At 70.2% G+C, this 55,896-nt stretch carries 59 protein-coding genes (2 of these 59 running past the window's edge); 30 read left to right on the top strand and 29 right to left on the bottom strand.

Translation table 11 applies throughout. The features are described from left to right. Positions 1–1,212: the 3' portion of an alpha-amylase family glycosyl hydrolase gene (locus FNH13_RS00530; protein WP_143781650.1), read on the top strand. The gene continues 603 nt to the left of window position 1, outside the view; 1,212 of the gene's 1,815 nt are visible here — the last part of the coding sequence; its start codon lies off the left edge, out of view; its stop codon occupies positions 1,210–1,212. Positions 1,213–1,365: 153 nt separating this feature from the next. Beyond that, positions 1,366–2,397 (top strand): L-glyceraldehyde 3-phosphate reductase, encoded by a 1,032-nt coding sequence (gene mgrA, locus FNH13_RS00525; RefSeq protein ID WP_143781649.1) that lies wholly within the window; start codon positions 1,366–1,368, stop codon positions 2,395–2,397. 9 nt (positions 2,398–2,406) lie between these two features. On the opposite strand, the gene FNH13_RS00520 is transcribed toward mgrA, so the two are convergent. Further along, positions 2,407–3,336 carry an EamA family transporter gene (locus FNH13_RS00520; protein WP_228266509.1) on the bottom strand — a complete coding sequence of 310 codons (930 nt, stop codon included), beginning with the start codon at positions 3,334–3,336 and terminating at the stop codon, positions 2,407–2,409. A 63-nt stretch (positions 3,337–3,399) separates the two neighbouring features. After that, positions 3,400–4,206, bottom strand: a complete 807-nt coding sequence (locus FNH13_RS00515; protein WP_143781648.1) for a PfkB family carbohydrate kinase — start codon at positions 4,204–4,206, stop codon at positions 3,400–3,402. A gap of 305 nt (positions 4,207–4,511) precedes the next feature. Between FNH13_RS00515 and FNH13_RS00510 the strand changes: the two genes are divergently transcribed. Together FNH13_RS00510 and FNH13_RS00505 are read left to right on the top strand one after the other, a co-directional pair. Further along, positions 4,512–5,120 (top strand): biotin transporter BioY, encoded by a 609-nt coding sequence (locus FNH13_RS00510; RefSeq protein ID WP_143781647.1) that lies wholly within the window; start codon positions 4,512–4,514, stop codon positions 5,118–5,120. Beyond that, positions 5,117–5,500 (top strand): cupin domain-containing protein, encoded by a 384-nt coding sequence (locus tag FNH13_RS00505; RefSeq protein WP_143781646.1) that lies wholly within the window; start codon positions 5,117–5,119, stop codon positions 5,498–5,500. The genes FNH13_RS00510 and FNH13_RS00505 overlap by 4 nt, the downstream gene beginning before the upstream one ends. Here the strand turns inward: FNH13_RS00505 and FNH13_RS00500 are convergent. Continuing rightward, a complete protein-coding gene (locus tag FNH13_RS00500; RefSeq protein WP_165699955.1) occupies positions 5,475–6,971 on the bottom strand; it encodes a polysaccharide biosynthesis tyrosine autokinase in 1,497 nt (498 codons plus the stop codon). The genes FNH13_RS00505 and FNH13_RS00500 overlap by 26 nt on opposite strands. Before the next feature lie 76 nt (positions 6,972–7,047). Here FNH13_RS00500 and FNH13_RS00495 point away from each other — a divergent pair, with 76 nt between their 5' ends. From FNH13_RS00495 to FNH13_RS00485, 3 genes are read left to right on the top strand one after another with little or no spacing between them, the layout of a single operon-like run. Continuing rightward, positions 7,048–8,316, top strand: a complete 1,269-nt coding sequence (locus FNH13_RS00495) for an oligosaccharide flippase family protein (RefSeq protein ID WP_165699954.1) — start codon at positions 7,048–7,050, stop codon at positions 8,314–8,316. Continuing rightward, positions 8,313–9,425 (top strand): glycosyltransferase, encoded by a 1,113-nt coding sequence (locus FNH13_RS00490; RefSeq protein ID WP_143781643.1) that lies wholly within the window; start codon positions 8,313–8,315, stop codon positions 9,423–9,425. The genes FNH13_RS00495 and FNH13_RS00490 overlap by 4 nt, the downstream gene beginning before the upstream one ends. After that, complete coding sequence (locus FNH13_RS00485) at positions 9,418–10,473, top strand: glycosyltransferase family 2 protein (protein WP_165699953.1); 1,056 nt, start codon at positions 9,418–9,420, stop codon at positions 10,471–10,473. The genes FNH13_RS00490 and FNH13_RS00485 overlap by 8 nt, the downstream gene beginning before the upstream one ends. Here the strand turns inward: FNH13_RS00485 and FNH13_RS00480 are convergent. The 5 genes from FNH13_RS00480 to FNH13_RS00460 form a co-directional block, all read right to left on the bottom strand. Continuing rightward, positions 10,410–11,684: an O-antigen ligase family protein gene (locus FNH13_RS00480; protein WP_143781641.1), complete on the bottom strand. Its 1,275-nt coding sequence runs from the start codon at positions 11,682–11,684 to the stop codon at positions 10,410–10,412. The genes FNH13_RS00485 and FNH13_RS00480 overlap by 64 nt on opposite strands. A gap of 12 nt (positions 11,685–11,696) precedes the next feature. Further along, the gene (locus FNH13_RS00475) at positions 11,697–12,755 is read right to left on the bottom strand and encodes a glycosyltransferase (protein WP_165699952.1); all 1,059 of its coding nucleotides are present in this window, start codon (positions 12,753–12,755) and stop codon (positions 11,697–11,699) included. 2 nt (positions 12,756–12,757) lie between these two features. Next, complete coding sequence (locus FNH13_RS00470) at positions 12,758–13,342, bottom strand: sugar transferase (RefSeq protein WP_165699951.1); 585 nt, start codon at positions 13,340–13,342, stop codon at positions 12,758–12,760. Between the two features lie 564 nt (positions 13,343–13,906). Then, on the bottom strand, positions 13,907–14,884 hold the full coding sequence (gene moaA / locus FNH13_RS00465; protein ID WP_228266508.1) for a GTP 3',8-cyclase MoaA: 978 nt from the start codon (positions 14,882–14,884) through the stop codon (positions 13,907–13,909). Beyond that, positions 14,884–15,402: a MogA/MoaB family molybdenum cofactor biosynthesis protein gene (locus FNH13_RS00460; protein ID WP_143781637.1), complete on the bottom strand. Its 519-nt coding sequence runs from the start codon at positions 15,400–15,402 to the stop codon at positions 14,884–14,886. The genes moaA and FNH13_RS00460 overlap by 1 nt, the downstream gene beginning before the upstream one ends. A 270-nt stretch (positions 15,403–15,672) precedes the next feature. On the opposite strand from FNH13_RS00460, the gene FNH13_RS00455 reads away from it, so the two are divergent. The 7 genes from FNH13_RS00455 to FNH13_RS00425 all read left to right on the top strand — a co-directional run bounded on the left by FNH13_RS00455 (position 15,673) and on the right by FNH13_RS00425 (position 22,552). After that, positions 15,673–16,128 carry a LysM peptidoglycan-binding domain-containing protein gene (locus tag FNH13_RS00455; protein WP_143781636.1) on the top strand — a complete coding sequence of 152 codons (456 nt, stop codon included), beginning with the start codon at positions 15,673–15,675 and terminating at the stop codon, positions 16,126–16,128. A 212-nt stretch (positions 16,129–16,340) separates the two neighbouring features. Further along, positions 16,341–17,543: an iron-siderophore ABC transporter substrate-binding protein gene (locus FNH13_RS00450; protein ID WP_143781635.1), complete on the top strand. Its 1,203-nt coding sequence runs from the start codon at positions 16,341–16,343 to the stop codon at positions 17,541–17,543. Continuing rightward, positions 17,540–18,550, top strand: a complete 1,011-nt coding sequence (locus FNH13_RS00445) for a FecCD family ABC transporter permease (protein ID WP_143781634.1) — start codon at positions 17,540–17,542, stop codon at positions 18,548–18,550. Before FNH13_RS00450 ends, FNH13_RS00445 begins: the two co-directional genes overlap by 4 nt. Beyond that, the gene (locus FNH13_RS00440; RefSeq protein ID WP_143781633.1) at positions 18,547–19,620 is read left to right on the top strand and encodes a FecCD family ABC transporter permease; all 1,074 of its coding nucleotides are present in this window, start codon (positions 18,547–18,549) and stop codon (positions 19,618–19,620) included. Before FNH13_RS00445 ends, FNH13_RS00440 begins: the two co-directional genes overlap by 4 nt. Positions 19,621–19,629: 9 nt before the next feature. Continuing rightward, positions 19,630–20,538, top strand: a complete 909-nt coding sequence (locus FNH13_RS00435) for an ABC transporter ATP-binding protein (RefSeq protein WP_143781632.1) — start codon at positions 19,630–19,632, stop codon at positions 20,536–20,538. Then, a complete protein-coding gene (locus tag FNH13_RS00430) occupies positions 20,535–21,383 on the top strand; it encodes a siderophore-interacting protein (RefSeq protein WP_143781631.1) in 849 nt (282 codons plus the stop codon). The genes FNH13_RS00435 and FNH13_RS00430 overlap by 4 nt, the downstream gene beginning before the upstream one ends. 77 nt (positions 21,384–21,460) lie before the next feature. Beyond that, complete coding sequence (locus FNH13_RS00425) at positions 21,461–22,552, top strand: IS630 family transposase (RefSeq protein ID WP_143781630.1); 1,092 nt, start codon at positions 21,461–21,463, stop codon at positions 22,550–22,552. Between the two features lie 29 nt (positions 22,553–22,581). Here the strand turns inward: FNH13_RS00425 and FNH13_RS00420 are convergent, their stop codons facing one another. Genes FNH13_RS00420 through FNH13_RS00410 form a run of 3 tightly spaced genes read right to left on the bottom strand, consistent with a single transcriptional unit; the run spans position 22,582 to position 23,904 of the window. After that, positions 22,582–22,968, bottom strand: coding sequence for a fluoride efflux transporter FluC (locus tag FNH13_RS00420; protein WP_228266507.1), 387 nt, complete (start codon positions 22,966–22,968; stop codon positions 22,582–22,584). Next, positions 22,965–23,375, bottom strand: a complete 411-nt coding sequence (locus FNH13_RS00415) for a fluoride efflux transporter FluC (RefSeq protein WP_143781629.1) — start codon at positions 23,373–23,375, stop codon at positions 22,965–22,967. The genes FNH13_RS00420 and FNH13_RS00415 overlap by 4 nt, the downstream gene beginning before the upstream one ends. A 7-nt stretch (positions 23,376–23,382) precedes the next feature. Beyond that, positions 23,383–23,904 carry a universal stress protein gene (locus tag FNH13_RS00410; protein WP_165699950.1) on the bottom strand — a complete coding sequence of 174 codons (522 nt, stop codon included), beginning with the start codon at positions 23,902–23,904 and terminating at the stop codon, positions 23,383–23,385. A 170-nt stretch (positions 23,905–24,074) separates the two neighbouring features. Between FNH13_RS00410 and FNH13_RS00405 the strand changes: the two genes are divergently transcribed. Continuing rightward, positions 24,075–24,581 carry a nucleoside deaminase gene (locus tag FNH13_RS00405; RefSeq protein ID WP_143781627.1) on the top strand — a complete coding sequence of 169 codons (507 nt, stop codon included), beginning with the start codon at positions 24,075–24,077 and terminating at the stop codon, positions 24,579–24,581. Between the two features lie 111 nt (positions 24,582–24,692). Next, complete coding sequence (locus tag FNH13_RS00400; protein WP_143781626.1) at positions 24,693–25,388, top strand: M50 family metallopeptidase; 696 nt, start codon at positions 24,693–24,695, stop codon at positions 25,386–25,388. 22 nt (positions 25,389–25,410) lie between these two features. Here FNH13_RS00400 and ilvA read toward each other — a convergent pair whose 3' ends face one another. Next, the gene (ilvA, locus tag FNH13_RS00395) at positions 25,411–26,727 is read right to left on the bottom strand and encodes a threonine ammonia-lyase IlvA (protein WP_143781625.1); all 1,317 of its coding nucleotides are present in this window, start codon (positions 26,725–26,727) and stop codon (positions 25,411–25,413) included. Positions 26,728–26,850: 123 nt separating this feature from the next. On the opposite strand from ilvA, the gene FNH13_RS00390 reads away from it, so the two are divergent. The 4 genes from FNH13_RS00390 to FNH13_RS00375 are packed head-to-tail and all read left to right on the top strand — an operon-like array spanning position 26,851 to position 29,384. Then, positions 26,851–27,405 (top strand): MarR family winged helix-turn-helix transcriptional regulator, encoded by a 555-nt coding sequence (locus FNH13_RS00390; RefSeq protein ID WP_228266506.1) that lies wholly within the window; start codon positions 26,851–26,853, stop codon positions 27,403–27,405. A 2-nt stretch (positions 27,406–27,407) separates the two neighbouring features. Next, positions 27,408–28,661, top strand: a complete 1,254-nt coding sequence (locus FNH13_RS00385) for an MFS transporter (RefSeq protein WP_202878837.1) — start codon at positions 27,408–27,410, stop codon at positions 28,659–28,661. A 14-nt stretch (positions 28,662–28,675) separates the two neighbouring features. After that, positions 28,676–28,942, top strand: coding sequence for a type II toxin-antitoxin system VapB family antitoxin (locus tag FNH13_RS00380; RefSeq protein WP_143781623.1), 267 nt, complete (start codon positions 28,676–28,678; stop codon positions 28,940–28,942). Position 28,943: 1 nt separating this feature from the next. Next, positions 28,944–29,384, top strand: a complete 441-nt coding sequence (locus FNH13_RS00375) for a TA system VapC family ribonuclease toxin (protein ID WP_165699949.1) — start codon at positions 28,944–28,946, stop codon at positions 29,382–29,384. A gap of 33 nt (positions 29,385–29,417) precedes the next feature. Here the strand turns inward: FNH13_RS00375 and FNH13_RS00370 are convergent, their stop codons facing one another. The 6 genes from FNH13_RS00370 to FNH13_RS00345 form a co-directional block, all read right to left on the bottom strand. Next, on the bottom strand, positions 29,418–29,861 hold the full coding sequence (locus FNH13_RS00370) for a VOC family protein (protein ID WP_143781621.1): 444 nt from the start codon (positions 29,859–29,861) through the stop codon (positions 29,418–29,420). A 76-nt stretch (positions 29,862–29,937) separates the two neighbouring features. Further along, a complete protein-coding gene (locus tag FNH13_RS00365) occupies positions 29,938–30,336 on the bottom strand; it encodes a helix-turn-helix domain-containing protein (RefSeq protein WP_202878836.1) in 399 nt (132 codons plus the stop codon). Then, positions 30,333–30,533 (bottom strand): hypothetical protein, encoded by a 201-nt coding sequence (locus FNH13_RS00360; RefSeq protein ID WP_143781620.1) that lies wholly within the window; start codon positions 30,531–30,533, stop codon positions 30,333–30,335. Before FNH13_RS00360 ends, FNH13_RS00365 begins: the two co-directional genes overlap by 4 nt. A 95-nt stretch (positions 30,534–30,628) precedes the next feature. Beyond that, a complete protein-coding gene (locus FNH13_RS00355; protein ID WP_143781619.1) occupies positions 30,629–31,414 on the bottom strand; it encodes a CPBP family intramembrane glutamic endopeptidase in 786 nt (261 codons plus the stop codon). Beyond that, positions 31,411–32,436: a 6-phosphofructokinase gene (locus tag FNH13_RS00350; RefSeq protein WP_143781618.1), complete on the bottom strand. Its 1,026-nt coding sequence runs from the start codon at positions 32,434–32,436 to the stop codon at positions 31,411–31,413. Before FNH13_RS00350 ends, FNH13_RS00355 begins: the two co-directional genes overlap by 4 nt. Positions 32,437–32,524: 88 nt before the next feature. Further along, positions 32,525–33,262 (bottom strand): class I SAM-dependent methyltransferase, encoded by a 738-nt coding sequence (locus FNH13_RS00345; protein ID WP_143781617.1) that lies wholly within the window; start codon positions 33,260–33,262, stop codon positions 32,525–32,527. A gap of 82 nt (positions 33,263–33,344) precedes the next feature. Here FNH13_RS00345 and FNH13_RS00340 point away from each other — a divergent pair, with 82 nt between their 5' ends. Genes FNH13_RS00340 through FNH13_RS00325 form a run of 4 tightly spaced genes read left to right on the top strand, consistent with a single transcriptional unit; the run spans position 33,345 to position 36,629 of the window. Continuing rightward, entirely contained in the window at positions 33,345–34,268 is a 924-nt protein-coding gene (locus FNH13_RS00340; RefSeq protein ID WP_143781616.1) for an alanine racemase, read from the top strand. Beyond that, on the top strand, positions 34,216–35,262 hold the full coding sequence (locus FNH13_RS00335; RefSeq protein WP_229576550.1) for a D-arabinono-1,4-lactone oxidase: 1,047 nt from the start codon (positions 34,216–34,218) through the stop codon (positions 35,260–35,262). Before FNH13_RS00340 ends, FNH13_RS00335 begins: the two co-directional genes overlap by 53 nt. A gap of 22 nt (positions 35,263–35,284) precedes the next feature. Beyond that, entirely contained in the window at positions 35,285–35,809 is a 525-nt protein-coding gene (locus FNH13_RS00330) for a glutathione peroxidase (RefSeq protein WP_143781614.1), read from the top strand. Between the two features lie 7 nt (positions 35,810–35,816). Continuing rightward, positions 35,817–36,629, top strand: coding sequence for an MOSC domain-containing protein (locus FNH13_RS00325; RefSeq protein WP_143781613.1), 813 nt, complete (start codon positions 35,817–35,819; stop codon positions 36,627–36,629). Positions 36,630–36,691: 62 nt separating this feature from the next. Here the strand turns inward: FNH13_RS00325 and FNH13_RS00320 are convergent, their stop codons facing one another. From FNH13_RS00320 to FNH13_RS00300, 5 genes are all read right to left on the bottom strand, one after another. Next, positions 36,692–37,732, bottom strand: coding sequence for an NAD-dependent epimerase/dehydratase family protein (locus tag FNH13_RS00320; protein WP_143781612.1), 1,041 nt, complete (start codon positions 37,730–37,732; stop codon positions 36,692–36,694). 23 nt (positions 37,733–37,755) lie between these two features. Next, a complete protein-coding gene (locus FNH13_RS00315; protein WP_143781611.1) occupies positions 37,756–38,553 on the bottom strand; it encodes a crotonase/enoyl-CoA hydratase family protein in 798 nt (265 codons plus the stop codon). 125 nt (positions 38,554–38,678) lie between these two features. After that, on the bottom strand, positions 38,679–40,886 hold the full coding sequence (locus FNH13_RS00310) for a cell wall-binding repeat-containing protein (RefSeq protein ID WP_143781610.1): 2,208 nt from the start codon (positions 40,884–40,886) through the stop codon (positions 38,679–38,681). Between the two features lie 117 nt (positions 40,887–41,003). Then, the gene (locus FNH13_RS00305) at positions 41,004–41,861 is read right to left on the bottom strand and encodes a protein kinase family protein (RefSeq protein ID WP_143781609.1); all 858 of its coding nucleotides are present in this window, start codon (positions 41,859–41,861) and stop codon (positions 41,004–41,006) included. Further along, positions 41,861–42,940: a hypothetical protein gene (locus FNH13_RS00300; protein WP_143781608.1), complete on the bottom strand. Its 1,080-nt coding sequence runs from the start codon at positions 42,938–42,940 to the stop codon at positions 41,861–41,863. The genes FNH13_RS00305 and FNH13_RS00300 overlap by 1 nt, the downstream gene beginning before the upstream one ends. A 142-nt stretch (positions 42,941–43,082) precedes the next feature. Here FNH13_RS00300 and FNH13_RS00295 point away from each other — a divergent pair, with 142 nt between their 5' ends. From FNH13_RS00295 to FNH13_RS00285, 3 genes are read left to right on the top strand one after another with little or no spacing between them, the layout of a single operon-like run. Next, positions 43,083–43,565: a SigE family RNA polymerase sigma factor gene (locus FNH13_RS00295; RefSeq protein WP_143781607.1), complete on the top strand. Its 483-nt coding sequence runs from the start codon at positions 43,083–43,085 to the stop codon at positions 43,563–43,565. Next, positions 43,558–44,868, top strand: coding sequence for a hypothetical protein (locus tag FNH13_RS00290; RefSeq protein ID WP_143781606.1), 1,311 nt, complete (start codon positions 43,558–43,560; stop codon positions 44,866–44,868). The genes FNH13_RS00295 and FNH13_RS00290 overlap by 8 nt, the downstream gene beginning before the upstream one ends. A 57-nt stretch (positions 44,869–44,925) precedes the next feature. Further along, positions 44,926–46,389 (top strand): HNH endonuclease signature motif containing protein, encoded by a 1,464-nt coding sequence (locus FNH13_RS00285; protein ID WP_143781605.1) that lies wholly within the window; start codon positions 44,926–44,928, stop codon positions 46,387–46,389. Positions 46,390–46,441: 52 nt separating this feature from the next. Here FNH13_RS00285 and FNH13_RS00280 read toward each other — a convergent pair whose 3' ends face one another. From FNH13_RS00280 to FNH13_RS00265, 4 genes are read right to left on the bottom strand one after another with little or no spacing between them, the layout of a single operon-like run. Next, positions 46,442–47,152 carry a DNA alkylation repair protein gene (locus tag FNH13_RS00280; protein WP_143781604.1) on the bottom strand — a complete coding sequence of 237 codons (711 nt, stop codon included), beginning with the start codon at positions 47,150–47,152 and terminating at the stop codon, positions 46,442–46,444. A gap of 7 nt (positions 47,153–47,159) precedes the next feature. After that, positions 47,160–49,520: an ATP-binding cassette domain-containing protein gene (locus FNH13_RS00275; RefSeq protein ID WP_143781603.1), complete on the bottom strand. Its 2,361-nt coding sequence runs from the start codon at positions 49,518–49,520 to the stop codon at positions 47,160–47,162. A gap of 57 nt (positions 49,521–49,577) precedes the next feature. After that, positions 49,578–50,081: a DedA family protein gene (locus FNH13_RS00270; RefSeq protein ID WP_143781602.1), complete on the bottom strand. Its 504-nt coding sequence runs from the start codon at positions 50,079–50,081 to the stop codon at positions 49,578–49,580. Beyond that, positions 50,082–51,215, bottom strand: coding sequence for a MauE/DoxX family redox-associated membrane protein (locus tag FNH13_RS00265; protein WP_143781601.1), 1,134 nt, complete (start codon positions 51,213–51,215; stop codon positions 50,082–50,084). 44 nt (positions 51,216–51,259) lie between these two features. Between FNH13_RS00265 and FNH13_RS00260 the strand changes: the two genes are divergently transcribed. Both FNH13_RS00260 and FNH13_RS00255 read left to right on the top strand, forming a co-directional pair. Further along, complete coding sequence (locus FNH13_RS00260; RefSeq protein ID WP_143781600.1) at positions 51,260–52,171, top strand: hypothetical protein; 912 nt, start codon at positions 51,260–51,262, stop codon at positions 52,169–52,171. Beyond that, positions 52,171–52,440, top strand: coding sequence for a hypothetical protein (locus FNH13_RS00255; protein WP_143781599.1), 270 nt, complete (start codon positions 52,171–52,173; stop codon positions 52,438–52,440). The genes FNH13_RS00260 and FNH13_RS00255 overlap by 1 nt, the downstream gene beginning before the upstream one ends. Here FNH13_RS00255 and FNH13_RS00250 read toward each other — a convergent pair. Both FNH13_RS00250 and FNH13_RS00245 read right to left on the bottom strand, forming a co-directional pair. After that, the gene (locus tag FNH13_RS00250) at positions 52,431–53,648 is read right to left on the bottom strand and encodes a M20 metallopeptidase family protein (RefSeq protein ID WP_143781598.1); all 1,218 of its coding nucleotides are present in this window, start codon (positions 53,646–53,648) and stop codon (positions 52,431–52,433) included. The two genes, FNH13_RS00255 and FNH13_RS00250, sit on opposite strands and share 10 nt — an antisense overlap. A gap of 196 nt (positions 53,649–53,844) precedes the next feature. Further along, positions 53,845–54,948, bottom strand: coding sequence for a C40 family peptidase (locus FNH13_RS00245; protein WP_143781597.1), 1,104 nt, complete (start codon positions 54,946–54,948; stop codon positions 53,845–53,847). A gap of 451 nt (positions 54,949–55,399) precedes the next feature. Here FNH13_RS00245 and FNH13_RS00240 point away from each other — a divergent pair, with 451 nt between their 5' ends. Then, positions 55,400–55,896, top strand: the start of a protein-coding gene (locus FNH13_RS00240; RefSeq protein WP_143781596.1) for a sigma-70 family RNA polymerase sigma factor. The gene runs 601 nt beyond the window's last position; 497 of the gene's 1,098 nt are visible here — the first part of the coding sequence; its start codon is at positions 55,400–55,402; the stop codon falls past the right edge of the window.

Below are 55,896 nucleotides of genomic sequence, written 5' to 3'. Positions count from 1 at the left end.
GCCGCTCACGAGCACGGGATCGCAGTCATCGTCGACGTCGTGCACAACCACATCGGGCCCTCGGACCTGGACCTGTGGCGCTTTGACGGGTGGCACGAGAATGACGGCGGCGGGATCTACTTCTACAACGACTGGCGGGCCGAGACCCCGTGGGGTGCGACCCGGCCGGACTTCGGGCGCGCGGCGGTGCGCCAGTTCCTGTTCGACAGCGCCAAGCTCTGGCTGCGCGAGTTCCGCTGCGACGGACTGCGCTTTGATGCCACCGCCTACATTCGGTCCGTGCACGGGACAGTCCAGGACGCCGGGTCGATGCTCCCGGATGCCACCGAATACCTCCAGTCCCTGAACTCGGCGCTGTCGAGCGACCAGCCGTGGAAGCTACTGATCGCCGAGGACCTGCAGAACGACCCCACGGTCACCATGCCGGTTGAGCAGGGAGGTCTGGGTTTCCACGCCCAGTGGGACGCCGGTTTCGTCCACGTGGTGCGGCGTGCGCTCACCGAGCTCGACGACTCCGGCCGGGACATGAGCGAGGTGGCTCAGGGCATCCTCGGCACAGGTCGCGGCGCGGCTGGCTCCCGGGTGATCTACACCGAGTCGCACGACGAGGTGGCCAACGGCAAGACGCGGGTGCCGGAGGCGATCTCACCCGGTGCGGCAGACAGTCTCGCCGCAAAGAAGCGGGCGACGCTCGGGTCTGCGGCGGTCTTCTTCGCGCCCGGCATGCCGATGTTCTTCCAGGGCCAGGAGATGCTGGCCGACCGCTACTTCGATGACTCCGTGCCGCTGGACTGGCGTGACGTGCGCGACCACTCCGGCATCGTGGCGATGCACCGCCACCTGATCGCGCTGCGCCGCAACCGGCAGGGCACGACTGCGGGCCTGCGTGGCCCAAACGCCAATGTCATTCGGGTCGACCAGGGGCGCGGACTGATCATCCTGCACCGGTGGGGGCAGGGTGGTCCGCACGACGACACCCTCGTCGCGCTGAACTTCTCCGCTTCACCTGTGACCGACTACCGCGTCGGCATGCCGCGGGCCGGCCGCTGGGCTGTCCGGTTCAACGGCGACTCGACGCTCTACGACCCGGCGTTCGGGGACCACCCCGTCTTCGACGTGGTCACGGACCCGGAGCCAGCCGACGACTGCGCCCAGAGCGCGACCCTGGCGGTCGGCGCCTACAGCGCCGTGGTCCTCTCGCTCGAACCCTGACCACTGTGAGAGAGGTTTGGTCGGCGCCTCACCTATTTTCCGAGAGGTTTCGTCGGTGCCCAACACCTTTTGAGAGGGGTTTCGTCGGGGCGGCCACGCACCATTTTCGGGAGGTTCGGAACGCAGCAGGAGTTGGAGGGGCAAGATAGGGACATGCACGCCCCGGACCCCTCGCGCTATGACTCGATGACCTACCGCCGCACCGGACGCTCCGGCCTGGACCTGCCAGCGGTCTCGCTGGGCCTGTGGCACAACTTCGGCGACGACGTCGCCTTCGAGCGGCAGGAGCAGGTGCTGCGCCGGGCGTTCGACCTCGGTGTCACCCACTTTGACCTGGCCAACAACTACGGCCCGCCCTACGGCGCCGCGGAGGAGAACTTCGGCCGTCACCTGCAGCGCTCGTTTGCCGGTCTGCGCGATGAACTGGTCATCTCCAGCAAGGCCGGGTGGGACATGTGGCCGGGCCCCTACGGTCAGATCGGGGGCTCGCGCAAGTACCTCATCGCCAGCCTCGACCAGTCGCTGCGACGCATGGGGCTGGACTACGTCGATATCTACTATCACCACCGACCGGACCTCTCGACGCCGCTGGAGGAGACGATGGGCGCGCTGGACGCGATCGTCCGCTCCGGCAAGGCGCTGTATGTCGGGATCTCCTCCTACTCCGCTGCGGCGACCCGGGAGGCCGCCGGCCTGCTGGCCGACCTCGGCACCCCGCTGCTGATCCACCAGCCGTCCTACTCGATGCTCAACCGGTGGATCGAGCAGGAGCAGCTGCTGGACACCCTCGAGGAGGTCGGCGCCGGGTGCATCGCCTTCTCACCGCTGGCCCAGGGGATGCTGACCGACCGCTATCTGCACGGGATCCCGGAGGGCTCCCGAGCCAGCCAGAGCAAGTCGCTGTCTGCGGAGATGCTCACCGAGCAGTCGCTCGCGCACGTGCGCTCGCTGCACGAGCTGGCGGCCGGCCGCGGGCAGAGCCTGGCCCAGATGGCTCTGGCCTGGGTGCTGCGGGATGCCCGGATGACCTCCGTGCTGGTCGGCGCCAGCAGCGTGGAGCAGCTGGAGCAGAACGTCGCCGCGGTCAAGAACCTCGAGTTCAGCGACGAGGAGCTCGCGCAGATCGAGCAGTATGCCGTCGACGCCGGGATCGACCTGTGGCAGCAGGCCCGCGAGGGGTCCTGAGCTGCTGCGTCAGGGCACCACATACCCCGGATCGGTGTCCCGGTGCTCGCCGTCGGGATCCGGCGGGGCGCGGTCCTCGTCTCGGGCGCCGGTGCGCTCGGCCCCGATGCCGGCCGCCACGACAAAGAGGATGCCGATGACCGGCAGGACCCCCGGCTGCTGACTGAGGATCACGAGACCGAGCAGGAGCGCCATGGCGGGCTCCAGGGCCATCAGCGTGCCGAACGAGGCCGTTGTCATCCGGCGCAGCGCCATCATCTCCAGCGCGAAGGGGATGACCGGCAGCAGGATCGCCAGCCCCAGCCCGATCAGGGCGTGCTGCCAGGTCAGGTCGGGGATAACTGAGCCACCGAGCACCGCGGTCGCCACCACGGCGGCAACCGGCATGGAGATCGCCAGGCCCTGCATGCCGGACACCGCGTCGCCGACGCGCTGGGTGAGCAGGATGTACATCGCCCAGCATGCCGCCGCTCCCAGGGCATAGGCGACACCGATCGGGTCGACGGTGCTGCGCCACGGCTCGGTGAGCATGAGCACCCCGATCAACGCCAGCACGGGCCAGAGCGCGGCGCGCCGGTTGCGGCTGCGCAGGACAGCCACTCCGAGGGGGCCCAGAAACTCCAGCGCACTCGCCGTGCCGACGGGGATCCGCTCAACGGCATACATGAACAGGATCGTGATGAAGGCCGTCACCACGCCGAGGGCCAGGCAGGCGAGCAGGTCCCGGCGAGCGAGCTGCCTCGGCCGCGGGCGCACCAGCACCAGGAAGATCAGTCCAGCCCAGGACAGCCGCAGCCAGGCGGCCCCGTCCGGGCCGATCTGGTCGAAGACCGAGAAGGCGGCCACGACACCCAGCTGCACGCAGAACATCGACGCCAGCGCCATCAGGGCGCCGCTGCGAGCCGCAGCCCGGGCGTCAGCGCTGGTGTGGGTGCTCACCGGCCCCGCCGTGCGCGGTCATCGAGATCTCCTGTGTCCTGTCCCTGGAAGCGCAGCCGGTCCTCAGACGGTCTGCTGGCGGACCACGTCAAAGGGCGCGGCGGACTGCAGACGCGAGTGTATGCCGGAGGTCACGAAGACCTTCGCGGCACGGGCCGCCTCCAGCGGGGAGTCTCCCAGCGCCAGGCGCGCGGCGACCGCAGCAGCCAGGGTGCAGCCGGCTCCGGCCACGGCAACGTCGCCGACCTTGGGCGCGGAGAGCACCTCCGTGGTGTCCGCGTCGACGAAGACGTCCACCGCATCCGGACCGGGCAGGTGCACCCCGCCCTTGGCGAGGACCGCGGCCCCCGACAACTCATGGATGCGGCGCGCTGCCTCGGTGAGGTCGTCGACCGTGCGGATCTGCATCCCGGAGAGGGCCTCGGCCTCAAAGTGGTTGGGCGTGACAAAGGTGGCCAGCGGGAGGATCTGGGCCTTCAGCGCGGTGTCCGTGTCGAGCGCCGCACCGGGCTCCTGCCCCTTGCAGATCAGCACCGGGTCGAGCACGACCTGGGCGAACGGCCGTCGCTGCAGCGCCTCGGCGACCGTCGCGATCGTGGTCGGGGTGCCCAACATGCCGATCTTGGTCACCGAGAGCTGGTCCTGGTCGTAGGCCGCCGTGATGGCCTCCAGCTGATCGGTGATCACCGACGCCTCGACGGGCACGAAGCGGTGACCCCAGTCAGCCTTGGGGTCGAAGGAGACGATGCAGGTCAGGGTGACCACGCCGAAGACGTCGTGGGCCTGGAAGGTGCGCAGATCGGCCTGGGCCCCGGCGCCGCCGGTGGCCTCGGAGCCGGCGATGGTCAGGGCGAGCGGAGCGGAAGTCATCCTCTGATGGTGCCACTGCCCCCGCGGCAGTGCGTGATCGGGTCATCGTCGCAGGTCCGAGGACTCCCCGTGCTCAGGTCCGAGGACTCCCCGTGCTCAGGTCCGAGGACTCCCCGTGCTCAGGTCCAGGGACTCCCGGTGCTCAGGTCCGAGGACTCCCCGTGCTCAAGTCCAGGGACTCCCGGTGCCCAGGTCCGAGGTGGCGTGCCCGAAGCCGATCTCTTCGCCCACGGTGCTCCTCCGGTGTGCGGCTGCCGGAGGACACAACCAAGAGGGTGCGCCCCCGGGGGTCTACCATCGGCCGCATGACCCTCTCGCTCGCTGTCGGCCGTCCCACGCTCGCCGACCACGTCGTTCCTCGCGGTCTCGTCACCGACATCTCGCTCGTCGTCGGCGGTGCGGCACTGACCGGTCTGCTGGCTCAGGTGGCCATCCCGCTCTGGCCGGTCCCGATCACCGGCCAGACCCTGGCGGTGCTGCTGGTCGGTTCCACGCTGGGTGCCAGCCGTGGCGCGTTGTCCATGCTGGTCTATGCCCTGGTCGGGGTGGCCGGTGTCCCGTGGTTCTCCGACTCCGGGCACGGCATCGCCTGGCTGCTGGGCTCCAGCGGCGGCTACATCGTCGGCTTCATCCTGGCGGCAGCGCTGACCGGCTGGCTTGCCCAGCGTCAGTGGGACCGCAAGTTCCTGCATGCTGCGGTGACCTTCCTCGCCGGTTCTGGAGTCGTCTTCCTCATCGGACTTCCCTGGTTGGCCGTCGTCACCGGCGCCGACCTCGTGCAGACCCTGCAGTGGGGCCTGGTGCCCTTCATCCCGGGCGGCATCGTCAAGGCGCTCGTCGCCGCGGCCCTGATCCCGGCGATCTGGCAGTCCGTGCGACGCCTCGACGAAGCCAAGGGTGGCGACCTGCGGTGACGCCGGAGCCGCCGCGGATCACCGGCCTGCACTTCGCCGAGCCTCAGCGGGCCCAGCCGGCCGATCTCGCGCTGCTGACCGACCAGCTGCTGCAGGAGGCCACAGAACGGCCCAACGGGTTGCGCACCAAGGCGATCATCCAGGGTCCGCTGCAGCAGGCGGTGCTCTTCGCCCTCCGGGCCGGAGCCCAACTACCCGAGCACGACTCGCCACCGGCCGCCACGCTCCAGGTGTTGCGCGGCCAGGTCGTGCTGGTCGCCGGTGAGGAGCGTTGGAGGCTGGCAAAGGGCAGCCTGCTGCCGATCCCCCCGGTGCGCCATCACGTGGACGCTGTCACCGATGCCGTGTGTCTGCTCACGATCTGCCGGGGTGAGGGCTAGGGACCTCCTCGGTCCCGACAGTTGGTGTGTCGGCGTCGTCTGAGGGTCGGGTGGCGCGGGTCCGACGGCTGGACGGCCTCTCGCGCTTCGCGTGACGCCGCGGGGGCGGTGGCTTCTCGGCCGGGTGCGCATACTCCTGGTGGTAGTAGCTATAGGTGTCGAGCCCGCTCGCCGGCAACCGGTTCAGCAACACCCCGAGCACATGGGCGCCCACCCCCTCCAGGGTGGCCAGGGCCTGCGCGAGCTGGTTGCGTCGCACCACCCCTGCGCCGACGACCACGATGGTGCCGTCCACCATCTTCGACAGCACGGCGGCATCGGTGACGGGCAGGAGCGGCGGCGCGTCGATCAGCACATACTCGAAACGCTCGCGCAGCTCGTCCAGCAGGGCGGCCATCCCGGGAGATCCGAGCAGCTCGCTGGGGTTGGGCGGGATGGGACCGGCCCCGAGGACCGTCAGGTGCTTGCCGTAGGGCTGCAGCATGTCGTCGAGGGTGGCTGCTCCGATCAACACCGAGGTCAGGCCCGCACCACCCTCCATCCTGAGGTAGGTGAGCAGCCCAGGGCGGCGCAGGTCGGCCTCGACAGCACACACGGTGGCACCGGAGGCGGCCAGGGTGAGGGCCAAGTTGGCCACCGTCGTGGACTTTCCCTCTTCCGGCAGGGAGGAGGTGCACAGCAGCAGGCGGGGACGTTCGGCGGCATTGATGAACTGCAGGTTGGTCCGCGCTGCACGGAACGCCTCGGCGCGTGGACTGTAGTTGTCCCCATCGACCCGCAGCGGTACGCGCGCCGCGTCCCGGTCGAAGGCGATGCCACCGATGACCGGTCGGTCAGTCACCTGCAGCACATCGGTGGCGCCGGTGACCCGCGTGTCGAGCGCTTCGCGGGCCACAGCCGCCGCGACCCCGAGCATCAGGCCCAGACTCAGCCCGAGGGCAAGGTTGCGGAGTGGATTGGGCGACACCGGGCTGATTGCTTCCCGGGCCGGTCGGATCACTGAGGCCTTCACCGGGCTCGGTCCGCTCTCGCCGGTCCGCTCCAGCTCCGCCACGGTGACGGTGAACTGCTCGGCCACGGCGTTGGCGATCGCGGCGCTCTCCGCGGGGTCCTCGCCGCTGACATGGATGTCGATCAGCACGGTCTCCTTGGGGACCGCGGTGCTGACCCGGGATGCCAGCTGCTCGGGGGATTCGTCCAGGCCGAGCTCGGCGATGACCGGCTCCAGCACGACGGGCGCGGTCACCATGTCGGCATAGGTGGTCACCTGGCGCAGGGTGAACGAGTTGCCCTGGGCGAGGTCGGTCACGTTGTCGTGCACCGTCGTCGAGATGAACAGCTGCGCCGTCGCGCGATAGATGGGGGTGCTCAGGCTGGTGGCGAGGACCGAGCCGCCGACGCACAGGACAAGCAGAAGCGCGACCCAGCGCCAGCGTCGGCGAAGGGCTCGCAGATAGTCGTGCAGTTCCACGTGCCGCCTCCCGGTCTCCCAGGTGTGATCTGCGCAGCATAGTCGCCGGAGGGGTCGATCCGGCATGATGACGCACGTGCCCCGCCCACAGGTCGATCGCGGGTTCGCCCGCAACGTGGGCAGCCTGCTCGTCTCGCAGGTGCTGCGCGTGCCCATCACCGCGGTCTATTTCGTGGCTGCGACGCGGGTGCTGGGAGTGGAGTCGTTCGGCCGGCTGACGGCGGTCGCCGCGGTCGTGATGATCGCGGCGCCCTTCTCGGCGCTGGGCTCCGGGGCTCTGATCGTCAAGTATGGCGCGACCGAACCGGAGACGACCCACCGCTGGCTGGGTGCGGGGCTGACCATCAGCGCCCTCGGTGCGGTCGTCGTGGGTGCGCTCCTCCTGGTGCTGTCTCCGGTCCTGATCCCGCAGGGCACCGGGGTGGCGATCCTCTGGGGACTGGTCCTGGCCGACTTCATCTTCGCGCGCGCTGCCGACCTCGCCTCCTCCGTCTTCGTGGCCCGCGAGGAGATGAGGGTCACCGCCTTCTGCCAGGTGCTGCTGCCTGCGCTTCGCCTGCTGGCGGCGGCCATCCTGCTGCTCACGCCCTCACCGGTCGGACTGGGCACGTGGGTCCTCGCGCTGGTGCTCAGCTCGGCGCTCTCCGGGGCCATCTGTCTGACCCTTGCCGTGCGGGCGGTGGGCCGACCGGTTCTCGGGCTGGCGCCCTTCCGCGGGCACTGGCGGGAGGCCCTGCTGTTCAGCGTGGGGATCGGCACCCAGAACGCTCACAATGATGTCGACAAGGCCATGCTGGGCCGGCTCGATGGTCCGGCCGGGGCCGGTGTCTACGGCGCGGCCTACCGCTTCATCGACACTGCCTGGCTGCCCGTGCGCGCACTGTTCGGCGCGGCCTGGCCCCGGTTCTTCCGCTACGCCCGAGAGGGCAACTCGTCGCTGATCCCCTTCGTCCGGGCGATCGCCGGCCCGGCGCTGCTCTACAGCCTGACGGCGACCGTGGGGTTGATCGTCCTGGCCGGGATCCTGGTCCCGCTGCTGGGCGAGGCCTATGCCGAGTCGGTCCCGCTGCTGCGGGTGCTGGGCGTCGTCGTGCTGTTGCGGTGCCTCTACTATCTGCCCGCGGACGTGCTGACCGGGATGGGCCGCCAGGGGCTGCGCACCATCATCCAGCTGGTCGTGCTGGCCACCAATGTGGGGCTGAACCTCTGGTTGATTCCGCGCTTCGGTGTCTGGGGCGCCGCCTGGTCGACACTGGCCTGCGAGGCCGCGCTGGCGATGGCCCTGTGGATCGCCCTCGCGGTCTCGGTGCGCCACCCGGTCCCCCAGGAACGGAGGGACGTATGACGCCACGCGTCTCAGCCGCCGATCTCCAGGTGACCTTCCTGGCCACCGTGCTGACCCCACGGCGCGGGATGGAGAACGCCCTGGTGCGGCTGGCCTCCGCCCTGGCGGAGCGGCATCAGGTGGAGATCCTCGTGCTGCACGACCCGGGGCCGGTGACGGTGCCCGGGGTGACCGTGACCTGCCTCGATGCCGGGACGGAGCGGCACACCCGCGCAGCCTTACGTCGGCGGCTGCGGGCCGGTGCGAGCGGCGAGATCCTGGTGCTCACCGGTGTCTGGGCGGGAGCCCAGCTCCTCCTGGCCGCACCCTGGGCGCTCCGGTCCGCGGTGGCGTGGGAGCACTCCCTGACACCCACCAGGCTGGCCACCGGTCGGCGGTTCCGGCTCCGGGCCGAGCTGGTGGCACGCAGCTATCGGCGTGCCCGCGCGGTCGTCGCGGTCAGCCCCGTGGTGGCCAGCACCCTGTGCGACCAGTGGTCCGTGGCCACCGTCGTCCTGCCCAACCTGCTCGACCTGCCGGAGCTCTCCCCGGGTGCGACCCGGCACGCTGCGCGTGCGGATGACCCGCCGGACAGCTCCGCTCCGGTCCGGCTCCTGGCCCTTGGTCAGGCCAGGGCCGTGAAGAACTTCGATGTCCTGATCCGGTCCCTGCCGCTGCTCACCATGGACTGGCGCCTCCGAATGGTCGGTGGGGGACCCCTGGAGCCGGAGCTGCAGGCCCAGGCCCGGCAGTTGGGTGTCGACGACCGGATCGAGTGGGTGGGTGACGTGGCCGACCCCGGGCCGTTGCTGGCCGACAGTGATGTCCTGGTCCACCCGGCGTCGTCGGAGACCTTCGGCTATGTCCTCTTCGAGGCGGCTGAGCACTGGCTGCCGGTGGTGGCCTGTGACGCCCCGGTGATGAACACCCTCGTGCCGGACACCGTCCCCGGGCTGCTCACGCAGGCTGATCCGGCACACCTGGCCGCGGCGGTGGAGGAGGCTGCCCGTCGCTATGCCGGTCCCGGGGCCGCTGCCGCGGACGAGTTTCGGGCTGCCGACGCGCTCCGCCGCCGCGCCTACAGTGCTCGTGCGACGATCGCCGCCTGGGAGGAGGTGTTGCATGAGTGACGACCCACCCGGTGCCCCGCGGGTCAGCGCCATCCTGCCGCTGCACGACCCCGGCCCGGGACTGCGCTCCACGATTGCGGCACTCCTGGCCACGCTCTCGGCCGAGGACGAGCTCGTCGTGGTCGATGACGCCTCCGGCGACGGGACTGCCGACCTGCTCCGCGACACGGACTGGCAGGGCCTGCCGGTGCAGGTGGTGCGGCTCCCGGAGCGGGCAGGGGTCGCCGCGGCGCGCAACCACGGCCTCACCCGCGCTCGCGGTGAGATGGTCTGGTTCGTCGACTGGGACGACCGGTGGGACCCGGCGATCGTCGGCCGGTTGTATGCCGCGCGCCTCGCCTCCGGAGCGCCGGTCGTCGGCTGTGGCGCTGACCTGGTCGACACCCGGGGGCGTCGACGGGAGCAGTTGGGTGAGGTGACCGGACCCACGCTGCTGACCGGCGGTGAGATCGGGATCGCGATCCTGGACGGCCGGATCCGGGGCTACCTGTGGAACAAGCTGTTCGCGCGGGAGGTCCTGGGTGAGTCTCCGTTTCCACCGCGCCGGACCAGGTCGGACTTCGCCGGCTCGGCCGAGCTCATGGCTCGACAGCCCACGGTCTATCTCATCCCGGACCTGATGTTCCACCACGTGCAGCGACCAGGCTCGCTGACCACGGTCCAACACCCCTCCCTGGAGACCCTGCGCGAGTCACAGCGGATCGGGGAGCGGGTCGCAGCAGTGGCCCTCGCGCATCCTGACGGGCCCGCCGACCCGACGGCGGTGGCTGCGGCGCTGCACGAGTTCCGCCACCGGGAGTGGCATGTGGCCGTGGCCGGCACCGCGATGCGCGCGCACCACGATCCGCAGGACCGCGCCGAGTGGCTGCGGATCGCCCGCGACGGACTGCAGCTGCGCGCTGCCGTGCGACTCTTTCCGCGCGACCGCGAACTGGCCCTGCGGGTGGCCGTCCTCGCGGCTCTCGGGGCCCACTACCCCCTTGCCTACCGTGCGGTCCTGAGGGTGCGGCCCTGGGTGCGCCGGGTGACCGGACGTGGCAGGGCCTGAGAGCTCGAGAGTGTCAGCCCCGCGATGACCCAGACCAGGCAGGTCGCCTGTGCGGCATACACCGGCGTCAGGGTCAGCGAGGTGAGGGCGACCAGGGCGCACGCGACGGCGAGGGGCGCGATCGGGCGCACTCCCCGACGGTGCAGGAAGACCGGCGACAGCAGCGCGACGACGAATGCGCCCACCAGCAGCAGGCCACCCTGGAGATAGAAGGCGACGAACTGGTTGTCGATGAAACTGATGAACTGCACCTGCGGTGGACCGAGCGTGCCCAGGCTCAGCCGGGGGTCGGTGGGGGAGTAGTCCAGAGCGACCTGCCAGGCCTCGACCCGGCCGAGCATGTTGCTGTCTGCCCGGACCCCCTCGGACAGGATCGAGATCCCGCTCGAGAGGCGACCCAGCAGACCGCCCCCGAGCAGCCGCTGCAACAGCCCGGTGGCATACGCGATCAGGAGCAGGGGAAGGACGAAGACGGCAGAGGTCAGGGCGTGGCGAGAGAGGGCCTGGGAGTCGCGCAGCGTCCGCACCAGCCAGATGACGGCCAGCACCGCCAGGCACAGGATCCCGGTGCGGGACTGGCTGCCCAGGATGCCGATGAGTGCGCAGGCGATGCCGGTGCTGCGGTGCATGCCGCGCAGGAAGGCGCAGGAGAGCACGAGGGCGGTCAGGGACCAGAGCGCGAAGGTGTTGGCGTTGATGAACAGGCCGGTGGACCGGCCGTAGATGACATACGCCTCGCTCAGCGAGCGCTGTGACTCGACGTCCCACTCCTGCATCGGCCCCCAGATGGACAGGGGGAGCAGGTCCAGGCGCAGCAGCGCCTGGCCGAGTGCGTAGGTGCCGTGGATCACGATGGCCAGGTGCACGACCGGGAGGATCCGGGCGCCGACCGTGGCGGTGAGGGCCAGGACCGCCCCGGGCACCAGGACCAACATCCAGGAGTAGAGCGTGGTCACCTGGTAGGTCCCGAGCAGCACGCCGAGGAGGGGCAGGGCCAGCAGCAGGAAGAACAGCGGTCCGACCGTGCTGATCACCCCGCCCGGGAGCGACGGGCGGGGGCGGCCCGCCCGCACCCAGGCCCAGAGGGCGGACCCGACGAAGAGCACCTCGAGCACCGGCAGCCCAGCAAAGCCAGGAGCCCGCCCCAGGGCCACGCGTTCGCCGAGGACGAGATAGAGCAGGAACGCCCCCAGGGCGAACTTCTGGGTCACGGGCTCTGCCGGTCAGGCACGATGCGCCGTTCTCGCATCGCCCCGGACCGCCTGAGACAGGACCGCCTCGAGTGTCGTCACGACGGGCACGTCAGACAGGTCCTCCCGCGCGGGGTAGACGTCCGGGGCCGTGGGTTCGGCAAGCTCGCGCTCAATGATGTCGCTCATCGCACCCAGGTCCCGGTCGGGCGCTAGGTGCACCGACGGCAGGCCTCGCACGCCCTTGACGTCGAACGCCGCTGTCGGTCGGTGCACCGCCATCGCCTCCAGAATCACCCTGGGTAGTCCCTCCCAGTCTGCCGTGTGCAGCAGCAGGCGCGCGCTCTGCAACTCTGGTGCAGTGGCGACAAAGCCGGGCAGGTGCACGTCGGCGGCGATACCCAGCTCCTCGGCGCGGCGGGTGAGCTCTGCCGTGAGTGGGCCGCGCCCCAGCATCCGCAGCTGGATCGGGCTGCCCCGCCGGCGCAGCTCGGCAGCGACCTCGAGGGCGAGCCAGGGGCGTTTGCGGGTGGTGTGCTCTCCGATCCACACCACCACGTTGGTGTCTGGCTGCGGCGACGGCTGAAAGGCATCGACCGGCAGGCCGACTCCGAACGGCAGCTGGTGCACGGGCAGGTCCGGGGCCCAGCGCTGGAACCATCGGTGGTCCTCGGCGTTGAGGACGATGGCTGACGCGGTGCCGGGCAGTGCCCAGCGTTCGAGCAGCTCCCAGTGAGCGGTGCGCCGTGCGCCGGCCTCACGCCAGTGCAGACCGTGGGCGAAGTAGACGACCGGGACCGGGAGGGAGGCTCGCCGGGCGAGCAACCCGGCCGTGGCGGTATTGACCAGGACGACGTCGGCCCCCACGTGCTGGGCCCACCTGCGCAGGTCGCCGCCCGTGCCCAGGTTGACCAGCCGGGGCCGCTGGGTCAGCGACTCGACCACGTGCGAGCGTCCGTGCTCCATCGGGGTGCCGGCCGCGAAGTGGACGAGATGTCCGTGCGCGCGCAGCAGATCCGCGATGCGGACAAAGAACGAGTCGAGGTGCAGGCCGGTGCTGGCCAGGATCCCGATGCTCAACCGCGAGGGCACGGTCATAGTCCCTTGAGGCGCAGCACCTGCATCACGGTGCTGGTGAGGATCGGCAGGTCGCCCCGCAAGGAACCGGCTCGGACATAGTCCAGGTCGTGGGCGAGCTTGCCGTGCCAGTCCTCGACCGCCGAAGTATAGCAGTGTCGCACCTGCGCCTGACCGGTGAGCCCTGGGCGCACGACGAGGCGCTGCTCGAACTGGGCGAACTGCTGCATCAGCTCCACGACCAGCTCGGGCCGCTCCGGACGCGGTCCGACCAGGGACATCTCACCGCGGAGGATGTTGAGCCCCTGGGGGACCTCGTCGAGATGGCTGGCTCGCAGGAGGCGGCCGAGTCGGGTGACCCGCGGGTCACCGGGGAAGGTCCAGCGGGCCAGCCCGTCCGCCTCTGCGGTGCACGTCATCGAGCGCAGCTTGTACATCCGGAAGGTTCTGCCGTGGAGTCCGACCCGTTGCTGGACGTGAAAGACCGGGCCCCGACTGTCGATCTTGATCGCGAGGGCCACCAGGGGCAGCAGCACGAGCAGCAGACCCAGGAGCATGGTCGCGCCCAGGACGTCGATGCAGCGTTTGGCCCGTGAAGCCACCAAGGGGTGTGGCGCGCGGGGCAGCATCAGGGGTGAGATGTGCACCTGCCGGTCGGGGTGGTACGCCGCGGGGCTGAGCGGTTGTGCGCCTGAGCTGAGCCGGCGCACCCTCCGGTGGGGACTGCGCACCCCACGAGCCGCAGCGGAGCCTGAAGACATGACCAGGACCCGTGCTTCCTATGCCCGCGGTCCGCAAGACCGGCGACGCCCGCGATGTCGCGACGGGCGGGCTCTGGCCGGTTTCACGGGCGGCGCAGCGTGCCGTGATGGGGGGTGTTCCTGTGATGGCGCAGGGACGCCAGTCGTTCCGATCACGTGTAACCCACTCCCTCATGCATCTGGGACAAGTGATTCACGCAGGAGACTAGCGAAGTTAACGAAAAATTAATAGAGCCTTTGCAAGTCGTTTACACATGCGAGGGCGCGCAGGGGTCCAGAAGTGCCGCTAGGCAGTCCTGTTGGGGTGTTCTTGACCCAGCCCTGGCGCAATCGCGACGGGCTCAGGTGGTGCGGCTCAGCCGCCGATGGCACTCATCGGACGGGCTCGGGTGGTGCGGGTGCGGCTCAGCCGCCGATGGCACTCATCGGACGGGCCGGCTGCAGGAAGCCGGGGTCATTGATCCCGTGGCCGGGCAGTTTGGCGGTGATGCAGGCCTGGACGAGCTCGCCCAGCTCCTCATCGCTGGCTCCCTCACGCAGGGGCGTCCGCAGGTCCGTCTCGGTCGTGGCGAACAGGCAGTTGCGCACCTGCCCGTCGGCGGTGAGGCGCACCCGGTCGCAGGCGCCACAGAACGGAGCGGTGACCGAGGCGATCACCCCGACAGTGGCGGGGCCGCCGTCCACCAGGAAGCGCTCGGCAGGAGCGCTGCCGCGCTGCTCGGCCGGCGTCAGGTCGTAGTGCTTGCGCAGGCGGACCAGCACCTCCTCGCCGGTGACCATGTTGTCCCGCCGCCAGGTGTGTCCGGCGTCGAGTGGCATCTGCTCGATAAAGCGCAACTGGTAGCCGTGCTCGAGAGCGAAGGCCAGCAGGGCCGGGGACTCGTGGTCGTTGATGTCACGCATCAGCACGGTGTTGAGTTTCAGGGGAGCCAGCCCAGCAGCGTCGGCCGCCGCGATGCCGGCGAGGGTGTCATCGAGGCGGTCCCGTCGCGCCAGGGTCTTGAAGGTCTCGCGGTCGAGCGTGTCGAGACTGATGTTGACCCTGGTGAGTCCGGCGGCGACCAGGTCGGGCGCCATCTTGTCGAGCCCGAGGGCATTGGTCGTCATGGACACCTCGACGCCCAGGGCCGAGATGCCGGCGACCACGTCCACCAGGTCGCGCCGCAGCAGGGGCTCCCCACCGGTCAGTCGGACCTCGTCGATGCCCAGGCCCACGGCGATGCGCGCCAGGTGGATGAGTTCCTCGGTGGTCAACAGGGTTGGCTTCGCCAGCCAGGGAAGTCCCTGCTCCGGCATGCAGTAGGTGCACCGGAGCGAGCATCGGTCGGTCAACGAGATGCGCAGGTCCCGGTGCGCCCGGCCATAGGTGTCGAGCAGTGCCATCAGTGATCCCATCCGATGATCTGAGACAGGATGTGGGGCAGCAGCGGCAACAACGCATCCATCGACTGCTCCACTCCTGTGAGGCTGCCGGGCAGGTTGACCAGCAGGGTCCCGGTGACATCCGGGTCGTCTGAGTCCGCGACGCCGACCACGCCGCGGGACAGGGTGGCCAGGGGGGTGTGGTGGGCACCCTCGCTGCGCAGGTACTCAGCGACGCCGACGAGCTCCCGGGTCACCAGGGTGCGGGTGGCCTCGGGGGTGAAGTCCCGGGGGGAGACCCCGGTGCCCCCCGTCGTGGCTATCAGGCCGAAGCCCTCGGCAAGGCCCGCGCGCAGGCCGTCGCCGACGGGCTCAACCCCGTCGGTCACCAGCCGTGGGCCCGTCACCGCGTAGCCAGCCTCGCGGAACCTCTCGACCAGGCGGGGACCGGACCGGTCCTCGCGGGAACCGCTCGCCGCCCGGTCTGACACAGTGATCACCAGGACACTGGTCGGGGGCAGATCAGCGGTGTTGCTCATCACCCCATGCTAGGCAGTCTGTCTGGACCCGCAAGGAGCCGCCTCGACGGAGCCTGGTCGCGGCACGTCACGCGGCGCACGAATCCCCGTCTCAGGAATTTGCCGAATCCTTACCAAATGGGCATCGCCGCAGGTCAGCGCCATGGCGCCAAGGTGGGAGACTCGCCTCACAGCCCGACGTGTCCTGCTGTCGTTCGCGCTCGTGGCGGCCTGCGCCTACTGTCGGATCCGACAGTTAACCAGCAGTAACAATCACATCGGAGGGGTGCGATGGGCATCTTCGACAAGATCAAGGACGCGGTGGAGGACGCGGCGGACGCCGCGAGCAACACCACCAAGGACGCCAAGAAGGCCGACACCACGGCTGACGCCACGGCTGACAGGGCCGCCACGCCGAAGAGCGACAGGGGGTCCCTGGGCGACAAGCTGGACCGGGCTCAGGACCAGCTCCAGGACGCCAAGGAGGAGGCGACCGCCAAGGAGCGGCCCGAGGCCAAGCAGGGCAAGCCTGCGGCGGAGTCGAAGCCGGCGGAGAAGGCCAAGCCGGCCGAGAAGGCCCAGCCCGCCGGAGGCGGTTCCCAGACCTACACCGTCAAGGCCGGAGACACCCTGAGTGAGGTCGGCGCGAAGTACGGCGTGTCCTACATGGACATCGCCAAGGCGTCCGGGATCGACAACCCGGACCTGATCTTCCCGGGCCAGAAGCTCACCATCCCGGGCAAGTGACCGATTGAGAGCCGGGGGCCACGCCCCAGCGTTCGCGTTCGCGTTCGCACACAGTGACAGCCAGGTCGGAGTGCTCCGGCCTGGCTGTCACTGTGTCGGCGACTGCCCGGTCACCTGCGCGTCAGCATATAAGACACTCCCGCGTTGTGGAATGAGGGAAGGTTGCCCTAACCTAACTTCGTCCTACTGTCACGCCGAGGGAGAACCACCCCGTGCCGTCACCGATGTCCGCGCCGCAGCCGCGCAGCGCCGCAGCCACAGCCCCAGCCCCACAGCTCACCGTCCCTCGCCGCACCCGTGCACTGCTGGGGGTGTGCACCCTTGGGCTCGTGCTGGTCGCGGGCTGCTCCACTGGCCCGACGGACGACACCGCCACCACGGACAACGCCGGCCCGACGGACGAGACTGGAGGCACGAGTGACACCGACAGCACGAGTGCCGGCTCGGGCGACTCCGCTGAGGACAGCGCGGACGCGGCAGGCGAGACCGGGGCGGCACAGTTCCCGGTGACCATTGAGCACGCCTTCGGCGAGACGACCATCGAGTCGGACCCCCAGCGCGTCGCCACCGTCGGCTGGTCGGACCAGGACACGGTCGTCGCGCTCGGCGAGGTGCCGGTCGGCTCCGTCAGGATCTCCTGGGGCGGCAACGACGCCGGGTCCACGGACTGGTTTGACGCCGCCGTCACCGAACTCGGCAGCGACCCGGGCGAGGTCACCCGCTATGACGACGCTGACGGCATCCCCACCGACGAGATCGCCCAGCTCGCCCCCGATTTGATCATCGGCACCAACTCCGGCATGACGCAGGAGGAGTATGACGCGCTGTCCAAGATCGCACCGGTCGTCGCCTTCCCGGAGACCGCGTGGGGCACCCCGTGGCGCGACTCGGTCGAGATGGTGGGTCAGGCCATCGGCCGAGACGCCGAGGCCGATGCAGTGCTGGCCGAGCTCGAGGTCGATCTTGACACGGTGAGCTCCGAGCACCCCGAGCTCGCGGGCACCTCCATGGCCTGGACCTGGTACACCGCCACCGACCTCAGCACCATCGGCGTCTACACCGCCACGGACCTGCGCCCGCAGCTGATGCACGAGTTCGGGATGGTCGACGCCAGCAAGGTCACCGAGCTCACGGAGGCCAACCCGGGCACGTTCAGCGCCAACCTGTCCTCCGAGCAGGCCGACACCCTGGATGCCGACGTCCTCTTCTTCTATGTCGAGGACGAGAGCCAGGTCGATCAACTGGTCAACGAGCCGCTCATCGGATCGACACCGGCCCTGGCCAACGGCTCCTTCGTGGCTCTCACGGACATGCAGCTCATGAGCGCCCTGTCCTCGCCCACCCCGCTGACGATCCCCGTGGTCCTGGAGGAGTTCGTCCCCCTGGCCAGCGAGGCGGCAGAGAAGGTGCAGTGACTGGGAGCCGTCGCCTCCCCGCCGGTGCGGTGATCCTCCTGGGGGTCACCGCGCTGGCGGTGGCGTTCGCGCTCTCCCTGGCCATCGGCTCGCGGAGCATCTCACCGGTGGCAGCGCTCGAGGCGCTCGCGCCGGTGCTGCGTGGTGACCCGACCGGTGCCTTCGAGGAGGGGATCGTCGCCTCCCGTCTGGACCGCAGCCTGATCGGGCTGGTCGTCGGCACGGCGGTGGCCCTCTCCGGCGCGGCGATGCAGGGGCTGACCCGCAACCCGCTGGCCGACCCGAGCATCCTCGGTGTCAACTCAGGGGCAGCGCTGGCCGTCGTGCTGGGGCTGCAGTTCGCCGGGATCTCCAGTGTCGGTGGCTATCTGTGGCTCGCGCTGCTCGGTGGTCTCATCACGGCCGTCGTGGTCTATGCCGTCGCCTCGGTGAGCCAGGGCGACCAGTCCCTGACCATGGTCCTGACCGGCGCGGCGGTGACGGCCGGGGTGACCAGCATCATCGCCGGGGTCCTGGTGAGCAACCAGGGGGCACTGCAGGAGTTCCGCTTCTGGCAGGTCGGCTCGGTCGCGGGCCGGGACGCCGGGATCATCACCGACGTGCTCCCGCTGCTGCTGATCAGCCTGGTCATCGTCCTGGTGTCCGGGCCGGTCCTCAACGCCGCCGCGCTGGGCGAGGAGCTGGAGCGGGCGCTGGGACAGCGGATCCTGCTCGCCCGCGGGGTGGTCGCCCTCGGGGCGGTCGGTCTGGCGGCCAGTGCCGTGGCGCTGGCCGGGCCCATCGCCTTCGTTGGCCTGGTGGTGCCTCACATCGTGCGCCTGGCAACGGGTCCGGACTACCGCAAGATCCTGCTGGGCAGTGCTCTGGTCGGTCCGGTCCTGATCCTCCTCACGGACACCCTGGGGCGGATCGTGACGCCGCCGACGGAGGTGCAGGTCGGCATCATGACGGCCATCCTCGGCGCGCCCGTGCTGATCCTGATGATCAGGCGGGCGGTGCTGCGATGACGACAGCACCCGTGCAGCACCGACCCGAGCCCGACCTGGCCCGGTCCCTCGAGGCGATCCACCAGGCGACCCGAGGCGTCCGCCAACGCCTCACCTGGGTTATCTCGAGCCTGCTCCTGCTGCTCCTGGGAGCCGTCGCGGCGCGGGTGCTGCTGGGCGACTTCACGATCACCATCCCCGACTTCTTCCGGATCGTCACCGGCACCGAGATCCCGGGGGCCTCCTTCATCCTGATGGAGTCCAAGCTGCCGCGCGCCGTGATCGGGGTGCTCGCCGGACTGGCCCTTGGAGCCACAGGTGCCACCTTCCAGACGATGGCGCGCAATCCCCTGGCCAGCCCCGACGTGCTGGGCATCACCCTGGGCTGCTCGGCAGCAGCGGTGACCGCCACCGTCCTGTTCGACGCGTCGGACTCCGTCGTGTCGCTCGCGGCGCTCGCCGGGGGAGGCGCGGTCGCCCTCGCCCTGGTCACCCTGTCCGGCAGCCACCCGGGCGCCGCACCCGGACGGATGATCCTGATCGGCATCGCTCTGGCCGCGATGCTCGTCTCGGTGATCCACTGGGTCCTGGTGCGGGCCGACATCTATCAGGCGCACGAGGCGATGGTCTGGCTGACCGGCAGCCTCACCGGTGTCACCTGGGGCCAGATCCGCGTGCTCGCCCTGATCGTGCTCCTCACCCTGCCATTGCTGCTGTATGTCGGCAGTCACCTGCAGGTGGTCGAGCTCGGGGACGACCTGGCCTCCGGCCTGGGACGGTCTCCCCGGACCACCCGCATGAGGGCGATTGCCCTGGTGGTTGTGCTGACCGCGGCCACGACCGCGGTCTGTGGTCCCATCGCGTTCGTCGCCTTCCTCTCCGGCCCCATCGCGCGGCGGTTGCTCGGCGGCCGCCCCTCGTTGCTCACCGCCGGCCTGGTCGGCGCCGTGATCGTGGTCGTGGCGGACTACCTGGCGGCCTACGCGCTGCCCAGCAACAACTTCCCCGTCGGGGTCGTCACCGGCCTGGCCGGCGCCCCCTTCCTGCTGTGGCTCCTGGCCACCAGCCGACCAGCAGCCCAGAAAGCCTAAGGAGACGGCATGACCCTGCAAGCCCAGAACCTCTCGCTGGCCTATGGCAAGCGGTCGGTCGTTGAGGGCCTCAACCTCGACATCCCGCCCGGACAGGTCACCGCGATCGTCGGACCCAACGGCTGCGGGAAGTCCACCGCCCTGCGGGGCCTGGCCCGCCTGCTGCGACCGTCCGCCGGCCAGGTCCTCCTGGACGGCACCGACATCCACACCCTGCCGACCAAGGCGGTCGCCCGACGGGTCGGGCTGCTCCCGCAGAGCCCCGTCGTCCCCGAGGGCATCACCGTGGCTGAGCTGGTGGCCCGCGGACGTCACCCCCACCACGGCCTGCTCCGTCAGTGGAGCCGTGACGACGACCGGGTCGTCGCCGAGTCCCTGGACCGCACCCACACCACGGAGCTGGCCGGACGACAGGTCGACCAGCTCTCCGGCGGTCAGCGGCAACGGGTCTGGATCGCGATGGCCCTGGCGCAGCGCACCGGCCTGCTGCTGCTGGACGAGCCGACCTCGTTCCTGGACATCGCCCACCAGGTCGAGGTGCTTGACCTGGTCCGTGACCTCGCGATCGAGGACGGGACCACGGTGGTCATGGTGCTGCACGACCTGCCCCTCGCCGCCCGGTATGCCGACCACCTGATCGCGATGCGCAACGGTGCCATCGTCGCCGAGGGGGAGCCGCAGGACGTGGTCACCGCCCAGACCGTCTGCGACGTCTTCGGCATCACCTGCCGGGTGCGCTGGGAGGAGGCTGGCGACGTCAGCGTGATCCCCCTGGGCCGTCACCTGCCGACCAGGCGCGCCCGGTCCCGATCCGTCGCCACCACCCTCACCGCACCCCCGTCCCCGTCCACACCCACAACCGCACCCACGTCCACACCCACGTCCACACCCCTGATGACTCTCCAGGAGCCCCGATGAGCAGAGCACTTCGCGTCCGCGACACCCTGATCCGGGCGGCCTACGCCCGCTCGATGTCCATGCCGATCGAGCGGGAGGCACACCAGCTGTTCCGGGTCACCGTGACCGCAGCAGAGCAGGTGTCACCCATCATGCGGCGCCTGACCCTGCGTGCCCCCGAGCTGGCGGACTACCAGCCCCTGGGCCCGGACGAGTACTTCGGCCTGGTCATGCCCGCCGCGGGTCAGGACCTGCCCGCCCTGCCGGAGGCGGACCCGGACCGGGCCACCCCCCGCGGCAGCTTCGATGTCCCGGACGAGCAGCAGCCGGACGTGCGGTGGTACACCATCCGGGCCCACCGTCCTGAGGTCGGCGAGGTCGACGTCGACGTCGTCACGCACGGGGACGCCGGCCCGGGCTCGGCCTGGGTGCTGCGGGCCGAGGTCGGCTCCCAGGCAGCGTTCCAGACCGGGACGGCTGCCTACCGCACCGAGCAGGCATCCGGTGCGCAGGTGATCGCTGGCGACGAGACGGCGCTGCCGGCCATCAGCCGTATTCTCGAGGAGCTGCCCGCCACCGTCGAGGCGCACGTCTTCCTCGAGGTGCCGGCCGTCACGGATGTGCCGCCGCTGCCGTCGCCCCGGTCCGCCATGATCACCGTGGTGGAGCGTGGGACCGGCCTGCCCGGCTCGGCCCTGGTCCCCGCGATCGAGGCGGCGAGCCTGCCGATCCCGACGGCGTCCTGGATCGCCGGGGAGAAGGCCACCGTCGCGGCGGTGCGCCGCTATCTGACGAGCGAGATCGGGGCTGCCAAGCGCGCCGTCTACTTCTGCCCCTACTGGATCCTGGGCAAGCCGCGCGGCTAGTTGCACTGACCACGGAGGTGGGCAGAACAGCTAGTGTGTCGCGCCGTTAATTCGTTACATAAATCGTAGAATGGGGTATGAGTCGTACCGGACGCCCCAAGGCCCCGCTGGAGCTGACCGAGGAGGAGCGTGCACAGCTGCTGCGCTGGGCGCGCAGGCGCAAGTCTTCACAGGCGTTGGCGTTGCGCTCGCGGATCGTGTTGGGGTGCGCCGAGGGGTTGACGAACAAGGAGGTCGCGGCGCTGGAGAAGGTGTCGGCACCGACGGTCGGCAAGTGGCGGACCCGGTTCGTTGAGCACCGGTTGGACGGCCTGTCGGATGAGGCTCGCCCGGGTCGCCCTCCCACCATCAGCGCTGAGCAGATCGAGGACGTCGTGGTGGCCACCCTGGAATCCACGCCGCTCAACGCGACGCACTGGTCGCGGGCGAAGATGGCCCAGCGCAGCGGGCTGTCCAAGTCCACCATCGGGCGGATCTGGCGGGCCTTCGACCTCCAACCACACCGCGAAGACGGGTTCAAACTGTCCAACGACGCGCTGTTCGTGGAGAAGGTCTACGACGTGGTCGGCCTCTACCTGAACCCGCCCGAGGCCGCGGTGGTGCTGTGCGTGGACGAGAAGTCACAGGTGCAGGCCTTGGCCCGGTCTCAACCGGCGTTTCCGATGATGCCCGGTATGCCCGAGAAGCGCACTCACGACTATGTCCGACATGGCACCACGTCCCTGTTCGCGGCGTTCAACACCGCCGATGGCACCGTGATCTCCTCCCTGCACCGCAAGCACCGCGCGATCGAGTTCAAGAAGTTCCTGGCCAAGATCGACGACCAGGTCCCGGCCGAGCTGGAGGTGCACCTGGTCTGTGACAACTACGGCACCCACAAGCACCCCAGCATCAAGAAGTGGCTGGCAGCCCACCCCCGCTTCCACATGCACTTCACCCCGACCTACTCCTCATGGCTGAACCAGGTCGAGCGGTTCTTCGCCTACGTCACTGCCGACCTGCTCCAGCGTTCTGACCACCGCAGCGTCCAGGCCCTCGAGGGCGATATCCGCAAGTGGGTCAAGGCCTGGAACGAAGACCCCAAGCCATTCATCTGGACCAAAACCGCCGAACAGATCCTCGACTCCCTCGGCAGACTTCTACAACGAACTACCGGCGCGGGACACTAGCCGGACGGGTGCGCGGTCTGCTCGCTGCGCTAGCCGGACAGCGCCCGACCCAGCAGCGCTCCCGCTGCGGCCGCGCCGACACAGAGCGCGAGCATGCCTGCCGCAGCCAGTCCGGCCGTGCGCCACGCGCCTTCGCGCGTCAACCGGACCGACTCCACCATCGCGGTGGAGAAGGTGGTGTAGCCACCGCAGAAGCCGACCGCTCCGACCGCGTAGGCCTGCGGCGAGTCGGCGGCCATCGAGGTGGCCAGCAGGCCGATCAGCAGTGACCCCGTCACGTTGATGACCAGCGTGGCCAGCGGGAACGCCCCGTGCCAGCGTCGGTTGACCAGGTCATCGACCAGGAAGCGCGCGGCGGCTCCCAGGCCGCCCAGGAGGGTCAGGACGAGCACCGTGCCCGGTGCCAGGCCGCTCAAGGTGCGGCCCCGCTGCGCACGCCCCGGGCCCCGAGCACGACGCCGGCAGCGCAGGACACCAGTCCCGCGCAGACGCTGCCGATGCCGTAACCCAGGGCAAGACCCAGGTGTCCGGTGCCGACCAGGTCGTGGACCTCCAGCGCGAGCGCGGAGTAGGTCGTGAATCCGCCCAGGAGACCGGTGCCCAGCCCCAACCGGGCCAGGCGACGCGCCGGGGTCTCGGGCCCAGTCCGGGCGAGGCGTTCGAGGAGGAGTCCCAGCAGGAAGGCGCCGCTGAGGTTCACCATCAGCGTCGCCCACGGGATCTGGTGCGTGGCGGGGACGGCCTGCGTGACGGCATACCGGGACAGGGTGCCCAGTGCGCCGCCGAGGGTGACGACACCGACCAGCAGAGGGGAAGGGCGCAAGGGCGGCTCAGTGGCCCTTGTCGCGGGCGCCGGGAATGACGAGCACCGGGCGGGACTGGGTGTGCACCAGGTGACCGCCGATGGAGCCGCCGATGAGTTCGTTCATCCAGCCGGTGAAGCCCGGACGACGCCCGCCCACCGCGATGAGACAGGCCTGCCACTGGTCGGCGATCTCGGTGAGACCGGAGGCGATATCACCCACGGTGGACTCCAGGCGCCAGGGCACCTGCCGGTCGGCCAGGTGCTCGGCCACGAACCGATGCACCCGCTCGTTCAGGGCGTGGCTGGTGTCTGCCGACTGGTCGGGATCCAGGGGGGTAATGAGGCGGGTGCCGTCCAGACTGGCGCCATAGATCACCTGCGTGGAGTCGACCCACGCGCAGACCAGCCCGGCCCCCATCGTGGTGGCCATGTCGGCAGCCTCCTTGACGATGTGTGGGTCCTGGTCGGCATCGACACCGACGACGATGACCCGGTCCGGCCCGGGCGCTGGCCAGTTCGACCCGGCAGCTGCACTGCTGTCAGTCACGGGAACCTCCTGGGGTTGCTGTCCCCATCTTGTCCCGAACCAGGCGCGGGCGCAGCCGCTGGCCAGGCGATGCGCCGACCTCGGCACCGAAAAACGGGCCCGCGGACCCGCGGGACGATGCCTCGCGGCAGAAGGGTGCTGCGCGAGCGCGCCGACGGTACCGTGTCCTGATGCCGACCTCGCCCCTCGATCGTGACGCCGACGACGCCGAACACGCCCGACACCTGCAGCACACCCTCGAGCTGGCCCGCCGTGCCGTGACCAGTGGCAGCGGCGGCCCGTTCGGAGCCGTGGTCGTGCTCGACGGGGAGGTGATCGCCGAGGGGTGGAACACGGTCGTGGGCACCAGTGACCCGACCGCGCACGCGGAGATCACCGCGATCCGCGCCGCTGCTGAGCACCTGGGCGACTTCCAACTGTCCGGTGCCGTGATCTATGCCTCGTGCGAGCCCTGCCCGATGTGTCTCGGGGCGATCTACTGGTCCCGCGCCGAGGCGCTGTACTACGCCGCGACCCGCCACGACGCGGCGGCCGTCGGCTTCAGCGACGCCATGATCTATGACGAGATCGGTCTGGCGCCGGAGGCCCGCACGCTCCCGTTCCGCCGGCTCGAGGTGCCCGGCGCGGGGGACGTCTTTGCGCAGTGGCAGGCCAAGGCAGACCGCACCGACTACTGACAATTTTCGTAGCGGTTTTGTTGGTCCGCCCCGTCTTTTCGTAAGGGTTTGCTGGTCCGCCGGTGGGCTGCGTCCCAGGGTCGGTGCAGCTCAGCGTGATTCACTCAGCCCGTGCGTGACATCTGGGATGCGGCCACGTCCACCCAACCGCTGCCGTCGCTCGCCGGTGCCCTGGTCCTGGCCGCCCTCGCCCTGCTGGTCACCTGGACGCCCACCGGCTATCGGTTCATCCGGCACGGCGTCACGATCGTGCACGAGGCCGGACATGCCACGGTGGCGGTGCTGACCGGGCGGCAGTTGCGGGGCATCCGACTGCACGCGGACACCTCCGGCGTCACGATCTCGCGCGGACGCCCCCGCGGCCCCGGCATGGTGGCGACCCTCGCCGCGGGATATCCGGCCCCGGCCGTCCTGGGGTTCGCCTCTGCCGCACTGCTCTCCCAGGGGTATGCCGTGGGCTGGCTCTGGCTGATGGTCGCCCTGTGCGCCCTCATGCTGATCCAGATCCGCAACTTCTATGGGCTCTGGGTCCTGCTCGTCGCAGGAGCGCTGGTCGGCGGTGCCACCTGGCTGCTCCCGGCAGAGGGGGCGGGGTGGATCGCGCACCTGCTGGTCTGGGCGCTGCTGCTGGCCGCTCCCCGCTCGGTCGTGGAGTTGCAGCGGCAGCGCGGACGCGGCGGCGCCCGCCAGTCCGACGTTGATCAGCTCGCCGCGCTGACCGGGGTGCCGGCCACCCTCTGGGTCGGGCTCTTCTGGCTGATCTGCGTTGCCTGCCTGGTCGCCGGTGCTGTCCTGCTGGCTCCCTGACCGGACGTGCGGGCGGCCCCGGTCAGAGGATGAAGCGGAAGAGGGGGCTGTCCGGCGGGATGCGCTCGACCTCGATCGAGCTGGACTCCATCCGGTCCAGGAGCGGCTGGAGGTCCTCGGGTGACCCGAGCTCGATGCCGACCAGTGCCGGCCCGGTCTCGCGGTTGTTGCGCTTGGTGTATTCGAACAGCGCGATGTCGTCGTCCGGTCCGAGCACGTCGTGCAGGAAGCCGCGCAGCGCCCCCGGCTCCTGAGGAAAATCGACCAGGAAGTAGTGCTTGCGCCCCTCGTGGACCAGCGCCCGCTCGACGATCTCGGCATAGCGCAGCACGTCGTTGTTGCCGCCGGAGACCACCACGACAACCGTCTGACCAGGCTGTATGCCGAGGGCTGGCAGCGCCGCTGCGGCCAGGGCGCCGGCGGGCTCGGTGATGATCCCCTCGGTCTGGTACATCGCCAGCATCTCGACGCACACCGCTCCCTCGGGGACGGCGACCAGCTCGGCGTTGCCGTCCCGCACGATCGGGTAGGTGTGCTCGCCGGCCCGGCGGACGGCAGCCCCGTCCACGAACGGGTCGATCTCCTCGAGCGTCACCGGAACTCCCTGCTCCAGGGCGGCCGCCATGCTGGCCGCTCCCGCGGGCTCGACGCCGACGACGCGGCTGTCCGGGAAGTGCTCACGCAGCCAGGTCAGGCCACCGGCGAGCAGACCGCCGCCGCCGACGGGGACGACGAGGACGTCCGGTGCGTGGCCCAGCACGCCGACGATCTCGCGGGTGACGGTGCCCTGGCCGGCGATGGTCATCGGGTGGTCGAAAGCAGGGACCAGTGTGGCGCCGGTCCGCTCGGCGTCCTCTGCTGCTGCGGCCGCCGCCGCGTCGTAGGTCGACCCGGTCACGACGATCTCGACGAACTCACCACCGATGGCGGCGACCCGGTCGCGTTTCTGCCGGGGTGTGGTGCGCGGCAGGAAGATCCGGGCCGAGACCTCGAGGGTGGCGCAGGCGAAGGCGACGCCCTGCGCGTGGTTGCCGGCGCTCGCGCAGACCACACCCTTGGCCCTGGTGGCATCGTCGAGCTGGGCGATGAGGTTGATCGCGCCGCGGTTCTTATAGGAGCGGACCGGTTGCTGGTCCTCGCGCTTGAGCAGCACCTTGGCGCCGGTCATCTCGGACAGTCGGCGGCTCCTGGTCAGGGGGGTGATGCTGACCAGACCCTTGAGTCGCTCGGCCGCCTCGTCGATGTCGGCGGCGGTGACAAGAGGTGCGGTGACGAGAGGTGCGGTGACGTGCGGTGTGGTGGGGTCGCGGTGCGGCTCGGAGGGTGCCGGGGTGGTCATGGTTCATGGTGTCACGCACGGCTGCCTGCACTGGACCTGCCCTCGGTGCCGCTCGGGAAGCGCTCCGTCCCGGTCCCGACGGCACACACGACGTCAATCTCACAGCGCTGTTATATTAGCGCTGTGACACTTCCTGAGCCGCGAGCTCCCGACCCGACAACAGACAGCTACTGGCGTCCCCTGCGTGAGGTCCAGGAGCTGATGGAGACCGGCATCCAGGAGTTGTATGCCGAGCGCGGCGTTGCTGGTCTGCGGCCCAGGTTCGCCTACCCGCTGATCCGGCTGGCGCACACCGGCCCGCTCACGATCAAGGACCTGGCCGCGAGCCTGGACCTGACGCACTCCGCGGTCAGCCAGACCGTGTCCGCGCTGCGGGCCGAGGGACTCGTGGACACGGTCCCCGGCCCGGACGCCCGCACGCGCGTGGTCGAGCTCACCGCCCGTGGCCGGGAGCTGGTGCCCTTCCTTGAGGACGAGTGGCGCGCCACCGAGGCCGCGGCCGCTGAGCTTGACGCGGCACTGCCGGTGTCCCTGATGGAGTTCACCGCGGCGCTGCGGACCCACCTGGAGGACCGGCCGTTCCTGGAGCGCATCGTGGCCCACCTGCCCACGGATGCCGGTGACCAGTCCGAGTCGGGCGGGCACCCGGCGCCCGAGCGCCCGAACGCCACGCCGTGAGGGTGGGCAGGGGCCTGCTCGACGTGCGCCCGCTGCGCTCGAGCCCGCCCTTCCGCCGACTCTGGGGGAGCAGTCTCCTCGGCGCACTCGGTGGCCAGGTCGCGGTCGTGGCCGTCCTGTTCCAGGTGTGGGACCTGACGCACGACCCGGTGTGGACCGGTGCCATCGGACTGGCCAACGCCGTCCCGCTCATCGTCTTCGGTCTGGTCGGCGGCACCCTGGCTGACGCCGTGGACCGCCGCAACCTGGTGCGCTGGTCCACAGTCGGACAGGCGCTCGCCGGTCTTGCCCTGGCGGCCCAGGCCGCCACCGGCGTCCAGTCCCTCTGGCTCGTGCTGGGCCTGGTCTCGGCCCAGAGCGCGGCCAACGCCGTGGGGGCGCCGGCCCGCCGCACCTTCATCCCGCGACTGCTGGGGCCGGAGCAGGTCGGGGCCGGCATCGCCCTGCAGATGCTGACCTTCCAGGGCGCCATGCTGATCGGCCCGGCCCTCGGAGGGTTGATCATCGGGCAGTGGGGCGTCGGCGCGTGCTATCTCACCTTCGCGAGCATGGTGGTGCTCTCCCTCTACGGCATCCTCCGCCTGCCCTCGATGCCACCCGAGGGGGCCGGGACGCGCCCGGACCTGCGCTCGACGATGGCGGGCTTTGCCTATGTGCTGCAGCGACCCGTCCTGCGCGGGTCGTTCGCCAGCGACCTGGCGGCCACCCTGCTCTCGATGCCGATCGCCCTGTTCCCACTCGTCAACGAGGTGCGCTTTGGTGGCAGCCCGCAGACCCTGGGCCTGTTCCTGTCCTGCGTCGCCGTCGGGGGTATGACGGCGGGCCTGTTCTCCGGACTCGTCACCCGGGCCGACCGGCCAGGGCCCATCCAGCTCGGTGCAGCCGGGGTGTGGGGCCTGGCGCTGGCCGGCTTCGGCTTCGCCGGACCCCTCTGGCTCGCGATGGCACTCCTGATCGTGGCCGGTGCTGCCGACACGGTGTCCGTGACCTCACGGGGATTGATGATCCAACTGGCCACACCGGACAGCCACCGCGGCCGAGTGTCGGCGGTTGACCACATCGTGGGGGTGGCCGGGCCGGACGTCGGCAACTTCCGGGCGGGTGTGGTCGCGGGGCTCACCTCGGCGCCGATTGCCCTCGCCACGGGTGGGCTGGCCTGCGCGGGCCTCGTCGGCTGGATCGCGCTGCGCAACCGGACGCTTCGTGACTTCAGGATCAGCAAGATCGTCCGTGATGATTTGATGACACCACCCTGATGATATGATGCATCATGCGCACGACAGTGACGATCGACGAGCACCTCCTCGCTGAGGCCAAGATCCTGGCGGCGCGGGGGCACCGGACCATTGGCTCGGTGCTGGAGGACGCGCTGCGCCTGCTTCTTGCGGAACACTCGCGGCGGGCCGAGGTGGCGGGGGACTTCAGCCTGCCGACCTTCGAGCCGGACGATCCTGGTGTTCGCCCCGGCATCGACCTGCTGGACCGCGAGGCACTGGCGGAGGCGCTCGGAGACAACACCACTGCCTCACGGAGTTGACGTGCTCTTCCTCGACGTCAACGTCTGCCTCGATGCCTTCCGTCCCACCTCATCGGAGGATGCCGGCAGAGTCCACTCGTGGCTGGCGTCACGGTTGACCGGCGATGAGCAGCTCGGCCTCAGCGAGTTCGTGCTGTCGGCGATGGTGCGCATCGCCACGCACCCGAAGATCTATGCCGAGCCCGCCCCGGTGGGTGCGGCACTCGACTTTGCGGACGCGTTGCTGGCAGCACCCGCGACCACGGTGGTGCGGCCGGGCGGGCACCACTGGCGTCTGTTCAGCGACTTGGCCAGGACCTACGACCTACGGGGCAACCACATCCCCGACGCCTATCTCGCGGCCCTGGCCATGGAGCACGCAGGCACCCTCGTCACCCGGGATCGTCGCATCGGGCGATTCTCCGGGCTGCGCACGCTTGATCCGTTGATCGCGCAGGCTTAACTGCCGCACGGTGCGACTCGGTGCTGCAGCTGCTCAGCCCTCGGCCGGAGCCGGGTATCCCTCCGGGGGCATCGGGTGCATCTGTCTCATCCGGATGTGGTTGCCGGACGGGTCGCGGAAGCCGAAGTCGATGCCATAGGGCTGGTCGGTCGGCTCCTCCGGCACGTCGACACCCCTGGCCCGGAGCGCGGCGTGGGCGGCATAGGCATCGTCGGTCGTGAAGAACAGCGTGCCGCCGCCGGCGCCCTTGGTGACCATGCCCCGCACCGCCTCCGCGGTCTCGGGGTCGTAGCCAGGAGGCCCGGGCTTCTCCAAGAGGATCGAGCGGTCGGAGCCAGGGACCTTCACGGTCAGCCACCGCATGGGGCCGAAGTCCATGTCGGCGTCGAGCTCGAGGCCGAGGACGTTGACATAGAAGTCGAGGGCCTCGTCCTGGTCGGTCACGAAGATCTGCGAAATTGTCAGGTTGGTGATCATGCTGCCGACCCTAGGGCGGCCCGCAGGGCTCCTGCTTATCCAAAAGTGCTGACTTCGCGCCGTGGGCTGCGCCGCCTCAGCCGTGCTCCGAGGGCCGTGCCCAGCGCATCGCAAAGCAGGAGGGCACCTGCGGCAGGGGTCCGCGGCGGCGATAGGCGGTGGGGCTCTCGCCGATGATCGCCGAGAAGGTGCGACTAAAGGTCCCCAGGCTCGAGAAGCCGACCTCGAAGCAGATCTCGGTGACCGACAGGTCGCCGCTGCGGAGCAGGAACATCGCCCGCTCGACGCGCCGGCGCTGTAGATAGCGGTGCGGCGTCTCGCCGAACACCGCCCGAAACTGCCGGATGAAGTGCGAGGCAGACACGTGCGCAACCGAGGCGAGGGAGGGGATGTCCAGCTCCTCGGCATACGAGCGGTCCATCACATCGCGAGCAGCCAGCATGCGCCGGTTGAGGTCCTCCTCAGACAAGCTCACCGGCCCGGCGTGGAACGGGCCACCAGGGTCGTCCCCGCGACCCCGACAGCAAGCATGACCGCCCAGGTCCAGCCGTTCCAGGTGACGGGATTCCACGACAGGGTGAGTCCCGCACCGAGATACAGGATGCAGAGAAAGGTGACGACACGAGGCAGCACGTGTTCGGCGCGGATGGCCGCTGGGACATCAGGACCCACGACGAACTCCTCCCCGTGGCCCGAGACTGTCGATCCCTCGACATCGTAGACCCGTGGGCAGGTGCGGGGCCTGGCTGCCGCCGACACAGAGGTCGTCAGCGCCGCCGGTGCCGACCCACCCACCGGCCGACCACCGTGGCCAGCGCGTTGGCCGTGAGGTGCATCAGCGCGGGCGCCGCGAGGTGACCGCCGCGGCGCCGTGCGAGGCCGAGCACCAGACCGGCCACCGCCGTGGCGGCCACGATGCCGGCTGTGCTCCCGGCGGCGGCGCCGCCAGGTCGGTCCGGGTCGTTGTCCTGGCCATGAGCGGCGACGAAGGCACGGCTCGAGACGACGTGCCAGGCCCCGAATGCCAGGGACGGGACCGCGACGGTCAACGGCACCGAGCGCCCGTCGGGGTCGAGGAGCGCCGGCAGCGCCCCTCGGAAGGCGACCTCCTCGAGCACCACGGTGCCCAGCGGGATGAAGATACCCACGTGGGCGAGGGTCTGCGCCCAGGAGGCGTCCACCACCCGGTCGTCGTCCAGCAACTCCCGACCTGTGGTGGTGGCGCTCACCGCACCCAGGAGCAGCGCGAGGGCGGCGGACCCCGCAGCACCGGTGGCCAGCCCTGCTCGCAGCCGGCGCGGGTCGAGCCCGACCGCCGTGCGATCCACCCCGGCCCAGCGACCGAGGCCGAGGACCACGGCGGTGGTGCCGAGGTTCCACGTCATCGAGGCCGCCCGGCCCAACCGCGGCGCCGCGAGCACATTGGTCACCCCGAGCGCGAGCGCCACCCCACACGTGGCCAGGACGCGCCGGCGCACCGAGGGGCGCGGGCCGGACTGACCCGGCGCTTCGGCATACGCCGTGGCACCGCGGGAACCGGCCCAGGTGCTCACCCGAACAGGATCGCCGCCTCGTCCCAGCGCTCGCGCGGCACCGACTTGATCTCGCTGGTCGCCTCCGCCAACTCCACCGAGACGATGTCGGTGCCCTTCAGCGCCACCATGGTGCCCCACTCCTTGCGGTGGACGGCATCGATGGCCGCGGTCCCGAAACGCGTCGCCAGCACCCGGTCGTAGGAGGTCGGGACACCGCCGCGCTGCAGGTGACCGAGCGTCATACTGCGGGTCTCGATGCCGGTCCGCTCCTCGATGATCGGGGTGAGCTGCTCCGCGATGCCACCAAAACGAGGGCGGCCCATGTGATCGACGCCGTGCTTGGCCGAGACATCCTCACCGGCCAGGCGGAAGCCCTCCGCGGCGACGACCACGGGTGCCCGACCGCGGTTGACCGTGGCCTGCACCCAACCGGTGACCTGCTCGATGGTGACCGGCACTTCTGGGATCAGGATCGCGTGGGCACCGGAGGCGATGCCGGCGTTGAGCGCGATCCAGCCTGCGTCGCGACCCATAACCTCGACCACCATGCAGCGGTGGTGGGACTCGGCCGTGGTGCGCAGCCGGTCGATGGACTCGGTGGCGATCGCGACCGCCGTCTCAAAGCCGAAGGTGACGTCGGTGGCCGACAGGTCGTTGTCGATGGTCTTGGGCACCCCGATCACCGGCACACCCTCCTCGTGCAGCATCCGGGCGACGGTCAGCGTCCCCTCGCCACCGATCGCGATGAACCCGTCCATCTCATGCTTGTCCATCACTTCCCGCACCCGCTCGGCGCCCCCGTTGCCCTCGCCATACGGCCCCGTGCGGGAGGTGCCCAGGATCGTGCCGCCCTGCTTGGACAGGCCTCGGACCTGCTTGCGGGGCAGCGTGAAGATGTCGTCCTCCACGAGCCCGCGATAGCCGTCGCGGATGCCGAGGAAGGTGTGCTCATAGACCTTGTCGCCCTTGAGCACGATCCCGCGGATCACCGCGTTGAGGCCCGGGCAGTCGCCGCCACTGGTCAGGATGCCGATCTTCACGGGCACAGTCTGTCTGTTCTGGGGGTTCCGGGCCAATCTGTGGTGTCAGCGGGCGCGATCGGGGCCAGTTGGCGGAACGACTCGCGGCTCAGCGTCTCAGCGTGACCACAAACTGTTCCTCGTCGCCGGTGAGCGCGCCACCGTCCAGGTCGGTCATGGTGACCACCTGCAGCCCGGCCGCCTCCGCGAGACCGCCGAACGACTCCTGGGTGTGCCAGTGGATCACCCACTCCCGCTCGGCAACCTCGGACGTCTGCCGATCCCACCGTTCGTAGCGCACGTGCGTGGTGCGCGTTCGGTGCGCGGCGTCATACTCCTCGCTCAGGGCGGTGAACTGCAGCGCGGTGCCGTCCTCGGTCTCGGCCTGACGCGCCGTCCCCAGGTCCTCCCTGGGCGGTGGGATCCACAGCGGCACCTCAGCGATCCCGTCCTCGGTGAGATGCTCCCGGATCGCGGCCAGCGCGCGAGCGGCCAGGTCGTCGTCGGGCAGCAGTGTGAACGTCGGCCCCGCCAGGAAGATGGTCGCAAACCGGCGGTCAAGGGCCAGGTCCTCCATCCGCTGGTGGTGGGTGACGACCTCCAGCCCGGCCTCCGCAGCTCGCTGGGCACACCGCGCGAGCATGTCTGCCGACGAGTCCACTCCCTCGACGTCGAGACCGCGCCGCCGCAGTTCCAGGAGCGGGTCCCCGTCGCCACAACCGAGCTCCAGCGCAGGCTCCCCTGAGGCGGTGATGAGATCGGCATAGCGATCGACGGGGAAGTGGGTGCCCTTCAGCACGGCATAACCCTCGGCCACGATCCCCGTGTAGTAGTCGGCGGCGTCCATAGCCTCGAGGCTGGCACGGGATCCGCCTCAACACCACCGGTTTCCGATCTGAGCAGCACAGGCACGACCTAGAGTCGCCACTATGAAGTCCTGGGACGTGGCCACCGCCGGCCTGACCGCGCCACTGTCGGTGGTCGATCTGGACGCCTTCGACGCCAACGCGGCTGACCTGGTGCGACGGGCAGGTGGCAAGCCGATCCGGGTCGCCTCCAAGAGCCTTCGGGTGCGAGCCCTGATCGAGCGTGCCCTGGCAACGCCCGGCTTCGCCGGCGTGATGGCGTATGCCGTGCGCGAGGCCCTGTGGCTCGCTCGCCCCAGCGCTGGGACTGCTGAGTCAGCCGGCGCCGCCGACGCAGGGATCGAGGACGTCTTCGTCGCCTATCCGACGGTCGACGTGACAGCCGTACGGGAGATCACCGCGGACCCGGTGGCGTCCTCCCGGATCACGCTGACGATCGACAGCATGGAGCACCTCGACCTGCTGGCGTCGGCCGCGGGGCAGCACCCGTTGCGGGTCGCCCTCGACGTCGACTCCTCGCTACGGTTCGGCCGGGGACGGTTCACCGCCCACCTCGGGGTGCGGCGCTCCTATCTGCGCGACCCGGACGAGGTGGCTTCCCTGGCCAGGGCTGCCCGAGACCGCGGACTGACGGTCGTGGGGCTGATGTTCTATGACGCCCAGATCGCCGGTCTGCCGGACAGCTCCCCCGCGGTGCGCTGGGTCAAGGCTCGCTCGGCGCAGGAGCTGTTGGTCCGCCGCGCCGCCGTCGTCGCCGCGGCGCGGGACGTCACCGAGCTGGAGTTCGTCAACGGCGGGGGCACCGGCAGCCTGCATGTGACCGGGCAGGACCCGGTCGTGACCGAGCTCGCCGCAGGCAGCGGACTGTTCGGCCCCACCCTCTTCGACGGCTACCGGTCCTTCACGCCGAGCGCTCGGCGGCACCCCGCTGCATGTGCTCAACCCGGCACTGGAGAGCATCGGCCTGGCGCTGCCCAACCTCGGTGACATCGACCGTCAGACCATCACGGGGGCGATCTGCACCGGCACGCACGGCACCGGCGCGCACCGCCAGGGCATCGCCGCCGCGGTCACCGGCCTGACTCTCGTCACGGCCGACGGCTCCGTCGTCGAGTGCTCCGCCGAGCAGCATCCGGACATTTTCCAGGCCGGCCGAGTCTCCCTCGGTGCTCTCGGGGTGATCACCGAGGTCGAGCTGCAGTGCGTGCCGGCCTTCCGGTTGCACGCCCGCGAGAGCAGCGCCGACATCACCGAGGTGCTGGCGGACATCGACACGCTGGTCACCGACCACGACCACGTCGACATCCACTGGTTTCCGCACACCGACCGGTGCCTGCTCAAGTGCAACAACGAGGTGGCCACTGCGCCGGCAGGTCGGGCTGGCCAGCCGCTGCCGTCCTGGCGGCAGGCGCTGGATGACCGCTTCCTGTCCAACACGGTCTATGAGCAGGTCAACCGTCTCGCTGCCCTCCGCCCCGCCCTGGTGCCCAGACTCAACCAGATCTCGGCCCGCGCCCTGGGGGCCCGCCAGTTCACCGACGCCTCCTGGCGGGTGTTCTGCTCCCCGCGAGAGGTGCGCTTCACCGAGAGCGAGTATGCGCTGCCGCGCCACGCCCTGCGCCCGGTGATGGCCGAGCTGAGGGGATGGATCGCGGCGGAGCGGGCGCCCCTGCCCTTCCCGGTGGAGGTGCGGTTCGCCGCGGCGGACGACGTGTGGCTGTCTACCGGCTACCAGCGGGACAACGCCTACATCGCGGTGCACCAGTTCCACCGGATGGACGGCACGGCCTCCTTCGCTGCCTTCGAGGAGATCGTCACCCAGCACGCAGGTCGTCCGCACTGGGGCAAGCTGCACACCCTCGGCGCCCAGCAGCTGCGCGCCGCCTATCCGCGCTTCGAGGACTTCCTCGCCGTCCGGGACCGCCTCGACCCCGACCGGGTGTTCGCCAACGACTACCTGGACCGGGTGCTGGGCCCCTGACGGGAGACGTATTGTGAGGAGGGTGAGCCTCTATGACATCCCTCTGAGCACCCTCGATGGCCGTCCCGCCACCCTGCGCGAGTTCGCCGGTCGCACCCTGTTGCTGGTCAACACCGCCTCGCGCTGTGGGATGACGCCGCAGTATGCCGGGTTGGAGCGACTGCAGGAGACCTACGCTGAGAAGGGTCTGACCGTGGTCGGATTCCCCTGCAACCAGTTCGGTGGGCAGGAGCCTGGCACGGCCGAGGAGATCCAGACCTTCTGCGCGACCACCTATGGCGTGACCTTCCCGATGATGGACAAGGTTGAGGTCAACGGACCCGGGCAGCACCCGCTGTTCGCCGAGCTCACCGCCGTGCCGGACGCCGAGGGACGGTCCGGCGAGGTCGGCTGGAACTTTGAGAAGTGGCTGATCGACCCCAGCGGGCTCCCGGTGACCCGTTTCCGCTCCCGGGTCGAGCCCGAGTCGGCCGAGATCGTGGCCGCGATCCAGGCGCAGCTCCCCGCGGGGCCGGACGAGGCGGGCCAGCCCGACCAGCTCGCCTGAGGCTGCCATGCACGTCACCGACCTCTGGCTCTATCCCATCAAGTCCCTCGCGGGGGACCCGGTCGACGAGGCGCTCGTCGAGCCGTGGGGCCTGGCCGGAGACCGGCGCTGGGGGCTGATCGACCCCGCCGGTGAGAAGGTCACCGCCCGCGAGGAGCACGCCCTGCTGGGTCTGCGGGCCGAACAGATCGACGAGGACACGATCCGGATCCATGATCGGGAGGGCGACAGCATCCTGGTCGAGACGCCCCTGGGCCTGGGACCGGTCCCGGTCAGCCACTCGCGTCAGGGTTTTGCCAATCCCGCCGACGAGGACGTCAACTGGTGGATCCAGGAGCGCGTCGGCAGCCCGCTGCGCCTGATCTGGCAGGAGGACCCGACGGTGCGCCGGGTTTCCGGCGCCCATGGCGGTCAGGAGGGCGACGTGCTCTCCCTGGCCGACGCCGGCCCCCTGCTGATGGTCTCGCGCACCTCCGTCGAGCAGGTCCGCGAGTGGGTCGGGCAGGAGTGGGCGCAGGAGGATCCCGAGGCGACGACGATCCGGTTCCGGCCCAATGTGGTCATCGACGGTGGCGAGCCGTTTGCGGAGGACGCCTGGCCGACGGTGCGGATCGGTGAGGTGGACTTCCGCACGGCAGAGATCTGCGACCGGTGCGTGATGGCCACGATCCACCCGCAGTCCCTGGCTGCAGGCAGGGAGCCGACGGCCACCCTGGCGCGCCACCGCCGGTGGGATGGCAAGACGTGGTTCGGGACCCGGCTGGTGCCGCTGGGAGGCGGCACCTTGCGCGTTGGTGACGAGGTCGTCCCCGGGACCTGAGCGCTCAGGCGTCGTCGCTGGTCACAGTCGCCGACCGCTAGGCGTCGCTCAGTTGTCGTCGCTCAGTTGTCGGCGCTCAGCGTGGAGAGGACGTCCTGCTCCTCGTCCCAGGTCAGACCTGACTTCCGCGAGTTCGAGCCCTCCGCCAACCACCGCAGCGTGTCCTGAGCGGTCTCCGCCAGCGGGCGCGGTGCCAGCCCCGCCGCCAGGGTGGAGGACACGTCACGGTCCCGCATGCCGGCATACTCCTCGCCGGGCAGCCAGAGCGGCAGTGACCGGGGGCCGGCCCAGGGGCGGACATCCAGTTGGAGCAGGGTCTCGGGGTCGGTCCAGACCAGCCGCACCGGTGGGCGCCGCTCCCGGCCCGGCACCGTCACCTGAGACACCCCGCGGGCCGTCTCGTCGAGGACCTCCGAGAAGGGTTGGGCGGGACCGACCGCGTCGAAGACGCCGGTGAGGCCCTCCTCGGCCGAGCTGACGAGCCACGCGGCCAGGTCGCGAACGTCGATGACCTGGGTCGAGGCGTCGGCGGGCTCCGGGACCAGCACCCGCCCGCCGCGGGAGAGCCGCTCGGGCCAGTAGGTGTAGCGCCCGCTGGGGTCACCGGGCCCGATGATCAGCCCGGGACGGACGATCAGGCACCGGTCCCCGAGGCGGGACTGGACCGCCTGCTCGCACGCGACCTTGTTGCGACCGTATGCCGTGGGGTCGCTGGAGTCGTCCAGGTCGCCGTCGGCCGGGGGGAGGGTGGGCGTCACCGCGGGGGTGCCTCCCGGCTGGGAGAGGTCCGCATAGACGCTGACGGTGGAGATGTAGGTCCAGTGCCGCACCCGGTCGGCCAGCGCGGTGACGGCCGTCTCGACCCACGAGGGGGTGCTGGCCACGTCGATGACGGCGTCCCAGTCGTGGGAGGCCAGTCCCGTCCAGGTCCCGGCGTGCGGGTCGGTCTCCTCCGACCGGTCGACGATGGTGTGCCGAGCACCCTTCGGCACGGCTCCGCTGTCGCCCCGGGAGATGCACCGGACCTTGTGGCCGCGGTCCAGGGCAGTCTGGGCAACCGCCTTGGAGAGGAAGACGCTGCCGCCAAAGATGAGGAACTTCACGCCCCCATCCTGACCCAGACCCCTCAGCGCCGCGCGCGGTCGGCGTAGTCGGCGTGTTCTCGGCCGAAGGCAGCCTTGCGGGCGCGGCCGGTGTTGGGGAGCCTGAGCAGACGGAACTGTGCCCGCCGCTCTCGGCGGAAGGTGGCCCTGGGACCGGCGTTCCAACTGGTCTCGAAGAGCTGCTTGCCCGCGGCCAGGGCGTCGGGTGACCGGGTAGCCAGGAGAGCGGCCAGCTCGGCTGCCGCCGCGTGCGGGTCCGCGGCGACACTGGCGAGTCCCAGGCGGTCGGCGGCGGTGCCGTCGATGATCTCGGCCGTCATCGTCAACCGCTTGGCCTGGGACATGCCGACCTGGTCGGCGAGCAGTCGCACCCCGGCCATGTCGGGGATCAGCCCCCACTTGCCCTCGAGCACCGACCAGCGGGCGTCGGCCGTGGTGAAGCGGAAGTCGGCTCCGAGCGCGATCTGCAGCCCTCCTCCCAGGCAGTTGCCGTGCACCGCGGCGATCACCGGCACCGGCAGGCGGCGCCAGCCGTAGCAGGCCTCCTGGAAGGTGTTGGTCCCGCGCCAGGGGCGCGTGAGGAACGCCGTGGCGAGGCTGGTCCGGTCCGCCAGCACGGACTCGAAATCCAGTCCGGCACAGAAGGACTCGCCCTCCCCGGAGAGGATGACGGCGCGCAGGGTGCGGTCCGCCCGCAGGCGGTGCGCGGTGTCAGCCAGGTCGCCCAGCATGTCCAGGGTCAGGGCGTTGAGCTTGTCCGGCCGGGCCAGGCTGACGTGGGCGACCGAGCCCTCGATGGTGCAGGTGATGTGCTGGCCCACGGACTCCGCCGATCGTTGGTGCTGGCCACGGCCCAGGGTGCACCCGATGGGTGACCCTGGGCCGTGGAGGTCGTGCTCAGCCTAGCGACGTGACGGTGCCGGAGCAGGCGCCGTGGCGTCCCGACTCACTCGTCGGTGTAGTCGAGCGCCTCAAGCGCCTCCTTGACGGACTCCGCGACGGCGGCGGTGCCCCCGACGACCCGCAGGTGCGGTGCCTCCAGGCGCTCCAGCTCGGTGGCGGTCACCAGCGGGAGCAGGTCCGGCTTGACCAGCAGCACCGGTGACTCCAGGTGCCCGGCCAGGGCCGCGGCGCCCAGCGCGTCTGGCCAGTCCTCACCGGTGGCGATGTAGCCGAACTCGCTGACGGTCAGCTCTTCCGACAGCGCCGCGGCGGTGGCGTAGCGGTCCTCCCCGCTGACCCGAGTGACCTCTCCGGTGGTGTAGTCCTCCAGGTCGGTCATGACGTCTGCGGAGACGGACCCGGTCCCGCCGACGACCACGATGTTTCCGGGCGTGAGGTCCTCCAGCGCGTCCTGGGTGCTCAGCGGGATGCCGTCGGTGCGGACCAGCAGCACCGGAGCCCCGGTGGCGCCGGCCCGAGCCCCGGCGGCGAGGGCGTCGGGATAGTCGAGGCCGGTGGCGACATACACAGTGTCGGGTGCCTCGAAGCGGGTGGCGATCGCGGCCGCGGTGGCATAGCGGTCCTCGCCGCTGAGGCGGGTCACGGTCCCGTCGGTGAAGGCCCCGAGCTCGGTCAGGACGTCGGGGGAGACCGCGCCCGTCCCGCCGCTCACGATGATCTCAGCCGGGTTGAGGGCCGTGAGTGCGGCCTGGGTGTCCAGCGGGATCCGGTCCGTGTCGGTGAGCAGGACCGGTCCGTCCTCGTGACCGGCCGGGGCGGTTGCGGTCAGGGCGTCGGGGAAGGCACGGCCCGTGGCGATGTACACCACGCCGGCGCCCTCGGGATAGACGGACAGCGCTGCGGTGGCGGCGGTGGCGAAACGGTTCTTGCCGCTCAGCCGCTCCACGCTCTCCGGACCCTCAGGGTCGGGCTCGGTGGCCTCATCGGCGTAGGCCACGAAGACGCCGGTGCCCCACTCCACCTGGTTGTCGCCGACAGGGTGCACGCCGGCGGTGAAGGACACGTCCCCGCTGTTGTTGATCCTCGGGGCACCGCCAAAGATGGGGCTGTCGTTGTGCTGGCCGAGCTGGGCCTGACCGTTGTCGGTGCTCACCTCGTCGCCCTGTCCGGCCACTCGGGTCACGCTCTCGCCGTCGGCGACGTAGACGGCCTGACCCGTCGCATCGACAGCGCGGAAGACGACCTGACCAGCATCGTTGACGTCCGGCGCGAACGAGTCGAAGGACGCGATGCCGTCCTCCCCGGCCACGGCGACCTCCGTCGCGCTGGTGCCGTCGAGGAGCACCACGACCTTGGTGCTGTCCGCCGCGCGGGTGGCGATGGCGGCGACCAGACCGTTGTCGCTGAGACCGACGGAGTTGTCGAACCGGGAGTAGGGAGAGTTCTCGTCCACGACGGTGGAGGCCGCGAGCAGCTGGCTGGTCCCGTCGGCCTCGAAGAGGCGGATCTCGACGGAGTTGCTGATGTCGCCGACCAGGCCAACCTTGCCGGCGATCTGACCGGCATCGTTGCCGCGTGGGGTGTAGAGGTAGCCGAAGGGGCTCGTGGGGTCCAGCGTGCTGTCCTGCACGTAGTAGGTGCCGGTGCTGCCCTGCACCCCGGCCCAGGCGCGGCCGGAGCCGAAGGTGCCGCCGAAGGTGATGCCACCGGCCTCGTCGATGGCGGGGCTGTTGTAGCTGCTGGGGAGCACCGGTGAGGTCCCGACCTGGCTGACCAGCCCCGAGTCTCCGTCCAGCCGGTAGAGCGAGTTGTCCAGGCCGCCGCCGCCGAAGGTGAACGCGATGTCACCGTTCTCGTTGAGGCTCGCCTCGTTGGGGACACTCTCGTTCTCGGTGCCGCGGTGCACGATGGAGCCGGTGCCGTCGCCGCCGAACCAGATGCCGGGAGCGCCGGAGGTGGGGTCGCCCTCGGCGGCCGTGAACTGGACCCGGAAGGCGATCTGGGCGGCGTCGTTGATGTCCGGGGTGATGCTGTTGAAGCTGCTGCCCGGGGGCAGGTTGAAGCCCTCGTCGTTGACCAGCAGGTTGGTGCGGGCCTGGAGCTCGATGGTGTCGTAGTCCGCGGTCTCTGCCGCGGTCGCTTCACCATCGTCGGTCCCTGCACCGGTGGCGAGCGGAGCGAAACAGATGGTGGTCAGCAGGGCCATCGTGGTGCTGGGCACCACGAGGCCGCGACGGAGGACGCGCGTCATGGGGAAGTCCTTAGAACGGGGTGTGGGAAGGGTGAGTCAGTCACCCGATATGCGCAGGCTAGGTCGCTGACGCGGCGGATACCACCAGGATCGGGTGAAGTCTCCGTCTGGGTTGGGTCAAGTCAGCGCGGCCGCGATCATCGCGTGCCCCTGCTCCTCAAAGTCCCTGTCGCCCACCTGGAAGGCCCACACTGCGGTGCCGACCGCCTCGCGGATCCGGGTGCGCCGCCATGCTGCTGGCTCCCGCGGGTCGGAACCGTATCCGCGCAGGAAAGCCGCCTCCAGCGCAGCGTCCCGGGCGAAGTCCAGGGCGGCAAGCCTGGCCAGGTCACTCATCGCAGCACGCAGATCTGCCCGACCGAAGTCGATGATAGACACCCGGCCGTCGTGCACCAGCCAGTTGCGGGGCTGCCAGTCACCGTGCGTCGGCACCAGCACCGTCGGCGGGGTCGGCCAGGAGCGGATCTCCTCGCGCAGTGCCCGGGTCGTGGCGTCGCTGATCCTGTGGGGGGCGTCCAACCACCGCAGCGTCCGGGCGTTAAGGGCGGCCTCCGCGTCGGGGTCGGTGACCGAGGACTGCCCGTGCAGCAGCGCCAGGAGCTGGCCCGCCTGCTCAAAGGTGTCCGGGTCGTCGGCTGCCGGGGTGTCCAGCACGAGACGCCCCGGCAGATAGGTGCTGACCAGCAGCCGGGCCTCCTGGTCCAGGTGCACGGCCCGGGGTGCTCGCTCCCGACGGGTCCAGGGTGCCAGCCACTGCTGGTGCGCGGTGATCTCCCGGTCCATGTGGTGATCGTCAGCGCGGCCGGCCTTGACGATCAATCGCTCGGTCCCGTGCCTGACCTCCAGGACGGCGCGGTGGGCGATCTCCCAGGTGTGGTCCGCCTCGACCACCGCTCCGGGGAGCCAGCTGTCGAGGAGCTCGGCCTGCCGCGTGGAGAGTCGCGCATCGTCGACGAGGTGGGACAGGTGGCCCATCAGGAGTCCGTCAGTTCCGTGAGCGTCTGTCGGGCCAGGACGAGGTCACTCTCGGCACGCTTGCCAGCGCTGACCGCCTCGGTGAGCTTTTCGAGAGCGACGGCGTCCTCGGCGCGGGCCGACTCGAGCTGGGTCTCGAGCTTGTGCACACGCTGCCGCGTGGCATCGCTGCGGTTGCGCGCCGCCTCGACGGCCGCGCGGTGGCGGCCGACCTCGGTCGTGGCCTGCTCGAGAGCGCTCTGGGCCTGCGCCAGCCGGTGCTCGTGCTCCTGCGCGGCTGCCGCCTCGGCGAGGGCAGCGGCACCGTCGTCGGCGTCCTCACCCTCGTCGTCCTCGACGGCCTCCTCGTCGTCGACGGCCTCCTCGTCGTCGATGTCCTGGTCGTCGATGTCCTGGTCGTCGATGTCCTCGGTCTCATCAGCGTCGAGAGTCTCAGGCCCGACGTCCTCGACGTCCCCAAGGCCCTGCTCGACGGCGTCTGCGTCCTCCTCGACTGTGGCCTTTCGTCGCCGTCCGCCGCGCAGTGAGGTCAGCACGACGCCGGTGCTCGTCGTGGCAGTGGCCTCGGACAGGTCGACCTCCCCGAAGCCGGAGTAGCTCAGGGCCCGGGTCAGCGTGCCCGATCGCAGCGCGGTCTCGGCCGCCTCGTCGGCCAGGGCCGCGATGCCCGTGTCCCGCACCTCCGCCTCACCTGCTGCCGTGAGGGTGTGACCCTCAGCCGCGGCGACGTCGGACGCCGTGGTGACGAGTGAGGCGAGGGCGGCGTCGCGGGCGCCGCGCAGGCTGGTGAGCCCGGCCGCATCGAGCGCTGAGGTGGCCTGTCTCAGCCGGGCGCCGAGGTCGGCGAGCTCGTCGATGATCGGCTCGTCCCGGTGCACCACCTGATTGAGCGCCCATGCCGCGACGCTGGGCCGGCGCAGTGCCCCGATCGCGGCTGCGGCCTGCTTCTCACCCTCCGCCTTGGCGGACTTGACCAGAGCGGTCCGGGTGGCGACGAACTCGGCGGGCGGTCCGGCATACAGCTGCGCGGCAGCGGCCCGGACCAGCCGGTCCTCCGCAGTCTCCTCATCCGAACTCACCGGACCAGCCTACGGATCCGGCTCAGCCCGTGGCTGGTGTGCCGGAGGTGACGACGCCTGGTGGCCGACTACAACCTTCTGGGCAGCTGCCGCGTTAGGGACGGTTGACAGGGCAGAGTGACCAGAGGCAGGGAGGTGTCGGGTGCGTCGAGCGCAGGAGGAGTCGTTCGTCGAGTTCGCCATGTCCGTCAAGCCGTGGCTGCTGACCACGGCGTGGATGCTCACCGCCGACCGGCACGGAGCCGAGGATCTGGTGCAGGAGACGCTGATCCGGGTCTACGTGCGGTGGCCGCGCATCGGGAGTCAGCAGCCTGCCGCCTATGCGCGGCGCGTCCTGGCCAACCTGCACACCGATCGCTGGCGACGCACCCGTCGTGAGGTGCTGGTGGACCAGCCCCACGACATACCGGTTGGGTCGCTCGACGCCGAGGTGATCGACGTGGTGCGCGCGCTGCAGGCTCTCGGTTCGCGCGAGCGGGAGAGCGTGGTGCTGCGCCACTACCTGGACCTGTCGGAGAAGCAGACCGCCGAGACGATGGGCGTCAGCGTCGGGGCGGTCAAGGGCTACACCTCGCGCGGCCTGGCGGCCCTGCGAGCTTCGCTCAAGGAGGACGGTCATGTCTGAGCGCGATGTCATGAGGGTGCTGGAGCGGGTGGCGGCGCACACGCCCCCGCTGGACGTGGCGGTGCCGCAGGTGGTGACCCTGGGGCGGCGTCGGGTGCGTCGCCGCCGACTGGTGGTCGGAGGTATGACGGCGGGCGTGCTCGCCGGTGCCCTCTGGTGGAACGCGGGGCTGGGGGACGGGTTGCTTGGCACCGAGGAGCTCTCCCCGGCGAGCGTGACCTGGCAGGTGGACGAGCAGACGACCGTGACGATCCTCGACGGGGTGACCCGGAGGGGTGACGTCGCTCCGCTCACCGTCACCAAGGGACCGCAGGGCTCCTCCGCGACCTTCGTGGTGAACGGTCATGAGGAGACGGTGACCGGGCAGCCGATGGCCGGTGGCGCCGACGTGTTCGTCGGCGAGCGCGCCACCGTGCTGATCTGGCAGACACCGGCCGGCGAGCCGGGCAGCGTGGTCGCTCCGTCCGACCCCGGGATTTCGGGGTGGGCTACGGGGTGGGACACCTTCGACGGAGAGCAGCTGAGCTATTGGTATGGCGTGGGGTCGCCTCGGCTCGTCCCGCAGGACATCGTCTTTCACGACGGCGGGCGGGTCTGGACCGCCGGTGGGCAGATCGCCGAGGTCGTGGAGTTGGTCGACGGCGATGTCGAGCTCACCGGGTTTGAGCTGCCGGACCTGGGCATGATCGGTGTCGCCGACGATGAGACGTTGTATGAGGTGGACACCCTTGTCGGCGTCGGCGGTGACTTTACGGCGGCGAGGCTGCCACAGGACGCGGTGTTCGCCAGGCAGCTGTTCCCTGAAGCTGGTGCCCCAGGCGGGGTCGTGGGCGGCCCGGTGGTGCAGACCCGCGAGCTGGCCACGGCGGACCTCGCGGTCTTTGACTGGGAGCGAGGCGCTGACGCCTCGGGGGTGCAGTGGTCCACCGACGCGCTGACCTGGCACGACCAGGACCTCGATGACCCGGCTGAGGGCGGCGGTGCTGTCGGTCCGGTCGGGGTCGGCGGCAGGGTCGTGGTGCTGGGGGAGACCTATGTCGTGGCAGCTGACGGACAGGGCTGGCCGCAGCTGCTGCATGAGGACGGCAGTGTCTTCCTCTCGGTCGCTGGCTCGGACGGAGGTGCCGTGATGTGGCGCGATGCCTGGTGGCCCTGGGCGCCGCGCAATGTCGTGCACTTTGAGGTGGGGCAGGAGTCGCTGCCGGCCCAGATAGCCGACGACCCCGCGATCCAGGACGTGGTGACCATCTCTGGTCCAGCGGGGGTGGTGACGCTCGGAGCGGTCCCTGCGGACAGGGGCTGACCAGGGCGTTGTGGATGATGGCGGGGACTGTCGGTGCGCTCTCATACACTTGTTCGCATGAGGGTGGAGGGGTTCACACAGCACGGTGCACCGGTCAGCCTGCCCGTGCCGGACATGCTGACCGAGCTGTCGAGTGGAGCGCGCGAGGTCTTTGACGAGGCGGTGGACGGCGGGGACTGGCAGACCGAGGGCGACCTGGTGGGGCAGATCCGTGGCCTGCAGATCGCCGTCGGCTCCGCACAGGCGGCTCAGGTCGTGCGCATCGCCCAGTTCGCTGCCCGCACTCTTGTCGAGACCGACTCCGGACTCGAGCGGATGGACCGCGGAGTGGGTTTCGTGGACGAGTTCGCCTCAGACACCCTGGCGCCCCTGCTGGGCATGTCCCACGGTCCCGCGGCCACCAGGGTGCGCACCGCCGCAAAGCTCGCCGCGGACCTGCCGGTCACGCTGGCCGCCCTTGCAGACGGGGACCTCGACCTGTTCCGCGCCCAGGTGATCGCCGACGAGCTCGCCGACGCCGACCATGACCTGTGCGCAGCGGTGGAGGAGCGACTCTTCCCGTGGGCCAGGACCAAGACCCCCGGACGGATCCGGTCCCGGATTCGCCAGGTGCTGGCCGACCTTGACCCCGAGGCGGTGCGCCAGCGGGCAGCTCGGGCACGGCTCGAGCGTTTTGTCAGCACCCGTGCTTCGCACCTGCCGGGGATGACCCAGTGGATGGCCCAGTTGCCCGCAGCGGAGTCCGCGCAGGCGTGGGCCGCGATCGACGCCCTGGCCCACCAGCACAAGCAGGAGGACCCCGAGGGCAGCATGGACCAGTGCCGCGCTGACGCCCTGCTGGACCTGATCCTGGGAAACGCCACCGTCAGCGCCGTGCTCACCCTGTCCGTCCCCGTCACCGGCACCACCACGGGCACCAGCAGGGCGGGTGGACAGGACGCGGAGCTCCACCCCCTGTCGGACGCCGCCGCGGAGTCTCCGATCGGAGACCCGATGGTGCCCGAGGCCTTCGCCAGTGGGGCCTGCGGGCCAGCCGGGTCGGTGTGGGAGCAGATCTGGCCGCACCTGGCACCCTCTGACCCTGACGGGGTCGGTGTCGAGGTCCCTGGCATCGGTGTCATCCCCGTGCCCATGGTGCTCTCCATGGCGGCTGATCTGGGTGTGTCGATCACCCGGATGCTGATCGACCCGCAGACGGGCACGACCCTGGAGACCCGGGCAACGGGCTACCGGCCACCGGCGGGCATCGCTCGGCTGGTCCGGTTGCGTGATGGCACCTGTCGCTTCCCCAACTGCTCACGCCGAGCGGAGCGTTGCGATCTCGATCATGTCGTGCCGTGGCCCGCCGGCCCGACACAGGCACGCAACCTGATCGCCCTGTGCCGGCATCACCATCGACTGAAGCACTCCACCGCCTGGCGGGCCGAGCTCTGTGCCGACGGGCGGGTCATCTGGACGGACCCCTACGGGGAGCAGTGGGTCACCTATCCCCAGGACCATCGAGAAACCTCGGCCGCCTGACCAGCAGGTTGCGCGGCCGACCCTTCATCCCATCCCAGCGTCACAGCCTGGTTCAGGCAAGGTGCTTGAGCGCCTCGCGTCGACTCAGGGGGCTCAGGACACGGGTCGCGGCATAGTCCAGCACCCATTCGGGATCGGACTTGGCGAACTCGCGCAGGGCCCAGCCGATCGCCTTGCGGATGAAGAACTCCGAGCCGAAGCTGCTCTCCGGCAGGTTCGCATCCAGGCAGTGACGCAGCAGATCGGTGTCGGTGTCTGCCTTGGCCGGCAGCTGACACAGGATCGCCGTCCGACGCACCCACAAATCCGGATCCCGCGCCCATCCCCGCACCACCGGGGTCGCCCCGGCCCGGTCAGCCTGCAGCACCGGCGCGACGTGGTGCGTGGCGATGTCGTCGACGAGGTCCCACCAGGCCCCGGTCCGCGCGAGATAGGCATGCAGCTCCAGGGTGGCCACGTCACGGAAGGCGCGGTAGCGGGAATGGCCGGCCAGAGCGAGGGCCGCATAGCGCTCCTCGCGGAACTCCGCCTCGTCCCACAGGGCGCGGACCGTCGCCTCCCAACGGTCGCGATCTCCAAGGACGTATGCGGGATCCTTGAGGATCGGCTTCAGGGTCGCTCGCAGGACTGGGCTGGTCAGCCCCCGGTAGGGCATCGCCGACTTCATGTAGCGCTGCTGCCCGACGGCACGCTCCGGGGCCGCGGCCGTGGCCAGTGCCTCCCGGACGGCCCCGATGAGCTCGCGCTGACTGCCTACGGTCACGACACCATTACGACACGTAGTCGCGCAGGTGCTGCCCGGTGAGCGTGGAGGCGCCAGCGACCAGATCTGCCGGAGTGCCCTCGAAGACCACCCGGCCTCCGTCGTGACCAGCCCCGGGGCCGAGGTCGATGATCCAGTCGCCGTGGGCCATGACGGCCTGATGGTGCTCGATGACGATGACCGACTTGCCGGAGTCGACCAGACGGTCCAGCAGCGCCAGCAGGTTCTCCACGTCGGCCAGGTGCAGACCGGTGGTGGGCTCGTCGAGGATATAGACATCGCCCTTGTCGCCCATCTGCGCCGCCAGCTTGAGACGCTGCCGCTCACCACCGGAGAGGGTCGTCAACGGTTGACCCAGAGTGACGTAGCCCAGTCCGACATCCTCGAGGCGGACCAGGATCTTGTGCGCCGCGGGGATCCGGGACTCACCCTCGGCAAAGAAGTCCTCTGCCTCGGCGACTGACATCGCCAGCACCTCGCTGATGGTGCGCCCGGCCAGCGTGTAATCCAAGACCGACGCCTGGAAGCGCTTGCCGTCGCACTCATCGCAGGTGGAGGCCACGCCCGCCATCATCGCCAGATCCATGTAGACGACCCCGGCCCCCTTGCACGTCGGGCAAGCGCCCTCGGAGTTGGGGCTGAAGAGGGCGGGCTTGACGCCGTTGGCCTTGGCGAACGCCTTGCGGATCGGCTCGAGCAGCCCGGTGTAGGTCGCGGGGTTGCTCCGCCGTGAGCCCTTGATCGCGGTCTGGTCGATCAGGACCACCCCGTCCTGGCGGGTGAGTGAGCCGTGGATGAGCGAGCTCTTGCCGCTGCCGGCGACCCCGGTGACCACCGTGAGCACCCCCGTCGGCACGTCCACGTCGACATCTCGCAGGTTGTGCCTGGTGGCACCGCGGATCTGCAGGGCGCCGGTGGACTCGCGCACCGAGGCCTTCACGCTCGCCCGGTCATCCAGGTGCCGTCCGGTGAGCGTGTCGCTGGTGCGCAGCCCCTCGACCGTCCCCTCGTAGACCACCTCGCCCCCCTCGGTCCCGGCGCCCGGCCCCAGGTCGATGGCGTGGTCGGCGATCAGGATCGTCTCCGGCTTGTGCTCGACCACCAGGACCGTGTTGCCCTTGTCCCGCAACTGCAGGAGCAGGACGTTCATCCGCTGGATGTCGTGTGGGTGCAGTCCGATGGAGGGCTCGTCAAAGACATAGGTGACGTCGGTGAGCGCGGACCCCAGGTGGCGGATCATCTTGGTGCGCTGTGCCTCGCCACCCGACAACGTCCCGGAGGGGCGATCCAGGGACAGATAACCCAGCCCGATCTCCACGAAGGAGTCCAGGGTCTCGCGCAGACCCTCGAGCAAGGGCGCCACAGAGGGCTCGTCCAGGTCACGGATCCACTCAGCCAGGTCGCTGATCTGCATCTGCGCGGCGTCGGCGATGCTGATGCCCTTGATCTTGGAGGAACGGGCGCCCTCGTTGAGCCGCGTGCCGTCACAGTCGGGGCACGTGGTGAAGGTGATGGCCCGGTCGACGAAGGCCCGGATGTGGGGCTGCATCGCCTCGCGGTCCTTGGACAGGAAGCTTTTCTGGATGCGGGGGATCAACCCCTCGTAGGTGACGTTGATGCCCTCGACCTTGACCCTGGTGGCCTCCTTGTGGAGCAGGTTGGACAGTTCTTTGCTGGTGTAGTCCTTGATCGCCTTGTCGGGGTCGAGGAAGCCGCTGTCCATGAAGATCCGGCCATACCACCCGTCCATGCTGTAGCCCGGGATGGTCAGCGCGCCCTCGCGCAGGGACTTGGTCTCGTCGAAGAGTGCCGTGAGGTCGAAGTCGGTCACCTTGCCGGTTCCCTCGCAGCGCGGACACATCCCGCCGGTGACGCTGAACTCGCGCCGTTCCCTGACCTTCTCGCCACCCTTGTCCAGGGTCACCGCACCGGCGCCGGACATCGACGCGACGTTGAAGGAGAACGCCTTGGCGGAGCCGATGTGGGGCTCCCCGAGCCGGCTGAACAGGATCCGCAGCATCGCGTTGACGTCGGTGGCGGTGCCGACCGTCGAGCGGATATTGGCCCCCATCCGCTCCTGGTCCACGATGATCGCCGTCGTCAACCCCTCGAGGTGGTCGACGTCGGGGCGGGCCAGGCTCGGCATGAAGCCCTGCACGAAGGTGCTGTAGGTCTCGTTGATCAACCGCTGAGACTCCGCGGCGATCGTGCCGAAGACCAGCGAACTCTTCCCCGACCCGGACACGCCCGTCAGGACGGTCAACCGGCGTTTGGGGATCTCGACGCTGATGTCCTTGAGATTGTTCTCCCGGGCACCCCGGACCCGGATCACGTCGTGGGCATCGCTGGCGGCTGTGGTCTCCGGCATAACCCCCGATCCTGCCACCAGAGTCCGACAATCCCGACCGAGAATCTGCGCCGTCGGTCAGTGCCGGGTCTGCAGGCGCCTGCGGCGGTGCGAGAGCACGATCGTGGTCCCCACCACGAGGAGTATGGCGACAATCCCCGCCAGCGCGAGCGGCGAGCCGGCGATCGCGGCCAGCGCCGCGCCCCACATGGCAAAGCCGATGGTGGCATAGAGCAGTCCCCAGGCCACGGCGCCAGGGATCTGCACGATGCTGAACACCACCCACCGGATCCGCAGCATGCCCGCCGCGGCGATGACCAGGGTCTGGAAGCCGACCGTCAGATAGCAGATGGGGATCATCACCAGACCCCACCGCTCGATCGCATCCCGGCCCCGCTGCGGTCCCTCGCCCTGCAGCCAACCGTGCACCGTGGCCCGCCAGCCCTCGACGGGGTGCGTGCGGGCCAGGGCCTGCTCGGTCACCACCCGAGCCAACCAGTAGGTCGCCTGGCCACGGACCATGGCCCCGAGGAAGAGGACCGCCAGGGCGATCCAGAAGGGACCGTCGAGTAGTCCTTCCACTCAGCGTGCCCCGGCTGACCGGGGAGTGGCGGGGTCGGGCTCGCCGGCTGACTCGGCCTCCGCTGCAGCCCACTCTTCGGCCACCCGCTCGGCCTCCAGGCGCTCAGCCTCCGCAGCGTGCTGCTCGTTGAGCCGCTCGATCTCGGCGTTGGCCTCGCGGGCCTCGGTGATCTGCTCGGTGATGTCGGCCACCAGATTCTCGACGGCGGTGAGTCCTTGCGCCGGACCACCGGCCAGCAACCCGTCCATGCCGAGCAGGATCGCGGAGGGCCGACCGGGATTGCCGAAGACGTCGCCAACCTGGTGGCCGACCTCCTCGACGTAGTAGGGCTCCCAGAGCGGCTTGATCTCACGCATGTTCTGGTGGCTGATCGGGTTGAGGACGCGGAAGTCGATCTCCGGCACCGCACCGGCCCACTGCGCGACCTTGTTGCTGATCGTGGTGCACGGGCCGCAGCCCGGGTTGAGCAGCAGGATCACCTGGGCCCGCTCAGCGGCCAGGTCGCGCAGGGAGATCTCCGCGCCACCCTCCTCGAGGCGCACCGGCACGTCGGGGATCGGCAGCCGCAGGTAGTCCTCCTCCGGCTCCGCGAGCTCCTCCTCGGCCACCTCGGTGGTGCCCTCGCGAGCGATCAGGTAGGTCACCGCTGCGGCCACGGCCAGCGCGACCACCCACCACCACCCTGAGCCGAGGGTGCCCATCCGGGCCACGGCCGAGCCGCCGGTCGCCGCGTCCACCACGACCACCAGCGCCACCACGGCGAGCAGGATGTTGCGAGCCAGGGTCCACCTGTCCACGGTGCTGGAGCCGGTGGCGCCGAAGCAGTTGCAGGAAGCTTCCTCACCGGAGGCGACCACCCGCCATACCAGGACCAGGTATGCCGTGAAGAGGGCGAGTCCGACCGCGGCCACCACCAGGCTGAGCGGGTGGGGCAGGGCCAGCAGGAGCAGCGTCAGGGCGATCTCGCCCCACGGGTGCGACCGGATGATCCACGCACGGTTGAGGGCGTCCGGCACCTTGAGTGCGGTGAAGGCCTCGTCGGTGCCCTCGGGGTGGCGGAGCTTGCCGATGCCGCTGGCGATCAGGACCGCCGCGAGCACCAGCCAGGCAGTGAGCAGGGCAGGGGTGTCCACACACCTAGGGTACGTGGGTCCGGCGCATGCCTAGGCTGTCCTGCATGGAGACCGCCGTAGTCCCGCTGCACGTGCTCGACACGGACGTGGACATCGTCGTGTCGGGTGAGGGAGCCACCGAGTTCGCACAGATGGTCGCGGAGCGTTGGCACCTGGCGGTCTCTGAGGTCGCCAGCGCAGCGGGGGAGGAGGCTGGGTCGGAGGAGGCTGGGCCGGAGGGGACCCGGCCGGGGGAGACCGGGCAGGGGGACACCCGGCCGGGGGAGACAGGGAAGGGGGAGACCCGGCAGGACGAGGCGCCAGAGCCTGTGACGGTCACGGTCGAGCTGACCGCATCGGACTCGGGATCGGACACGGGGTCGACGAGCGGGGAGCGCCGACGACTGCAACGGCTGACCCAGCAGGTGACCCGGGCGGTGATCGAGGCCCGCACCGGCGACCTGCTCATGCTGCACGCCGGTGCGCTGTGCCACGCCACGACAGGCGCCGCCGTCGCCTTCGTCGCCCCGGGCGGGACCGGCAAGTCGACGCTGTGCTCGGTCCAGGGGCCGGGTCGTGCCTATCTGACCGACGAGACCGTGGGGATCCGCCGGGATGGCACCATCGCGCCTTATCTGAAACCGATCTCGACCCGCCGACCCGACTGGTCCGGGGTCAAGGACGAGGTGGCTCCTGGTGGCATCGGGTTGAGGCCGCCGACGGTGAGCGCGCAGTTGGCCGGCATCGTGCTGCTGCGACGCGAGGACGGCTGGGTCGGAGCTCCCGAGGTGACGGTGCTCGACACGCTCACGGCACTCACTGAGATCGCCCCCGAGACCTCTGGGTTCAGCAGCACCCACCGACCGCTGACCTGGCTGGCCGAGCTCCTCGAGGAGACCGGCGGTGCACGGCGGGTCAGCTATGCCACCGCGGACCAGCTCGGTCCGCTCGTCGACTCCGTGTGTGGAGCGATCTGATGCGGGTGCGGCGCGCGCCGGTGCTCGACGAGGTCGTGCGGGGCGAGGAGGCGGTGGTCCTCGTCCAGGGACAGATCCTGCGGGTCAGTGCCCTGGCACACAGCGTGCGTGAGCTCACCGCGGACTGGACCGACCTGGGCGACCTGGCCGTGGCGCTCGCGGCACGCCACGGCGAGCCCGAGGGTGACCCGGTGGAGCTGCTGCGCGCGGTCGTGGCTGACCTCGAGGCTGCGGGTCTGGTGGAGACAGAGTCTCCGTCTCAGCCTTGAGCGGCGCGGCGCAGTGCCACCTCGGCATACCAGGCGGCGGCGTCGGGGACGACCACGTCGTCGAACTCTGCGCGCGGTGAGTGGTTGGTCGGGGCGTTGGGATAGTCCTGCGCCGGACACGCGCTGACGAAGAAGTAGGCGCCGGGCACCTTGTTGAGCACGAAGGACATGTCCTCCGAGCCCATCTCCGGAGCCGGCCGGTCGACATACCGCTCGGTGCCGAACAGGTCCTCCACTGCCTGCCGGGCCAGGTCATACTCCGCGAGGTTGTTGATCGTCGCCGGATAGGCCTCGGTCGTCCACATCCGCGCGGTCTGCCCGTGCGCCGCCGCGACGTGCTGCGCGACCCGCTCGATGTTGGCCAGGGCCAGCTCGCGGGTCTCGGCCCGGAAGGTGCGCAGCGTCGCGGACAGCTCGCCGGTGTCCCCGATGATGTTGTCCTTGGTGCCGGCCGCGATGCGCCCGATCGTGAGCACGACGGTGTCGAACGGGTCGAAGCTGCGGCTCAGCATGGTCTGCAGGGCCAGGACGATCTCGCAGAGCACCGGCACCGGGTCCAGCGACAGGTGAGGCTGCGACCCGTGGCCGCCCCTGCCGGTGACCTCCAGGTGGACGGTGTCGGCGGCGGCCATGATCGGCCCGGGATACGAGTACCACTGGCGCAGCGGAAACTCCGCGGAGGAGACGTGCATCGCATACGCCGCATCCACCGGTCGGCCGGCAGCCTCCAGCAGTCCCTCGGCCAGCATCGGCTCCGCACCGCCAGGCCCCTCCTCGGCAGGCTGGAACATCAGCACCACGTCACCGGCCAGCTCGTCACGCAGTCGGTCCAGGATGCGGGCGGCTCCGATGAGCGCGGCCGTGTGCAGATCGTGCCCGCAGGCGTGCATCTGGCCGTGGTGGGTGGACTCGTAGTCGAGATGGGCCAGGTCCTCGGTCACCGGCAGCCCGTCCATGTCACCGCGCAGCAGCACCACGGGCCGGGTCTGCTCACGCCCCGCCGGTGCCGGTGCCCGCCCGCGCAGGACGGCCACCACGGAGGACAGGCTCTCTCCGGTGGTGACCTCCAGGTCCAGGCCGGCCAGCTCGTCCAGGACCTTCTGCTGGGTCAGCGGCAGGTGCAGGCCGAGCTCGGGGATCTGGTGGAGCTCACGCCGCAGGGCGACCAGCTCGGGGCGGAGTTCCTCGGCAATCTCACGGGTGCGCATGGGCACATCCTGGCGCACCGGCCACCGGTGAGGCAGGGCGGGCTACAGAGACAGGGAGGCCTACGGAAAGGGAGGGCCCGGGGCAGGGCGGGACACAGGACTGGGCTGACACGAGAAAGGCACCGGTCGGGCGTCTGCCCGGTCCGGTGCCTTCCTCAGGTGGCGTGTCGAGTGGTGACGCGCCGAAGGGTGTGTGTCAGATGACCCGGCCGTAGCCGGAGACGCCGGAGAACATCTTGCGCTTCTGGACCGGCAGGCCAGGCTTGCCGGAGTCGTAGATGTAGCCGTCGCCGGCATAGATCGCGACGTGGTAGGCCGGGTAGCCCCAGAAGACCAGGTCCCCGGGCTGCGGGTTGCTCACCGGGGTCGCGAAGTTCTGCTGACCGGAGGTGGTGCGGGGCAGGTTGATGCCGAGGCGGCCAAAGACGTACTGGGTGTAGCCGGAGCAGTCGAAGCCGGTGCTGGGGCTCGCGCCGCCGGAGCGGTACATGATGCCGAAGTACTTGCGGCCCTCCGCCAGCACCTCGGCGCCGGTGACATCGCCGCCGCCACCGCCGCCACCGGGGGGCGAGGTGGAGAGCACGGTGCCGGAGATGTACTCGCTGGAGCCCATCTTGAGCCAGCCGTTGCTGGTCAGGCTGCCGGTGAGCTTGGTGCCGCGGCTCTCGCTGCCGACGACCGCGTGGCTGGTGCTGGCACCGGCGCGGACGTTGGCGGCGGTGCTGGCGCTGACATAGCGGGTGACGTCCGTCTCGCCGCCGCCACCGCCGCCGCCGGGGGGCGAGGTGGACAGGACGGTGCCGGAGATGTACTGGCTGGAGCCGATCTTGAGCCAGCCGTTGCTGGTCAGGCTGCCGGTGAGCTTGGTGCCGCGGGCCTTGCTGCCGACGACCGAGTAACTGGTGCCGGCCCCGGCGCGCACGTTGGCGGCGGTGCTGGCGCTGACATAGCGGGTCGTCGTGCCGGTGGACGGGGGCGTCGAGGTCAGCACCGTGCCGGAGATGTACTGGCTGGAGCCGATCTTGAGCCAGCCGTTGCTGGTCCAGGTGCCGGTGAGCGCGGTGCCCTTGGAGCGGCTGCCGACGATCGAGTGGCTGGTGCTGGTGCCCGAGCGCACGTTGACGTTGGTCCGCGCATACTGCGTGGTGTTCTGCGCGGTGTCCGTCGGCTCCATCACGGGCGATGCCGGAGCGACGATCGAGGGTGCCGCAGAGCTGGGCGCCGCGGCGAAGACCGGGGCAGTCACGGCGACAGCGAGGACGGAAGCGCTCACGAAGTGCCGCGGGCGGTTGTCAAGCACACGGCGCAGGGCTGAGGGCTGGGCATGGCGAGGGCGGGGCATGGGCAATCCAATGGTCGGGGGCAAACTGGGGCAAGATCGGGCACTGCAGCAGTTCGGGGGAACTGCGACGAACGGGGCAGCCCGGCGAACGGGCCCCACCAGTGAAGCGAAGGGCCGACGCGATCCGCAAACCCGGTCGCGCGCACTTGTACACCTCCCTGCAGGGGGTGTTGCACGTAATATCCGTGATATTCGTCACATTAGAGATGTAATTCAGCAGGTCAGCCGACGGGTATAGCCACGAGGTTGACCAGAACCAAGATTCTTGGCCGAAACGTGATTTTCGGGGCCTTCGGGCCGGGCCGCGCAGGCGCGACCGATGAGTTGTGCGGTCCTCGATGGTCAGTTCAGGGGCGCGGTGAAGTGACCGTCGCGGCATACTGGAGAAGGATCAGCAAAGGGGCACTGGATGAGCACCTCAGGCACCACCGAGCGCGACGTCAGCGACCGGGTCGACAGCGGGTTGACCCACGACAGCGACGAGTTCATGGAGCGGGCCGACCGGTTCCGGCGCGAGCTGCTGGCGCACTGCTATCGCATGTCCGGCTCGGCTCATGACGCCGAGGACCTGGTGCAGGAGACCTATCTGCGGGCCTGGCGCGCCTACGACAGGTTTGAGGGCCGCTCCTCGATGCGGACGTGGCTCTATCGCATCGCCACCAATGTCTGTCTCACCGCGCTCGAGGGACGGGCGCGGCGGCCGCTGCCGACGGGCCTGGGGCAGCCCAGCTCGGACCCGGACGCTCCGCTGTCCGAGCCGCAGGAGGTGCCGTGGCTCTCACCGCTGCCCGACGCGATGGGCGGCAGCGTCCCTGAGGATGCCGCCGAGCAGCGCGAGAGTGTCCACCTGGCGTTCATCGCGGCCCTGCAACACCTGCCACCGCGCCAGCGTGCCGCCCTCGTCCT

It is taken from the genome of Ornithinimicrobium ciconiae (genome assembly GCF_007197575.1).
In the GTDB taxonomy this organism is placed as follows: domain Bacteria; phylum Actinomycetota; class Actinomycetes; order Actinomycetales; family Dermatophilaceae; genus Ornithinicoccus; species Ornithinicoccus ciconiae.
Note: the sequence above shows the minus strand (reverse complement) of the source record. Positions and strands in the feature narration are given on the sequence as shown.

What these genes read in the sequence shown, in the direction of transcription:
- mgrA (WP_143781649.1), top strand. Translation starts at nt 1,366, where the DNA reads ATGCACGCCCCGGACCCCTCGCGCTATGACTCGATGACCTACCGCCGC.
- FNH13_RS00515 (WP_143781648.1), bottom strand. Translation starts at nt 4,206, where the DNA reads ATGACTTCCGCTCCGCTCGCCCTGACCATCGCCGGCTCCGAGGCCACC.
- FNH13_RS00510 (WP_143781647.1), top strand. Translation starts at nt 4,512, where the DNA reads ATGACCCTCTCGCTCGCTGTCGGCCGTCCCACGCTCGCCGACCACGTC.
- FNH13_RS00490 (WP_143781643.1), top strand. Translation starts at nt 8,313, where the DNA reads ATGACGCCACGCGTCTCAGCCGCCGATCTCCAGGTGACCTTCCTGGCC.
- FNH13_RS00485 (WP_165699953.1), top strand. Translation starts at nt 9,418, where the DNA reads ATGAGTGACGACCCACCCGGTGCCCCGCGGGTCAGCGCCATCCTGCCG.
- moaA (WP_228266508.1), bottom strand. Translation starts at nt 14,884, where the DNA reads ATGGCACTGCTCGACACCTATGGCCGGGCGCACCGGGACCTGCGCATC.
- FNH13_RS00460 (WP_143781637.1), bottom strand. Translation starts at nt 15,402, where the DNA reads ATGAGCAACACCGCTGATCTGCCCCCGACCAGTGTCCTGGTGATCACT.
- FNH13_RS00455 (WP_143781636.1), top strand. Translation starts at nt 15,673, where the DNA reads ATGGGCATCTTCGACAAGATCAAGGACGCGGTGGAGGACGCGGCGGAC.
- FNH13_RS00440 (WP_143781633.1), top strand. Translation starts at nt 18,547, where the DNA reads ATGACGACAGCACCCGTGCAGCACCGACCCGAGCCCGACCTGGCCCGG.
- FNH13_RS00435 (WP_143781632.1), top strand. Translation starts at nt 19,630, where the DNA reads ATGACCCTGCAAGCCCAGAACCTCTCGCTGGCCTATGGCAAGCGGTCG.
- FNH13_RS00430 (WP_143781631.1), top strand. Translation starts at nt 20,535, where the DNA reads ATGAGCAGAGCACTTCGCGTCCGCGACACCCTGATCCGGGCGGCCTAC.
- FNH13_RS00425 (WP_143781630.1), top strand. Translation starts at nt 21,461, where the DNA reads ATGAGTCGTACCGGACGCCCCAAGGCCCCGCTGGAGCTGACCGAGGAG.
- FNH13_RS00405 (WP_143781627.1), top strand. Translation starts at nt 24,075, where the DNA reads ATGCCGACCTCGCCCCTCGATCGTGACGCCGACGACGCCGAACACGCC.
- ilvA (WP_143781625.1), bottom strand. Translation starts at nt 26,727, where the DNA reads ATGACCACCCCGGCACCCTCCGAGCCGCACCGCGACCCCACCACACCG.
- FNH13_RS00380 (WP_143781623.1), top strand. Translation starts at nt 28,676, where the DNA reads ATGCGCACGACAGTGACGATCGACGAGCACCTCCTCGCTGAGGCCAAG.
- FNH13_RS00370 (WP_143781621.1), bottom strand. Translation starts at nt 29,861, where the DNA reads ATGATCACCAACCTGACAATTTCGCAGATCTTCGTGACCGACCAGGAC.
- FNH13_RS00345 (WP_143781617.1), bottom strand. Translation starts at nt 33,262, where the DNA reads ATGGACGCCGCCGACTACTACACGGGGATCGTGGCCGAGGGTTATGCC.
- FNH13_RS00340 (WP_143781616.1), top strand. Translation starts at nt 33,345, where the DNA reads ATGAAGTCCTGGGACGTGGCCACCGCCGGCCTGACCGCGCCACTGTCG.
- FNH13_RS00325 (WP_143781613.1), top strand. Translation starts at nt 35,817, where the DNA reads ATGCACGTCACCGACCTCTGGCTCTATCCCATCAAGTCCCTCGCGGGG.
- FNH13_RS00310 (WP_143781610.1), bottom strand. Translation starts at nt 40,886, where the DNA reads ATGACGCGCGTCCTCCGTCGCGGCCTCGTGGTGCCCAGCACCACGATG.
- FNH13_RS00305 (WP_143781609.1), bottom strand. Translation starts at nt 41,861, where the DNA reads ATGGGCCACCTGTCCCACCTCGTCGACGATGCGCGACTCTCCACGCGG.
- FNH13_RS00290 (WP_143781606.1), top strand. Translation starts at nt 43,558, where the DNA reads ATGTCTGAGCGCGATGTCATGAGGGTGCTGGAGCGGGTGGCGGCGCAC.
- FNH13_RS00285 (WP_143781605.1), top strand. Translation starts at nt 44,926, where the DNA reads ATGAGGGTGGAGGGGTTCACACAGCACGGTGCACCGGTCAGCCTGCCC.
- FNH13_RS00275 (WP_143781603.1), bottom strand. Translation starts at nt 49,520, where the DNA reads ATGCCGGAGACCACAGCCGCCAGCGATGCCCACGACGTGATCCGGGTC.
- FNH13_RS00260 (WP_143781600.1), top strand. Translation starts at nt 51,260, where the DNA reads ATGGAGACCGCCGTAGTCCCGCTGCACGTGCTCGACACGGACGTGGAC.
- FNH13_RS00255 (WP_143781599.1), top strand. Translation starts at nt 52,171, where the DNA reads ATGCGGGTGCGGCGCGCGCCGGTGCTCGACGAGGTCGTGCGGGGCGAG.
- FNH13_RS00250 (WP_143781598.1), bottom strand. Translation starts at nt 53,648, where the DNA reads ATGCGCACCCGTGAGATTGCCGAGGAACTCCGCCCCGAGCTGGTCGCC.